55 protein-coding genes and 3 pseudogenes (2 of these 58 running past the window's edge) are annotated in these 56,643 nt (G+C 73.2%); 28 read left to right on the top strand and 30 right to left on the bottom strand.

Features of this window, described 5'->3' with window-relative positions:
* Positions 1-234, bottom strand: the beginning of a protein-coding gene (locus Acit_RS05535; RefSeq protein WP_248106747.1) for an EAL domain-containing protein. Its footprint begins 2,046 nt before the window's first position; the window shows 234 of its 2,280 coding nt (coding positions 1-234); the start codon lies at positions 232-234; its stop codon lies off the left edge, out of view.
* 196 nt (positions 235-430) lie between these two features.
* Between Acit_RS05535 and Acit_RS05540 the strand changes: the two genes are divergently transcribed.
* Together Acit_RS05540 and Acit_RS05545 are read left to right on the top strand one after the other, a co-directional pair.
* On the top strand, positions 431-2,068 hold the full coding sequence (locus Acit_RS05540) for an MFS transporter (RefSeq protein WP_248106751.1): 1,638 nt from the start codon (positions 431-433) through the stop codon (positions 2,066-2,068).
* A 107-nt stretch (positions 2,069-2,175) separates the two neighbouring features.
* Positions 2,176-2,655 carry a MaoC family dehydratase gene (locus tag Acit_RS05545; protein ID WP_248106754.1) on the top strand — a complete coding sequence of 160 codons (480 nt, stop codon included), beginning with the start codon at positions 2,176-2,178 and terminating at the stop codon, positions 2,653-2,655.
* A 29-nt stretch (positions 2,656-2,684) separates the two neighbouring features.
* On the opposite strand, the gene Acit_RS05550 is transcribed toward Acit_RS05545, so the two are convergent.
* Entirely contained in the window at positions 2,685-3,149 is a 465-nt protein-coding gene (locus tag Acit_RS05550) for a DoxX family membrane protein (RefSeq protein ID WP_248106756.1), read from the bottom strand.
* Between the two features lie 142 nt (positions 3,150-3,291).
* On the opposite strand from Acit_RS05550, the gene Acit_RS05555 reads away from it, so the two are divergent.
* From Acit_RS05555 to Acit_RS05565, 3 genes are read left to right on the top strand one after another with little or no spacing between them, the layout of a single operon-like run.
* Positions 3,292-3,768 (top strand): MarR family winged helix-turn-helix transcriptional regulator, encoded by a 477-nt coding sequence (locus tag Acit_RS05555; protein ID WP_248106757.1) that lies wholly within the window; start codon positions 3,292-3,294, stop codon positions 3,766-3,768.
* The gene (locus Acit_RS05560; RefSeq protein WP_248106760.1) at positions 3,765-5,702 is read left to right on the top strand and encodes an ABC transporter ATP-binding protein; all 1,938 of its coding nucleotides are present in this window, start codon (positions 3,765-3,767) and stop codon (positions 5,700-5,702) included. Before Acit_RS05555 ends, Acit_RS05560 begins: the two co-directional genes overlap by 4 nt.
* Complete coding sequence (locus Acit_RS05565; protein ID WP_248106764.1) at positions 5,699-6,586, top strand: aldo/keto reductase; 888 nt, start codon at positions 5,699-5,701, stop codon at positions 6,584-6,586. Before Acit_RS05560 ends, Acit_RS05565 begins: the two co-directional genes overlap by 4 nt.
* Here the strand turns inward: Acit_RS05565 and Acit_RS05570 are convergent.
* Positions 6,583-7,383, bottom strand: coding sequence for an ABC transporter ATP-binding protein (locus Acit_RS05570; protein WP_248106765.1), 801 nt, complete (start codon positions 7,381-7,383; stop codon positions 6,583-6,585). The genes Acit_RS05565 and Acit_RS05570 overlap by 4 nt on opposite strands.
* Positions 7,384-7,568: 185 nt before the next feature.
* Here Acit_RS05570 and Acit_RS05575 point away from each other — a divergent pair, with 185 nt between their 5' ends.
* On the top strand, positions 7,569-8,219 hold the full coding sequence (locus tag Acit_RS05575) for a class II aldolase/adducin family protein (protein WP_248106768.1): 651 nt from the start codon (positions 7,569-7,571) through the stop codon (positions 8,217-8,219).
* Here the strand turns inward: Acit_RS05575 and Acit_RS05580 are convergent.
* The gene (locus Acit_RS05580; protein ID WP_248106770.1) at positions 8,195-9,625 is read right to left on the bottom strand and encodes a xylulokinase; all 1,431 of its coding nucleotides are present in this window, start codon (positions 9,623-9,625) and stop codon (positions 8,195-8,197) included. The genes Acit_RS05575 and Acit_RS05580 overlap by 25 nt on opposite strands.
* A gap of 21 nt (positions 9,626-9,646) precedes the next feature.
* On the opposite strand from Acit_RS05580, the gene Acit_RS05585 reads away from it, so the two are divergent.
* Positions 9,647-10,663 (top strand): NAD(P)-dependent oxidoreductase, encoded by a 1,017-nt coding sequence (locus Acit_RS05585; protein ID WP_248106772.1) that lies wholly within the window; start codon positions 9,647-9,649, stop codon positions 10,661-10,663.
* On the opposite strand, the gene Acit_RS05590 is transcribed toward Acit_RS05585, so the two are convergent.
* Positions 10,617-12,083: a DNA-methyltransferase gene (locus Acit_RS05590; protein WP_248106774.1), complete on the bottom strand. Its 1,467-nt coding sequence runs from the start codon at positions 12,081-12,083 to the stop codon at positions 10,617-10,619. The genes Acit_RS05585 and Acit_RS05590 overlap by 47 nt on opposite strands.
* Before the next feature lie 14 nt (positions 12,084-12,097).
* Positions 12,098-12,874, bottom strand: coding sequence for an SDR family NAD(P)-dependent oxidoreductase (locus Acit_RS05595; protein WP_248106777.1), 777 nt, complete (start codon positions 12,872-12,874; stop codon positions 12,098-12,100).
* Positions 12,875-13,000: 126 nt separating this feature from the next.
* Between Acit_RS05595 and Acit_RS05600 the strand changes: the two genes are divergently transcribed.
* Both Acit_RS05600 and Acit_RS05605 read left to right on the top strand, forming a co-directional pair.
* Positions 13,001-13,765 (top strand): YwaF family protein, encoded by a 765-nt coding sequence (locus Acit_RS05600; protein WP_248106780.1) that lies wholly within the window; start codon positions 13,001-13,003, stop codon positions 13,763-13,765.
* Positions 13,762-15,099: an MFS transporter gene (locus Acit_RS05605; RefSeq protein WP_248106783.1), complete on the top strand. Its 1,338-nt coding sequence runs from the start codon at positions 13,762-13,764 to the stop codon at positions 15,097-15,099. The genes Acit_RS05600 and Acit_RS05605 overlap by 4 nt, the downstream gene beginning before the upstream one ends.
* Here Acit_RS05605 and Acit_RS05610 read toward each other — a convergent pair.
* Together Acit_RS05610 and Acit_RS05615 are read right to left on the bottom strand one after the other, a co-directional pair.
* The gene (locus tag Acit_RS05610; RefSeq protein ID WP_248106786.1) at positions 15,068-16,270 is read right to left on the bottom strand and encodes a 2'-deoxycytidine 5'-triphosphate deaminase; all 1,203 of its coding nucleotides are present in this window, start codon (positions 16,268-16,270) and stop codon (positions 15,068-15,070) included. The two genes, Acit_RS05605 and Acit_RS05610, sit on opposite strands and share 32 nt — an antisense overlap.
* A gap of 12 nt (positions 16,271-16,282) precedes the next feature.
* Positions 16,283-16,930, bottom strand: coding sequence for a DedA family protein (locus Acit_RS05615; protein WP_248106789.1), 648 nt, complete (start codon positions 16,928-16,930; stop codon positions 16,283-16,285).
* A 107-nt stretch (positions 16,931-17,037) separates the two neighbouring features.
* Here Acit_RS05615 and serB point away from each other — a divergent pair, with 107 nt between their 5' ends.
* A complete protein-coding gene (gene serB / locus Acit_RS05620; RefSeq protein WP_248106797.1) occupies positions 17,038-18,285 on the top strand; it encodes a phosphoserine phosphatase SerB in 1,248 nt (415 codons plus the stop codon).
* Here the strand turns inward: serB and Acit_RS12920 are convergent.
* Both Acit_RS12920 and nucS read right to left on the bottom strand, forming a co-directional pair.
* Positions 18,183-20,081 (bottom strand): FAD-binding protein, encoded by a 1,899-nt coding sequence (locus Acit_RS12920; protein WP_282436357.1) that lies wholly within the window; start codon positions 20,079-20,081, stop codon positions 18,183-18,185. The genes serB and Acit_RS12920 overlap by 103 nt on opposite strands.
* Before the next feature lie 57 nt (positions 20,082-20,138).
* Positions 20,139-20,834 (bottom strand): endonuclease NucS, encoded by a 696-nt coding sequence (gene nucS, locus Acit_RS05635; protein ID WP_248106798.1) that lies wholly within the window; start codon positions 20,832-20,834, stop codon positions 20,139-20,141.
* A gap of 59 nt (positions 20,835-20,893) precedes the next feature.
* Between nucS and Acit_RS05640 the strand changes: the two genes are divergently transcribed.
* On the top strand, positions 20,894-21,379 hold the full coding sequence (locus Acit_RS05640) for a Fur family transcriptional regulator (RefSeq protein ID WP_248106799.1): 486 nt from the start codon (positions 20,894-20,896) through the stop codon (positions 21,377-21,379).
* Here Acit_RS05640 and dnaB read toward each other — a convergent pair.
* The 10 genes and pseudogenes from dnaB to Acit_RS05690 form a co-directional block, all read right to left on the bottom strand.
* Positions 21,376-22,734: a replicative DNA helicase gene (gene dnaB / locus Acit_RS05645; RefSeq protein WP_248106800.1), complete on the bottom strand. Its 1,359-nt coding sequence runs from the start codon at positions 22,732-22,734 to the stop codon at positions 21,376-21,378. The genes Acit_RS05640 and dnaB overlap by 4 nt on opposite strands.
* A 171-nt stretch (positions 22,735-22,905) precedes the next feature.
* Positions 22,906-23,358 (bottom strand): 50S ribosomal protein L9, encoded by a 453-nt coding sequence (gene rplI / locus Acit_RS05650; RefSeq protein WP_248106801.1) that lies wholly within the window; start codon positions 23,356-23,358, stop codon positions 22,906-22,908.
* A gap of 158 nt (positions 23,359-23,516) precedes the next feature.
* Positions 23,517-23,774, bottom strand: a pseudogene (gene rpsR, locus Acit_RS05655) (30S ribosomal protein S18); the annotation flags it as partial.
* A gap of 3 nt (positions 23,775-23,777) precedes the next feature.
* The gene (ssb, locus tag Acit_RS05660) at positions 23,778-24,242 is read right to left on the bottom strand and encodes a single-stranded DNA-binding protein (protein WP_248106802.1); all 465 of its coding nucleotides are present in this window, start codon (positions 24,240-24,242) and stop codon (positions 23,778-23,780) included.
* A 1-nt stretch (position 24,243) separates the two neighbouring features.
* A complete protein-coding gene (rpsF, locus tag Acit_RS05665; protein WP_248106803.1) occupies positions 24,244-24,591 on the bottom strand; it encodes a 30S ribosomal protein S6 in 348 nt (115 codons plus the stop codon).
* A 202-nt stretch (positions 24,592-24,793) separates the two neighbouring features.
* A pseudogene (locus tag Acit_RS05670) lies at positions 24,794-25,554 on the bottom strand (3-methyl-2-oxobutanoate hydroxymethyltransferase).
* Positions 25,436-26,932, bottom strand: a complete 1,497-nt coding sequence (locus tag Acit_RS05675) for a Na+/H+ antiporter NhaA (RefSeq protein ID WP_248106804.1) — start codon at positions 26,930-26,932, stop codon at positions 25,436-25,438. Before Acit_RS05675 ends, Acit_RS05670 begins: the two are co-directional and overlap by 119 nt.
* An 89-nt stretch (positions 26,933-27,021) precedes the next feature.
* Positions 27,022-27,558, bottom strand: a complete 537-nt coding sequence (locus Acit_RS05680; protein ID WP_248106805.1) for a vitamin K epoxide reductase family protein — start codon at positions 27,556-27,558, stop codon at positions 27,022-27,024.
* A 107-nt stretch (positions 27,559-27,665) separates the two neighbouring features.
* Complete coding sequence (locus Acit_RS05685) at positions 27,666-28,655, bottom strand: DUF929 family protein (RefSeq protein WP_248106806.1); 990 nt, start codon at positions 28,653-28,655, stop codon at positions 27,666-27,668.
* Between the two features lie 259 nt (positions 28,656-28,914).
* Complete coding sequence (locus Acit_RS05690) at positions 28,915-29,346, bottom strand: DUF5318 family protein (protein ID WP_248106807.1); 432 nt, start codon at positions 29,344-29,346, stop codon at positions 28,915-28,917.
* A 179-nt stretch (positions 29,347-29,525) separates the two neighbouring features.
* On the opposite strand from Acit_RS05690, the gene Acit_RS05695 reads away from it, so the two are divergent.
* Together Acit_RS05695 and Acit_RS05700 are read left to right on the top strand one after the other, a co-directional pair.
* Positions 29,526-30,233: a PadR family transcriptional regulator gene (locus Acit_RS05695; RefSeq protein WP_248106808.1), complete on the top strand. Its 708-nt coding sequence runs from the start codon at positions 29,526-29,528 to the stop codon at positions 30,231-30,233.
* Entirely contained in the window at positions 30,230-31,327 is a 1,098-nt protein-coding gene (locus Acit_RS05700) for an inositol-3-phosphate synthase (protein ID WP_248106809.1), read from the top strand. Before Acit_RS05695 ends, Acit_RS05700 begins: the two co-directional genes overlap by 4 nt.
* Here the strand turns inward: Acit_RS05700 and Acit_RS05710 are convergent.
* Entirely contained in the window at positions 31,227-32,747 is a 1,521-nt protein-coding gene (locus Acit_RS05710) for a CCA tRNA nucleotidyltransferase (protein ID WP_312709842.1), read from the bottom strand. The genes Acit_RS05700 and Acit_RS05710 overlap by 101 nt on opposite strands.
* Positions 32,748-32,796: 49 nt before the next feature.
* Between Acit_RS05710 and Acit_RS05715 the strand changes: the two genes are divergently transcribed.
* The 9 genes and pseudogenes from Acit_RS05715 to Acit_RS05750 all read left to right on the top strand — a co-directional run bounded on the left by Acit_RS05715 (position 32,797) and on the right by Acit_RS05750 (position 41,177).
* Positions 32,797-33,447 (top strand): TIGR03085 family metal-binding protein, encoded by a 651-nt coding sequence (locus Acit_RS05715; RefSeq protein WP_248106810.1) that lies wholly within the window; start codon positions 32,797-32,799, stop codon positions 33,445-33,447.
* Positions 33,448-33,502: 55 nt separating this feature from the next.
* Entirely contained in the window at positions 33,503-35,788 is a 2,286-nt protein-coding gene (locus tag Acit_RS05720; RefSeq protein ID WP_248106811.1) for a hypothetical protein, read from the top strand.
* Positions 35,785-37,575 carry a murein biosynthesis integral membrane protein MurJ gene (gene murJ, locus Acit_RS05725; protein WP_248106812.1) on the top strand — a complete coding sequence of 597 codons (1,791 nt, stop codon included), beginning with the start codon at positions 35,785-35,787 and terminating at the stop codon, positions 37,573-37,575. Before Acit_RS05720 ends, murJ begins: the two co-directional genes overlap by 4 nt.
* Positions 37,576-37,660: 85 nt before the next feature.
* Positions 37,661-38,509 (top strand): DegV family protein, encoded by an 849-nt coding sequence (locus Acit_RS05730; protein ID WP_248106813.1) that lies wholly within the window; start codon positions 37,661-37,663, stop codon positions 38,507-38,509.
* Between the two features lie 9 nt (positions 38,510-38,518).
* Positions 38,519-38,863, top strand: coding sequence for a hypothetical protein (locus Acit_RS05735; protein ID WP_248106814.1), 345 nt, complete (start codon positions 38,519-38,521; stop codon positions 38,861-38,863).
* On the top strand, positions 38,860-39,819 hold the full coding sequence (trxB, locus tag Acit_RS05740; protein ID WP_248106815.1) for a thioredoxin-disulfide reductase: 960 nt from the start codon (positions 38,860-38,862) through the stop codon (positions 39,817-39,819). Before Acit_RS05735 ends, trxB begins: the two co-directional genes overlap by 4 nt.
* A gap of 135 nt (positions 39,820-39,954) precedes the next feature.
* Positions 39,955-40,281, top strand: coding sequence for a thioredoxin (gene trxA, locus Acit_RS05745; RefSeq protein ID WP_248106816.1), 327 nt, complete (start codon positions 39,955-39,957; stop codon positions 40,279-40,281).
* A 38-nt stretch (positions 40,282-40,319) separates the two neighbouring features.
* Positions 40,320-40,466 (top strand): annotated as a pseudogene (locus tag Acit_RS13880) (peptidoglycan-binding domain-containing protein); the annotation flags it as partial.
* A gap of 63 nt (positions 40,467-40,529) precedes the next feature.
* Positions 40,530-41,177 (top strand): peptidoglycan-binding protein, encoded by a 648-nt coding sequence (locus tag Acit_RS05750; protein ID WP_248106817.1) that lies wholly within the window; start codon positions 40,530-40,532, stop codon positions 41,175-41,177.
* Between the two features lie 11 nt (positions 41,178-41,188).
* Here Acit_RS05750 and glgP read toward each other — a convergent pair whose 3' ends face one another.
* From glgP to rpmH, 9 genes are all read right to left on the bottom strand, one after another.
* Complete coding sequence (gene glgP, locus Acit_RS05755) at positions 41,189-42,928, bottom strand: alpha-glucan family phosphorylase (RefSeq protein ID WP_248106818.1); 1,740 nt, start codon at positions 42,926-42,928, stop codon at positions 41,189-41,191.
* Between the two features lie 225 nt (positions 42,929-43,153).
* Entirely contained in the window at positions 43,154-44,116 is a 963-nt protein-coding gene (locus Acit_RS05760) for a ParB/RepB/Spo0J family partition protein (RefSeq protein ID WP_248106820.1), read from the bottom strand.
* A 25-nt stretch (positions 44,117-44,141) separates the two neighbouring features.
* Entirely contained in the window at positions 44,142-45,047 is a 906-nt protein-coding gene (locus Acit_RS05765) for a ParA family protein (protein WP_248106822.1), read from the bottom strand.
* A gap of 143 nt (positions 45,048-45,190) precedes the next feature.
* Positions 45,191-45,712 carry an RsmG family class I SAM-dependent methyltransferase gene (locus Acit_RS13885; RefSeq protein ID WP_376746012.1) on the bottom strand — a complete coding sequence of 174 codons (522 nt, stop codon included), beginning with the start codon at positions 45,710-45,712 and terminating at the stop codon, positions 45,191-45,193.
* Between the two features lie 109 nt (positions 45,713-45,821).
* Positions 45,822-46,904, bottom strand: coding sequence for an RNA-binding cell elongation regulator Jag/EloR (gene jag / locus Acit_RS12925; protein WP_312709847.1), 1,083 nt, complete (start codon positions 46,902-46,904; stop codon positions 45,822-45,824).
* 3 nt (positions 46,905-46,907) lie between these two features.
* Entirely contained in the window at positions 46,908-48,041 is a 1,134-nt protein-coding gene (locus Acit_RS05775; RefSeq protein ID WP_248106826.1) for a YidC/Oxa1 family membrane protein insertase, read from the bottom strand.
* A complete protein-coding gene (gene yidD / locus Acit_RS13535) occupies positions 48,038-48,397 on the bottom strand; it encodes a membrane protein insertion efficiency factor YidD (RefSeq protein ID WP_312709851.1) in 360 nt (119 codons plus the stop codon). The genes Acit_RS05775 and yidD overlap by 4 nt, the downstream gene beginning before the upstream one ends.
* Positions 48,394-48,753, bottom strand: a complete 360-nt coding sequence (gene rnpA, locus Acit_RS05780; RefSeq protein ID WP_248106828.1) for a ribonuclease P protein component — start codon at positions 48,751-48,753, stop codon at positions 48,394-48,396. The genes yidD and rnpA overlap by 4 nt, the downstream gene beginning before the upstream one ends.
* A 6-nt stretch (positions 48,754-48,759) precedes the next feature.
* Positions 48,760-48,894, bottom strand: a complete 135-nt coding sequence (rpmH, locus tag Acit_RS05785; RefSeq protein ID WP_248106831.1) for a 50S ribosomal protein L34 — start codon at positions 48,892-48,894, stop codon at positions 48,760-48,762.
* Positions 48,895-49,171: 277 nt separating this feature from the next.
* On the opposite strand from rpmH, the gene dnaA reads away from it, so the two are divergent.
* From dnaA to gyrA, 6 genes are all read left to right on the top strand, one after another.
* Positions 49,172-50,695 (top strand): chromosomal replication initiator protein DnaA, encoded by a 1,524-nt coding sequence (dnaA, locus tag Acit_RS05790; RefSeq protein WP_248106833.1) that lies wholly within the window; start codon positions 49,172-49,174, stop codon positions 50,693-50,695.
* 297 nt (positions 50,696-50,992) lie between these two features.
* Positions 50,993-52,189: a DNA polymerase III subunit beta gene (gene dnaN / locus Acit_RS05795; protein WP_248106835.1), complete on the top strand. Its 1,197-nt coding sequence runs from the start codon at positions 50,993-50,995 to the stop codon at positions 52,187-52,189.
* Positions 52,190-52,210: 21 nt separating this feature from the next.
* On the top strand, positions 52,211-53,302 hold the full coding sequence (gene recF / locus Acit_RS05800) for a DNA replication/repair protein RecF (RefSeq protein WP_248106837.1): 1,092 nt from the start codon (positions 52,211-52,213) through the stop codon (positions 53,300-53,302).
* A gap of 104 nt (positions 53,303-53,406) precedes the next feature.
* Positions 53,407-53,694, top strand: a complete 288-nt coding sequence (locus tag Acit_RS05805; protein ID WP_248106839.1) for a DciA family protein — start codon at positions 53,407-53,409, stop codon at positions 53,692-53,694.
* 180 nt (positions 53,695-53,874) lie between these two features.
* Entirely contained in the window at positions 53,875-55,803 is a 1,929-nt protein-coding gene (gene gyrB / locus Acit_RS05810; RefSeq protein ID WP_512700036.1) for a DNA topoisomerase (ATP-hydrolyzing) subunit B, read from the top strand.
* 56 nt (positions 55,804-55,859) lie between these two features.
* A protein-coding gene (gene gyrA / locus Acit_RS05815; protein ID WP_248106843.1) for a DNA gyrase subunit A crosses the window boundary here: on the top strand, positions 55,860-56,643 show its 5' portion. Its footprint extends 1,694 nt past the window's final position; 784 of the gene's 2,478 nt are visible here — the first part of the coding sequence; the start codon lies at positions 55,860-55,862; its stop codon lies beyond the right edge, outside the window.

The raw sequence follows: 56,643 nt of genomic DNA on the forward strand, positions 1-56,643 counted from the left end.
GTGGGCGCAGAAGGACCAAGAAATCGGCGTCTCGCGGGTGGAGGCCACCGGCTCGGGGAAACCCAGCGCGCTCGTGAAGAACTGCCGGTGGGCCTCGACGAGCGAGATCCCCGCCGTCGGCGCCCGGAGCAACCGCCTGGCCAGGTCGACCACCTCGTCGAGGGCGGCCCGCGGCGGGCCGTCGAGCAACCCGGTGGCCCGCACGGCGGCCAGCCGGACCGGGTCGGCCAGCACGCCGGGGTCGCCTCCGCACCGACAGGTGGCAGGCAGCACCCCTCGGTGATCGGCACGGGCGGCTCGCGACCTGAGGCCGGCGCCGGGGCGCCCCGCCACCCTGCGAGGTGATCACCCGGCGAGCCGATGCCCCCCGGGTATGCTGCGCCCGCCAGGGTCCCGCTCGCCAGGGGACCCCTGAGGCGGGAGGGGGCCCATGGAGGGCACGCCGGGGCAGGGCACCACGGGGCCGGGGCCGGTGCCAGGACAGCAGCAGGGCAAGTGGTGGAGCCTGGTGGCGGTCAGCGGCGGCATGTTCATGCTGCTGCTCGACATCACCATCGTGGCCGTCGCCCTGCCGGCCATCCAGCGCCAGCTCCACGCCTCCCTGGCCGACCTCCAGTGGGTGGTGGACGCCTACGCCATGACCCTGGCCGCCCTGCTCCTCACCACCGGCTCCCTCGCCGACCTCTACGGGCGCCGGCGGCTCTTCGCCAGCGGCCTCGCCGTCTTCACCCTCGGGTCCCTGCTCTGCGGCACCGCCACCGACCCGCTGTTCCTCATCGTCGCCCGCTGCGGCCAGGGCGTGGGCGGCGCCGCCATGCTGGCCACCTCCCTGGCCCTCCTGGCCCAGGCCTACCAGGGCAAGGACCGCGCCGTGGCCTTCGCCGTCTGGGGGGCCGTCATGGCCGTGGCCATCGCCGTCGGGCCCCTCGTGGGCGGCCTCCTCACCCAAGGGGCCTCCTGGCGGTGGATCTTCCTCGTCAACGTGCCGCTCGGGGTGCTGACCCTCGGGCTGACCCTCCGCCGGGTCCCCGAGTCCAAGGACCCAGCCCCCCGCCGACCCGACTGGCTCGGCTTCCTCTCGTTCACCGCCGCCCTCGTGGCCCTGGTCCTCGGCCTCATCCGAGCCAGCCAGACCAGCTTCACCAACCCGGTTGTCCTGGCTTGCCTCGTGGCGGCCGGCGGGCTGGCCCTGGTGTTCGTGGCCATCGAACAGCGGGTTCCGCACCCCATGTTCGACCTGAGCCTCTTCCGGGTCCCGACCTTCGACGGCGCGCTCTTGGCCAGCTTCGCCATCTCGGCGTCCTTCTACAGCCTCCTCCTCTACCTGGTCCTCTACCTCCAGGACGCGCTCGGCGAGTCCCCCCTGCAGGCCGGGCTCCGCCTGCTGGTCATCTCCGGCTCGACCTTCCTGACCTCGGCCGCCGCCGGCCGTCTCAGCCGGCAGGTCCCGGTCCGCTGGCTCGTGGCCCTCGGCCTCGCCCTCGTGGCCGTCGGCCTCGGCCTCCTGAGCGGCCTCGCACCCGCCGACGCCTGGACCGCCGCCCTCCCCGGTTTCCTGCTGGTGGGCTTGGGCAACGGCATCGTGAACCCTCCCCTGGCCCAGGCCGCCATGGGGGTCGTCCCCCCCAGCCGCGCCGGCATGGCCTCGGGCATCAACAACACCTTCCGCCAGACCGGGATCGCCGCCGGCGTCGCCGCCCTCGGCACGATCTTCGCCGACCGCGAACGCGCCGTGCTGGCCCGCGCCCTCGTCCAGGCGCACCTGCCCAGCACGGTGGTCGGCCGAGTCGTGGCCCTCGTGAAAGCCGGTGCCCCACCCCGGCAGGTCCTCGCCGGGCTCTCGGCCCACGCCGCTGGCCTCACCACCATCGGGCTGCGCCGAGGCCTCGTCGTCGGCCTCGACGACATCCTGCGCGTCTCCCTCGTGGTGGCCGCCCTCGGCGCCCTCGGGACCATCGGCCTGATCCGCAACCGGGACTTCGTGGCCGGCAGTCACCTCGAGGTCAGCGCCGAGGGAGCACGTTCGACGGCCGAGCACGCCGGCCAGGTGGCCCCGGCCGAGGCCTGAGCTGGCCCCCTGGGCGCAGGCTGGTCAGAATCGGCACCGGTCGTTCGCCGACCAGCGAGCCCCGCCACCCCCGAGGTCGGCGGTCGAGAGCAGGAGGAGCAGCGAGCATGTCGAGCAACGCCGAGCGGGCCTACGAAGCCCTCCTGGCCCGCAAGGGCGAGGAGGAAGGGGTCGGCGAGTGGTTCCTCGTCGACCAGGACCTGGTCAACGCCTTCGCGGATGTCACCCGGGACCACCAGTTCATCCACGTCGACCCCGAGAAGGCGGCCCAACTCACCCCCTGGGGCGGCACCATCGCCCACGGCTTCCTGACCCTGTCCCTCCTCACCCACCTCTCCAGCTCCATCCGCCAGAGCCTCCCGCCCCTCGACGGGCTGGCCATGGGGATCAACTACGGCTTCGACCGGGTCCGCTTCCTCACCCCCGTGAAGGTCGGCTCCCGCATCCGGGCCCGCAGCGCCCTGCGGGACGTCGCCTTGAAGCCCCCCTCCTCCGTGGACCTCACCCGGGCCATGACCGTGGAGATCGAAGGCGAGGAGAAACCGGCCCTGGTGGCCGACTGGATCACCCGCCTCGTCTTCGCCTGACGACCTCGACCCGGCCGGCGCGTCGGGGCTCAGGCTTCGGCACGCTGCCCCCGACGCGCCGCCCGCCGGGCCCGCCGGCGCACCCCGGCCTGCTCCAGCATCAGGCTCAGGGCGATACCGGCCAGCCACACGTCCTTGGCCAACGCGGTCCCCTGGTGGGTCGGGCGCCAACTGCCCTCCTCGCGCATCCCCGGCGTCCGGGCATACAGACCCAGCAGGCCACCCGAGAATCCGGCCAGACCCAGGGCCCCCCAGCTGGTCGGCACGAAGGGCACCGCCAGTGCGGTCCCCAGGGCCACTTCGGTCACCCCCAGGGCCCGGGTGAAGGTCGCAGGGTCCAGGCGCTTCAGGAACGGGTAGGTCCCACTCGCCATGCCGTGCAGCCGACCGGCCGTCTCCTCGTCGGCCCGCAGCTTGTTCAGCCCCGAGTTGGCGATGAACACCCCGGCGGCCAGCCGGACCGGCAGCTGGTGCAGCGACACTCGACGTCCCATGGCACCCCTCCTTCCCTCACTGCCCGGCTCGGGCCCAGGGACCCACCGGGCACGTCGACCCCCCGAGCTTGCCAGCCCAGCCGGCCCAACGTGCCCTCCCGCAAGTTCTTGAGGTTAGCTCAGAGAATGCTAGGCTGGGCGCGTGGACCAGGGAGGCGCGGTGGCGGCTCGCATCGCGGTCACCCCTGAGCTGCTGGCCGAGGTTCTGAGCGCCAGCTGGCGCCGTTGGCGCCGGCTCCTGGCCGCCGAGCTCGGTCCCCTGGGCCTCAGCCCGTGGGAGGCCCGAGCGCTCCAGGCCGTCGTGGCTGAAGGCCCCCTCGCCATGGGCGCGCTGGCCAAGGCCCTCGCCATCCAACCCCGCTCGGCCACCTCGGCCGTCCGGGCCCTCGCCCAAGCCGGCCTGGTGGCACGCCGGATCGACCCTCAGGACCGCCGACTGGTCCTCGTCGCGGCCACCCCAGCGGGCCGGCGCACTCTCGCCGAGGTCCAGCGAGCCCGACGGGCCGCGGCCCAGGCCTGCTTCGCCCACCTGCGGGACCCCGAGCGCCGGCAGCTGGCCGGCCTCCTGGCGCGCCTGGCCGAACCCGCTCCGCCGGACCCGGGTGGGGAACCCGGATGAGCCCCCGGGGTGGCATGGGCGGCGCGGCCGCCGGCTACGGCCTCATGCGATCGTTCCGCCGGGACCCCTCGGTGACCCGCCAGGCCCTGCCCAAGGGCCTCGTCCGGCGGGTCCTGCGCTTCGCCGCTCCCTACCGGCGGATGCTGGCCGTCTACTTCGTCCTGATCGTCCTCGACGCCCTCATCGGGGCGGCCAATCCCCTCGTCTACAAGGCCATCATCGACCGCGGCATCCTGCCCAAGCGGACCGGGGTCATCGTCGCCCTGGCCAGCCTCGTGGCCGGGCTGGCCCTGGCCGACAGCGCCCTGTCCCTCTGGCAGCGCTGGATCTCCGCCCGCGTCGGCGAGGGCCTCATCTACGACCTGCGGACCACGGTCTTCGAGCACCTCCAACGCATGCCCCTGGCGTTCTTCGTCCGGACCCAGACCGGCGCTCTGGTCTCCCGGTTGAACAACGACGTGCTCGACGCCCAGTCGGCCTTCACCGACACCGCCTCCTCGGTGGTCTCCAACGCGGTGACCGTCGTGGTCATGCTGGCCGCCATGTTCCTCCTGTCCTGGCAGATCACCCTGGTCGCCCTGGCCCTCCTCCCCGTCTTCCTCGTCCCCGCCCGGCTCGTCGGCCGGCGCATCCAGGCCATCACCCGGGAGAGCTACAACCTGAACGCCCTCATGACCTCCACCATGACCGAGCGATTCAACGTCGCCGGCGCCCTCCTCGTCCGGCTCTTCGGGCATCCCGAGCACGAGGCCGCCACCTTCGCTGCCCGCGCCGGCCGGGTCCGGGACATCGGGGTCACCCAGGCCATGTACACCCGGGTCTTCATGGTGGCCCTCCTCCTCACCGCCTCCCTGGCCACCGCCGTCGCCTACGGCTGGGGCGGGGTCCAAGCCGCCCACGGGGTCTACCTCGTCGGCACCGTCGTCGCCCTCAGCGCCTACCTGACCCGGCTCTACGTCCCCCTCACCGGCCTCTCCAACGTCCAGGTCGACATCATGACCGCCCTGGTCTCCTTCGACCGCATCTTCGAGGTCCTCGACCTCGAACCCATGGTGGCCGACGCCCCGGACGCCGTCGACCTGCCCCGGGGACCGGCGGCCGTCCGTTTCGAGCACGTCGACTTCCGTTACCCCCGAGCCGACGAGGTCTCCCTGGCCTCCCTGGAGAGCGTCGCCACCTTGGACCAGGCCCCCGCCGAACAGGTCCTCTTCGACGTCGACTTCGAGGTCGGTCCTGGCCAGCTCGTCGCCCTGGTCGGGCCTTCGGGAGCAGGCAAGACCACCATCAGCCACCTCGTGCCCCGCCTCTACGACCCCACCGCCGGCACCGTCCGCATCAACGGCCTGGACCTCAGGCGCGCCACCTTGGCCTCGGTCCGGGCGGCCGTCGGCGTGGTGACCCAGGACGCCCACCTGTTCCACGAGACCATCCGCGAGAACCTCCGCTACGCGAAGCCCGACGCCAGCGACCACGAGCTCTGGGCCGCCCTCGAGGCCGCCCAGGTCGCCGACCTCGTCCGGTCCCTGCCCGACGGCCTCGACACCATGGTCGGCGACCGCGGCTACCGCCTCTCGGGCGGCGAGAAGCAGCGGATCGCCATCGCCCGCCTGCTCCTCAAGGCCCCCGACGTCGTCGTCCTCGACGAGGCCACCGCCCACCTCGACGCCGAGTCCGAACGGGCCGTCCAAGAGGCCCTGGCCAGCGCCCTGGCCGGGCGGACCGCCCTCGTCATCGCCCACCGTCTCTCCACCATCCGCCGGGCCGACCTCATCCTCGTCCTCGACCACGGCCGGATCGTCGAGCGGGGCCGCCACCAGGACCTCCTCGCGGCCGACGGCCTCTACGCCGACCTCTACCGCACCCAGTTCGCCGACCAGGACCCCGAGGCGGAGCGGTCGGCCGAACCGGTCGGGCCCGGTAGAACGACGGGGTGACCACACCGCCGTCCGTTCCCCCCGCGACCACCGACCGCCCGGTCCACGCCGCCGGCATCTTCGCCCTCAGCGGGACCCGCACCGTCCACCGCCTCGGCTTCGGGGCCATGCAGCTCACCGGCCCAGGGGTCTGGGGTCCCCCGGCCGACCCCGATGCCTGCATCGCGGTGCTCCGCCGGGCCGTCGAGCTCGGGGCCGACCTCATCGACACCGCCGACTCCTACGGCCCCACGGTGAGCGAGGAGCTCATCCGCCAGGCCCTCCACCCCTACCCCCCCGAGCTCCTTATCGCCACCAAGGCCGGCCTGGTCCGGACCGGGCCCGGTCAGTGGCACCCCGTCGGCCGCCCCGAGTACCTCCGCCAGCAGTGCGAGCTCAGCCTCCGCCGCCTCGGCGTCGAGGCCATCGACCTCTTCCAGCTCCATCGCGTCGACCCCCAGGTCCCCGCCGCCGACCAGTTCGGGGTGCTCGCCGAGCTCCGGCAGGAGGGCAAGATCCGCCTCGTGGGCCTCTCCGAGGTCGACGTCCCCACCATCCAGGCGGCCCAGGCGGTCGTCCCGGTGGCCAGCGTCCAGAACCGCTACAACCTCGCCGACCGGGCCGCCGAGCCGGTCCTCGAGTACTGCGCCAGCCAGGGCATCGCCTTCATCCCCTGGTTCCCCCTCGCCAACGGGGCCCTCGCCCGTCCCGGCGGGGCCCTCCACCGGGTGGCCACCGAGCTCGGGGCGACCCCGGCCCAAGTGGCCCTCGCCTGGCTCCTCGCCCGCTCCCCGGTCATGCTCCCCATTCCCGGCACGGCCTCCCTGGCCCACCTCGAGGAGAACTGTGGCGCCGCGCTCCTGCAGTTGGACGAGACCCAGCGGGCCGAGCTCGACGCGGCCTAGCCCTCCGACCCGGACTCCGCTGGGTCCCCACCGCCGCCCGTCAGTGCCAGGCCGGCCGCCGCCTGCGCCTGGTCCGCCGGACCTCGCCAGGTGACCCGACCCTGGGCGAGCACCACCGCGTCGTCGACCACCCCGAGGGCCCGCTCCACGTGCTGCTCCACCACCAGCACGGCCGTGCCCGCCGCCCGGGCCGCGGCCAGGCCCTCGTAGACCGCGTCGACCATCACCGGGGCCAGGCCCAGCGAGAGCTCGTCCACCACCAGGCAGCGGGGGGCCACGGCCAGGACCTTCGCCAGCGACAGGATGCGCTGCTGGCCACCCGAAAGGGTTCCCGCCTCCTGTCGCCGCCGTTCGGCCAGGACCGGGAACGCGGCGTAGGCCCGCTCCAGGGCCGCCCCCACCCCCCGCCGACCCACCCGAGCGGCGAAGCTCAGGACCAGGTTCTCCTCGACGCTCAACGACGAGAAGACCGCCCGCCCCTCGGGCACGTGGACCAGACCTCGCCGAGCGATCTCGTGGGCCGGCCGACCGGTCACGTCCTCGCCGTCCAGCAGGACCCGGCCGGCGCTCGGGACCACCAGCCCGCTCGCCACTCGGGCCACCGTCGACTTGCCAGCGCCGTTGGGCCCGATCAGCGCTACGCCCCCACCGGGAGACACCGCCAGGGAGACCCCGAAGAGCGCCCGGTAGGGTCCGTAGGCGGCGTGGACCGCTTCCAACGCCAGGGCTGGCACGCCGGGGCCGGGGACCGGCGCTCGCCGGTCGGGCTCGGTCGTCTGCCCCTTCTCCTCGGCCACCCTGGTTAGTCTGCCCCCTCGAGGCCCCACGCCCGGGCGCGCCGGAGGAGGTTCCGGGACCTGCTCGGGCGTTGTGGAGTTTGTGTGTGTTGTTGTGCATTGCCGGGAGCGCCCGGGGTACCCACGCCCCACGTCCCGACCGGGCGGCGCCAGAGGCCAGGGGACACGAAAGGAGGAGGGACGCGATGGCCGTGGCCGGGGTGGCCGATCCGACGACGGCAGTCCTCGCCGTGGCCCAGCAGCTGGCGGCCCGGGGCCTCGTCGACGGCACGTCCGGGAACGTCTCGGCCCGGGCGACCGACGGCACGATCTGGGTCACCCCCTCCTCGTTGCCCTACGAGACCATGACCACGGCCGACCTGGTGCAGGTCGACCTCGTGGGCAACCGGCTGGCGGGCGAGCGAAGCCCGTCCTCGGAGCTCGCCCTGCACCTGGCCTGCTACCGGGCCTTCCCGGAGATCGGCGGGGTGGTCCACTCCCACGCCCCCCACGCCTCGATGTTCGCCGCTGCCCGCCGACCGATCCCGGCCTGCCTCGACGAGGCCGTCCTCGCCCTCGGGGGGGACGTGCCGGTGGCCGAGTACGCGCTGAGCGGCACTCCCGCCCTGGCCGAGCGGGCCGTGGCCCAGCTGAGCGGCCGGGCCGCCGTGCTGCTCGCGAACCACGGCGTCGTCGCCATCGGGCGGGACCCCGCCCAGGCCCTCGAGGTGACGGCCACGGTGGAGCGCACGGCCTGGGTGGCCCTCGGGGCCGCCATGCTCGGCGGGCCCGCCCGGCTGCCGGCCCGGACCCTGGCCGACTTCGGTGCCCTCTACCGGGCCCTTCGGTCCTCCTGAAGCCCGGCTCCGCTGAGCAGCTGGCGGAAGCGCTGGTAGCGCTCGGCCGTGGGTCCGAGCCACGAGCGCCGGGGCTCGACCGTCCGCTCGGTGCGGGCCCAGGCCGCTGCCCCTTCGAGCGGCTCGGCCCGACCCGCGGCCATGGCCGCCAGGTAGGCGGCGCCAAGGGCCGCGCCCTCAGGGGGACCGGCCTCGACCGACCGGCCCAGGACCTCGGCCAACGCGGTCAGCCAGGTGGTCGAGGCGGCCAGGCCACCGGTGGCCCGGACCCGCCGGAGGGGAACGCCCGTCGCCTCGACCACGAGGCGGACCATGAAGGCCGAGGCTTCGGCCACCGATCGCCGGAGGGCCCTGGGCCCGTGGCCCACCGCCAGGTCGACCAGTGCGGCCCGGAAGCCAGCAGGGGCGACACCGAGGCGCTCGCCTCGGGGGAAGGGCAGCCAGAGGGGCACCCGGCCTGGCGGGGGCTCGTCGACCGCCGCCGGCTGGTCCGGGTGGCCCAGGCCGGGCAGGCCCAGGAGCCGGCAGGCCCAGTCGCAGAAGAGCGCGCCGGCGTTCGTCGGCCCGCCCACCAGGATCCGGCCGGGAACGAGGTGGGGCACCGCCCAGAGGCCCGCGGGGACCGGGTGGTCGGCCTCGGCGACGACCCAGACCACCAGGCTCGCCCCGCCGATGGCCAGCAGGTCCCCGGGCTCGGCCACCCCGGCGACGAGCTGTTCGCAGAGCACGTCGACCGAGCCGGCCGCGAGGGGCACCGGGGGACGGCCGGGGCCGAGGTTCGCCGTTCCCGCCGCCTCCCCGATGCCCCGGACCTCGGGGAGCTGCGCAGGCTCGGCACCGAGGCGCCGGAGCCGTTCGGCCACCCAGCCGCCCGCCCCCCAGAGGTCCCCGGCGGCCATGGCCACCGCCCCGTCGACCGCACCGGGCCCGCCGAGGGCGGCGCCGGCCACCGCCTGGGCCGGCCAGTAGCCGGCGGCGCCCGGGGCCTCGGCGGTCGCCCAGGCGACGAGCCCCGCCAGGCTCGGGAAGGCGGGGGGCAGCTCGGCGTGTTCCCCCCCACCCTCGCCGAGGGCTCGCTGGTCGAGGTAGAGCACTCCGGGGAGCTGGGGGACCCCGCGGCCGTCGACGACGGTGAGGGAGGGGGCCATGCCGGTGACCCCGACTGCCCGGATCTCGGCGCCGCCTCGGCGGTCCAGGGACTCGAGCACCCCGGCGAGGGCCCGCCTCGGTCCCTGGCGCCAGGCCTGCTCCGCGTCGACCTCGAGCCGGCCCGGCGGCTCGTCCCAGAGCGCGTGGGCGACCCGCCGGCGGACCAGGACCCGACCCTCGGGATCGGCGGCCACCGCCTTGACCGCCGTGGTCCCCAGGTCCACCCCGATGGTCACCTGGCCCGCGCCCCCGGCCATGCCCTGGACAATATGGGGCCCATGGCCGCGTCGCCCCCGTTCGCCCGCCACCGCGCCCTGGTCACCGCGCCCCTCCGGGGCCCGGCCCTGGGGGTCCTCGAGGAGCTCGCCGAGCTGGTGCTCGAACCGTGGATCGAGCAGCGGCCGCTGCGGCTCTCGGGGGACGCCGAGCTGGCCGAGCGGGTGGCCGAGGCCCGAGCCGACCTGCTGGTGGTCGAGGCCGACCAGTGCGGTCCGGCGGTCTTCGAGCAGCCCCTGCGGGCCGTGGCGGTCACCCGGGGCGAGCCGACGAATGTCGACCTGGCCGCCGCTTCGGCCGCCGGGGTGCCGGTGCTGCACACCCCGGGCCGCAACGCCGACGCGGTGGCCGAGCTGACGGTGGGTCTGCTGCTGGCCTGCACCCGTCGCCTGGTGGTCGGGGACCGGGAGCTGCGCCAGGGCCAGGTCTTCGCCGGCGGCACCATCCCCTACCAGCGGCACCGGGCCTGGGAGCTGGCCGGCCGGACCGTCGGCCTGGTGGGTCTCGGGGCGGTGGGCCGGGCGGTCCGCTGGCGCCTGCGGGGCCTCGGCATGGAGGTCCTGGCGAGCGACCCGGCGGTGCCCGAGGCGCCCCTCGGGCTGGAGGAGCTGCTGGCCCGCAGCGACGTGGTCTCGGTCCACGCGGCCTTGACGCCGCAGACCGCCGGGATGATCGACGCCCAGGCGTTCGCCGCCATGCGACCCGGCGCCGTCTACCTCAACACCGCCCGGGCCCAGCTCCAGGACACCGAGGCCCTGGTGGCCGCGCTGGCCTCCGGTCATCTCGGGGCCTGCGGCCTGGACCACGTGGAGGGCGAGCAGCTGCCCCCGGACCACCCCTTGCTCCGGTTCGACCAGGTGGTCTTGAGCCCCCACATCGGCGGCGCCACCTACGACACCGAGGTCCGGCAGACGGCCATGGTGGCCGAGGGGCTCTGCCAGCTCCTGGCGGGCGCCACCCCTCCGACGTGCCTCAACCCAGAGGTACTCGGCCGTCCCAGAAACCCGGCAGGGCGGTAGGGGGCCGTCCGGCGGCGTAGGCCGCGAGGCGGGCCCGCGCCCGGGGGCAGTGGAGCTCGACCACGTCGAAGAGCACCTCGGGGCCCACGGCCCGAAGGGCCCGGTCCCCCTCGCTGCGGGGGGCCGGCTGGCGGGGGGTGAGGACCACGAGCGGCACCTCGGGCGGCAGGCAACCCCGGAGGACTGCGGCCCGGCCCAGGGTCCGCCAGAGCACCTCGGGCCGCTGGAGGCCTCCTCGGGTGCTCGTGTCGCTCCCGGCGACCTCCACCGCCCAGAGCCCGTCCCGTCGGTCCAGGGCCCAGAGGTCGGGGGCGAGGGCCTGCCCCCGGGCCAGGGTCGGGCGGCGGCTGGGCAGCCGGAAGCCGACGGCGCGAAGCACCTGCTCGGCCAGCCGCTTCGCCCCGCCGTCCACGCCGGTCTCCTCGGCGACCGGCCCGGCGCCGCCCGGGGGTTCCGGCGTCCCCTCCTCGGCGACGCGGCGCCGGGCCAGGGCCACGTAGGCCGGGTCGAGGTCGTAGCCCACGTAGCGTCGGCCCAGGCGGGCCGCGGCCACGAGGGTGCTGCCGCTGCCCATGAAGGGGTCGAGGACCAGGTCGCCCTCGTAGGTGTAGAGCCGGATGAGCCGCTCGGGCAGCTCGACGGGGAAGGGAGCCGGGTGGCCGACCCGGCTGGCCCGCTCGGGGGGCAGCTGCCAGACGTCGAGGGTCAGCTCCATGAAGTCGTCGGCCGTCATGGTGCTCCGCCAGGGCAGGCCCTCGGTTCGTCGGCGGCTCGGGGACCGGGCCCGGTCGAAGCGGCCCTTGCTGGCGACCACGACCCGTTCGGTGAGGTCCCGCAGCACCGGGTTGGCGGCCGAGCACCAGGAGCCCCAGGCACACGAGCCGCTGGCCCCCGCCGCCTTCTGCCAGACGATCTCGCCTCGAAGGAGCAGCCCGAGGCGGTCCTGGAGGATGCCTGTGAGGTCGGCCGAGAGGCTCCGGTAGGGCCGGCGGCCCAGGTTGGCCACGTTCACCGCCAGCCGCCCCCCGGGCTCGAGCTTGCGGACGCACTCGGCGAAGACCGCCTCGAGGAGGCCCAGGTACTCGAGGTAGCTGCCGGGCACCCCTTCCGCGGCCAGTTCGGCCTCGTAGGCCTTGCCAGCGAAGTAGGGCGGGGAGGTGACCACGAGGGCCACCGAGCCGTCCTCCACTTCGGGCATGTGCCGGGCGTCGCCCACCACGAAGGGCTCAGGGACCGGCCGCGGCGGCAGGACGGTGTCGTCCGCCGAGAGCACCGGCGGCTCGAAGCGCTCGTAGAAGCCCGTGGCGTCGTGGCTCTCCCGTCGGCCCACCCCGAACCGCGAGGTCGCGGTCCGCCGCCGGACCGCCCGGGACGGTGGCCGACTCGGCGACAGGGGCCCCTGGGGCAGCGCGTCGGCCATGCCGAGCGGCCCGCTCAGAGGGACTCGAGGACCCGGCCGGCCATGCGCCGGACCACCGAGCGGGGAGCCAGCTGGCTGCCCACCATGGCCGCCACGTTCGCCGCCCCGGGCACGCAGAGGGCCTGGTTGCGGGCCAGGGCCGCCAGTCCGGCCCGGGCCACCCGATCGGGGTCGGTCACGGCGAAGCGCGGCACTCGAACGGTGCTGACCCGGGCCCGCTCCTGGAAGCCCGTGGGGGTGAAGCCCGGGCAGAGGGCGGTCACCCGCACCCCGTGGGGCCGGGCCTCCTCGTGGAGGGCCTCGCTGAGGGAGGTCACGAAGGCTTTCGTGGCGTGGTAGAGCGCGCCCCGGGGTCCCGGCGCGAAGCTGGCCGTGGAGGACACGTTCAGGAGGCCCCCTCGGCGCCGGGCCACCATGGGGCCAAGCGCCGCCCGGGCGACCCGGGCGACGGCGGCCACGTTCACCGCCACCATCTCCGTCACGACCGCCTCGGGCTGCTCCCAGTACGGCCCGTACCACCCGAAGCCGGCGTTGTTCACCACCGTCTCCACCGGCCCCCTGGCCAGGCGGTCCTCGACCGCTCGGAGGCCCTCCTCGCTGGCCAGGTCGGCCACCAGGACCTCCACCTCGGTGCCGTAGGCCTCGTGGAGCGCTCTCGCCAGCGCCTCGAGGGCCGGACGGCGGCGGGCCACCACCACGAGGTCGTGCCCGTCCGCCGCCAGGAGCCGGGCGAAGCGCTCGCCGATCCCCGAGGAGGCGCCGGTCACCAGTGCCACAGGTCGCTCGGCCATGGCCCGACGCTAGCCGTCGGCTCCCGGGGCCGTGGATCCCTTGGCCGGGTCGCCAGGACCTAGGCTGAGGGAGTCTGGCCTGCGGCCAACCCTGGGTGGTCGCCCTCCGAGGAGGCAGGGGCCCTGGTGCAGCTGAGCGTCCTGGCGGTGGTCTCCCCGGGCGCCTACTGGGGAGCGGTCGGCGCCACGGCCCTGGCGATCGCCGGGGTGTGCTGGGCCGGGCTGCGCCGCCCGGGCCGATGGCGGGTGTGGCTGGCCGACGCCCTCGGGTTGGTCCTGCTCGCCGATGCCGCCAGTTTCGTCGTGAGCGAGATCCTGGCCGGGGACTTCGATCCCCGGACCGATCTTCCCCTGGCGCTCTGCGACATGGGGGTCCTCGTGGCCGCCGCGGCCTGCCTCAGCCGCCAGCACCTCCTGGTGGAGATCACCTGGTTCTGGGGCCTAGCCGGCACCCTCCAGGGCCTGCTGACCCCCGACCTGGACGTCGGCTTCCCGCACCTGGCCTTCTTCGAGTACGTCGTCGGGCACGCCGGCATCGTGCTCGCCGCCTGCTTCTTGGTGATCGGCTTCGGCCTCCATCCCCGGCGTCGGGCCGCCCCGCGGGTGTTCCTACTCACCCTGGCCTACACCGCGCTGGTCGGCACCGTCGACGGCCTGACCGGGGCGAACTACATGTTCCTCCGCCAACCCCCACCGGAGTGGACCTTGCTGTCGGTCCTTGGACCCTGGCCCTGGTACATCGCCGGTGCTGCCGGAGTGGCCGTGGTGCTCCTCACCGTCTTGGACCTCCCGTTCTGGGCCGAGCGTCGCCGTGCGGCCCGGGCCGCCCAGGACCAGCCGGCCGGCGCGCCGCCCGCGCTCCGCCTGCCGGCTGCCAGCCCCCGGCGGTGAGCACCCCGGAGGCCGGGCTCCGGCTGCGCCGCTGGCAGGACCCTGCCGTCCTGGCGGTGGCCGTCGTCGCTTTCGCCGCCGGTTTCGGTCAGTTCGGCGTGGTGGCCGCCCTCGGCCACGTGGCCCGGGCCTTCGGGCAGGCGACCGGCAGCGGCCTGAGCCTCCGGGAGGAGGCCGGCCTCTCGGGCACCACCCTGGGGGCGGGCCTGGCCGTCATCCGCCTGGCCTCCCTTGGGGGCCTGCCCCTCGCGGGCCTGGCCGACCGCCTGGGCCGGGTCCGGACCCTGGTCACGAGCTGCGCCAGCGGCCTGCTGCTCACAGCAGCGGCCGCGGCGAGCCCCAGCTTCTGGTGGTTCGTAGCCATCTTCGCCATCGGCCGACCGGCCCTCTCGGCCACCACCGCGCTCAGTACCGTGGTGGGTGCCGAGCAGACCGCCAGCGAGGACCGGGCAAAGGCCGTGGCGCTCATGGCCGCGGCCTACGCCGTCGGGGCCGGTTCGACGGCCGTCCTGAACAGCCTGGCCGGTGACGCCCTCGGGTTCCGGGGCCTCTTCCTTCTGGCCGTCGTGCCCCTGGTCGTCTTGCCCGTCGTCGCCCGACGGGCCGAGGAGCCCGACCGGTTCCGCCGACTCCGGCCCACCCAAACTGGGCCAGCCCACATCGGGCCAGCCCTGCCGGTCCTGGGGGCCGTGGCCCGCCCCTACCGGCGCCGCCTGGGGGTGGTCGTGGCTTTGGCGTTCGCCGTGTCGGTGGTGACCGGGCCGGCCAACAGCTTCACGTTCCTCTACGCCCAAGACGTCCTGCACCTGTCGGGGCTGGTCACCGCCAGCATGGTCGTGGCCTCGGGGGCCCTGGGCCTTGGCGGCCTGCTGGTCGGCCGGGTCCTCGCCGATCGCCTGGGCCGCCGGCCGACCGCGGCGACCGCCATGGCCGGCATCGTGGCTGCCGCGGTCCTGGCCTACAGCGGCTCGGCCCCGGGGCTGGTCCTGGGCTACATCGCCGGGGTGGCGGCCGGGGCGCTCTTCGCCCCGGGAGCCGGCGCGCTGGCGAACGAGCTGCTGCCGACCCCGGTGCGGGCGTCGGTGGCCGGCTGGCAGGTGGCGGCCCAAGTGCTCGGCGGGGTGGTCGGCCTGGTGTGCTTCGGGGCCCTGGAGAGCGTCGCGGGCCGTTTCGCCGACGCGGCCCTCGTGACCTTCCTGCCGGTGCTGCTCAGCTTGCCCCTGTTCCTCCTGCTCCCCGAGACCCGAGGCACCGAGCCCGAGGCCCTCTGGCCGACCGAGGCCCCAGAGCCCTCCTCCTCCCCTAGCCCCCGAGGGGCCGGTGGGCACCGGTGAACCACTTCCCGAGGGTCTCGCGCTGTCCTTGGTAGGAGGAGCCGACGGCGCTGCCGTAGAGGGCCCGGGGCTCGGCCAGGAGCCGCTCGAAGGTCAGCTTGCAGACCGGCTGGCCGTCCTCGACGACGAAGGGCACGTCGTGGGCCCGGACCTCCAGCGCAGCCCGGGAACCCACCGGGCCGCGGGCCGGGTCCCAGCCGAACCCCGGGTCGAAGAACCCGGCGTAGTGGCTCCGGAGCTCGCCGCTCGTGGGGTCGTAGGCGGTCATCTCGGCGGCTAGCCCCGGGGGCACGCAGACCGCCTCCCGGGAGAGCAGGAGGTAGAAGCGGTTGGGGGACAGGACGATCCTGTCGCCCTTCTCCCGGCAGACCGGTTCGAAGAACAGGTCGGGGTCGACCGCCTGGTCGGTGCCCAGGTCCAAGAGGGGCGCAGAGTCCCGGGCGCAGTAGCCGACCTTGCCGGCCGGGTCCCCCTGGAGGTCCAGGCCGAGGAACAGGCCGTCGGCCACCAGCAACTCCTCTGCCGGGACCGCCCGACCCTCCCGGAGGAGCAGGGGCTGGCTGCGGTGGAGGGCCAGGAGCGCCTCGTCGTCCAGGCGGGCCCGGCCGGCCACCAGCCGGAGCTGGTTCAAGCTGAGGTCCTCCCGAACCCGGATGGGGAAGGAAAGGGGCACGATCTCCAGGTAGAGGCCCCCGTGGTACCCAGGAGCGATCTCGTCGAAGCGCCGCCCCCCGTCGGTGATGACCCGGGTGAAGACGTCGATCCGGCCGGTCGAGCTCTTCGGGTTGGCCCGGCCGTGCAGCCTGGCCGGCAGGGCGAGCCGCTCCTTCAAGGCCACCAGGTAGGGCCGGCCCCGTTCCAGGACCGCTCCGCGGCCCCGGAGGTCGAGCTCGTCGAGGGCGTAGTCCTCGAGCTTGGCCAGCACCTCGTGGTCCCCGGGGAGGAAGCTGCAGCGCAACCGGACGGCCCGATCCCCGAGTCGCAGATCGACGCTCGCCGGCTGGACGTTGGCTGCCGGCACGGGGTCGTCGGCGGGGGCGTCCACCACGCCACGGGCCAGGGCCTCCTCGAGGAGCTGAGCGGGCAGCACCCCCTCGCCCGGGGGGAGCCACTCGGGGGTCGGCGCGGTCGGGTCCGCGGCAGGGCCGGCGGACCCAGGCGGCTCAGGCATCGGGGCCGCAGGCTAGCGGGGTGGCTCGCCGGCTCGCTCCCGCCGGCGGCGACGGACCCGCCAGACGACCACGGCGGCGAGGACGACCACGGCCACCACGACCGCGGCGAGCTCGGCGTGGACCACGGCCCCGTAGATGGCGTCGAGGTGCTGGCCGGCAAGGGAGCCCACGGTGGTCCACAGCCCCACCCAGAGCGCCGCCCCGAGCGCGTTGGCCGGCAGGAAGCGGGTGAGCCAGGGCATCTCCAGGGCCCCGGCCAGGATGCCGTTGGCCTGCCGCAGGCCCTCGACGAAGCGGGCCACGATGACCACCGGGGCCCCGTGGCGTCGGACGAAGGCCTCGCCCTCCTCGAGGCGCCGTTCGGTCAGCCCGACGAAGCGGCCGAGCCGGAGGACGAGGGCCCGGCCGCCCAGCCGACCGATCAGGTAGCCGACGCTGTCCCCCACGAGGGCCCCGGCGAAGCCGACCAGGGCCACCCCGAGGATCGACAGCCGACCGGCCCCGGCGAAGACCGCGGCCACGACCAGGATCGTCTCCCCGGGGACCGGCACGCCGAAGTCCTCGAGGAGGACCAGACCGCCTACTGCCAGGTAGCCGTCCTGGGAGACCAGGGGGCCGAGCGGCCGGAAGATGCCCGGGAGCGGGGGGAGGGCGCTCACCGGGCCGGGCGGGGGCCGAGCCGGGGACCTGCCACCCCGCCAGGCTAGCCAGCCGACCCTGGCTAGGCTGGCCCCCTCGGGTCACCTGCGCCCGAGGCCGTCCGACCATGACCCCAGACCCCCCGCGCCAGCGCCCCGAAGGGGCCTTCCTGGTCACCGTCAGCGGCCTGGACCGACCAGGCTCGGCCGCCGACCTCTTCGCGGCCCTCGAGCAGGCTGGTGCCGACGTGCTCGACGTCGAGCAGGTCACGATCTTCGGGCAGCTGCTCCTGGCGGTCGTGGTCGTCGGGGTGGACCAGGGGGTGCTGCAGGACGCGGTGGCACCCCTCACCCCGACGTGGGGTCTGGCGGTGGCCGTGAACCCCACCGACCTCGGGGCCTCCCCGCCGCCGCACCACCACCACTGGCTGACCGTCCTGGCCCCGACCCTGCCGGCTGCGGCACTGGCCGGGGTCTTCGGTGCCGTGGCCCGGGCCGGGGGGAACGTCGAGCGGATCGTGCAGCTGGCCCACCAGCCGGTCGTCTCCTACGAGCTGCTCGTGGCCGGCGCCGGCTCGGACGAGCTGCGCCGCCAGGTGGCCCAGGAAGCAGCCCGGCTGCGGATCGACGTGGCCGTCCAGCGGGCCGGCCTGCACCGCCGGGCCCGGCACCTGATCGTCCTGGACGTCGACTCGACCCTGATCCGCCAGGAGGTCGTCGACCTGCTGGCGGAGCGAGCCGGCTGCGCCCAGCAGGTGGCCGAGATCACCCGGGCGGCGATGGCCGGCGAGCTGGAGTTCGCCGAGGCGCTGCGTGCCCGGGTCCAGCTCCTGGCCGGCCTGCCGGCCAGCACCCTCGAGGAGGTCCGCCAGTCCCTCGAGCTGACCCCCGGGGCCCGCACCCTGGTCCGGACCCTGGCCCGCCTGGGCTACGAGACCGCGGTGGTGAGCGGCGGCTTCCTCCAGGTCATCGAACCCATGGCCGCGGACCTCGGGATCCGGCGCGTGGCCGCCAACCGGCTGGAGGTGGCCGACGGCCGTCTGACCGGCCGGCTGCTCGGTCCGATCGTCGACCGGGCCGGCAAGGCGGAGGCCCTGCGCCGATTCGCCGCCGAGGCCGGCGTCCCCCTGGCCCAGACGGTGGCCGTTGGGGACGGGGCCAACGACATCGACATGCTGAGCGTCGCCGGGCTCGGTATCGCCTTCAACGCGAAGGCCGTGGTCCAGGACGCCGCGGACGCCGCCTTGAACGTGCCCTACCTCGACCCCATCCTCTACTTGCTCGGCGTGCCCCGTTCGGAGATCGAGGCGGCCGACGAACCCGAGCGCCCCGAGGGCGTCTCGGCCAGGACGTCGGCCAGTCTGGGCAGCGCCTGACGCCAGTCCCCGACGATCCCCACGTCGGCCCACTCGAACACGGGCGCTGCGGGGTCGGCGTTCAGCGCCAGGACCGTCCCGGCCCGCAGGGCCCCGACCGCGTGGTTGGTCCGCCCCGAGAGCCCCACGGCCAGGTAGAGCTCGGGAGCCACGCTGTGCCCCGTCACCCCCACCTGGCGGGCCCGGGGCAGCCAGCCCCGGTCGGTCACCTTCCGCGTCCCGGCCAGCTCCGCCCCGATCCGGGCGGCCAACCGGCGAACCAGGGGGTAGTCCTCCGGGTCCACTCCCAGGCCCACGCAGCAGACCCGTCGAGCCCGCAGGAGCGCCGCCACGTCGTCGTCCCGGCCCCCTCCCAGGACCTCCACGGGCGTCGGCACCCGGTCAGCGGGCGGCACGAGCTCGACCACCGGCACCCCCGAACCCCCCGCCCCGGGGCCGTGCGCCGAGGTCTCGCCCACCCCGGGGCGGACCGTGGCCATCTGGATCGGCCCGAGGGCGACCACCTCGGCCATGGCCGTCCCGGCCGGCTCGGGCTTCCAGCACACCAGCCGGTCCCCGTCCAGGGTCAGGGCCACGGCATCGCCGGTCAAGCCGGCCCCGAGGCGCACCGCGAGGCGGGCGGCGGCCTCCCGGCCCCACTGGGTGGCCAAGGCCAGGATCACCGCCGGGGCCGGCCCACCCGGGCCGCACCAGTGCGCGCCGAGCGCGGCAGCGACGCCCGCCGGGTCGCAACGGCCTTCGACGACGAGCAGCCGGTTGGCGCCGACCGGCTCGGGCTGCTCGCTGTCCGCCGGCGCCGGACCGGCCAGGGCGAGCTCGGCGCCTAGTGCTGAGGCGAGGGCCGCGGCCTGGTTCAGCAGGCCAGCCACGGCCGCCGGCCGGCCGGGTTCGGCCAGGACGGCCACCGTCGGCACCTCCTTCGCCTCGCCACGGCGGCCCCCGATCGGCGCAACCCCAGGGTCGGACATCGGCTCCCCTGGCCCGGGCCGTTTTGCGGCCCCGGCGCCGCCCGTCTCGGCCAGCCGGGCACGAACGGCTTCGACGGCTTCCTCCAGGCGGGCCAGGGGGAAGACCTGGCGGGCCCGGGCGGGGCGGAGCGCCTGGCGCACCCGGCGCACCAGGGTCCGGCTGCCCTCGGCACCGAAGGGACCCGGGCCGAGGGCAGCCGGACCCAGCACTCGCACCCGCCCCGGCCCCACCTCGGCCAGGGCCGCAGCGTCGGGCTTGCACGGGTCGATGAGCCGCTCCGCGGCAGCCAGGACCGCGGGGAGGGCGACCCGGACCTCCTGCCAGCCGTCGTCCAGCTCGCAGCGGGCCCAGAGCCGCGCCGGTCCCAGACCCGACGGCGGCTCCAGCCGCAGGGCCCGCGCCGCGGGCACGAAGGGCCAGCCCAGGCGCTCGGCCACCTGCGGGCCGACCTGGCCGGTGTCGGCGTCCACGGCGCTCTTGCCCACCAGGACCAGGTCGAAGGGACCGAGGCGGTCCAGGGCGGCGACCAGGGCCGCCGAGGTGGCCAGGGTGTCGGACCCGGCCAGGCTCGGGTCGCTGAGCAGCACGGCCTCGTCGGCGCCGCATGCCAAGGCCTCCCGAAGCGCCGCCTCGGCACTCGGGGGCCCAAGGCTCATGGCCACGCAGGTCCCCCCGCTTCGGCGGGCCAGGGCCACGGCTTGGGCCACGGCCCGGCGGCAGAAGGGGTTGACCTCGAGGGCCACGCCCTGGCGCACCAGGCGACCGTCCGGGCCGAGGCTCAGGGCCTCGGCCGCCGGGACCTGCTTCAGGAGCACCGCGACCCGCATCGGCGGCAGCCTAGGGTGCCGACCGGGTGCGGCCGTCCCCTCGGGCGGCCCGGCCCCTCAGTGCCCGCCGGTGGCCTCCTCGGGCAGGTCATCGAAGAGCCGCGGGGTGCGGCCGGGTTGGCGGCGCAGCGCCTCGAGGTCCACTTCCCGCCAGCCCATGCCCCGGGCCTCGCAGAGCCGACGGGCGTTCGGCGCGACCCGCTCGGCCGCCAGCAGGCCCCGCAGGGGCCGCAGCCGGGCGTCGCTGGTCCGAAGCGCCGCCAGGTAGCGATCCAGCTGCTCGACGCTGGCCAGCTCGCCTCGACGCTTGACCTCGACGGCCACGAAGCCGCCGCTGGCGTCCCGGCAGAGCAGGTCGACCGGGCCCAGCGGGGTGCGGTACTCCCGGGCCAGGAGCTCCAGGCCGGCCTCGAGCACCCAGGGCCGCTCGGCCAGGTGGCCCTGGAGCTCGACCTCCACCCCGTCCTTCGCCAGGCCGGGCTCGGGTCCGAGCTCGTGGGTGACGTCCAGGTGGACCTCGTAGAGCCGGATCTCCAGCCGCTCCCCCTTGGCTCCCTGGACCAGCCACCGGCCGGGCTCCTCGGTCACGGTGCACGGCGGCACCATCCAGTTCAGCGGCTTGTAGGCCCCGTCGTCGGCGTGGACCGCCACCGACCCGTCGGCCTTCAGCACCAGGAGCCGCCGCCCCCGGGGCAGGTCGGCGCGCAGCCGGCCCTCGTAGTGGACCTCGCAGGTGGCGATGACCAGGCGCACCGGTCCATGCTGCCCCAGCCGGCACGGCCGCTCGGAGCCCAGTGACTAGCGTGTCGACCGTGGTCGCTGACCTGGCTCCTCCCGAGACCGTCGAGGGCATCCTGGCGCTGTTCCGCCACCGCGGCGGACGGGTCACCGCCTCCCGGCGCCTCGTAGTGCGCTGCTTGCTCGAGTCCGGCACCCACCCGACGGCCGACGAGCTGGTCAGCGCCGTGCACCGAGAGGACCCGACCGTCCACCGTTCCACCGTGTACCGCAACCTCGAGGAGCTCGAGCGCCTCGGGGTGGTGGAGCACGTCCACCTGGGCCACGGCGCCGCCACCTATCACCTCGCCACCGAGCGCCACGGGCACCTGGTCTGCGACCGCTGCGGCCGTCAGATCGAGGTGCCCGAGACCGTCTTCGGCGAGCTGGCCCGCATCGCCCGGGACCGCTACGGCTTCGAGGTCCGTCCCCGGCACTTCGCCGTCCCTGGCCTCTGTCGCACCTGCGCGGGCCAGGAGGCACCCACCGCCGAGGGCGCCCCGGCGACGACCCGGGCCTAGACCCGGGCGATGTTGGCGAACCGGGCGTAGTGGTCGACGAAGGCCAACTGGACCGCCCCCACCGGCCCGTTGCGATGCTTGGCGATGATGATCTCGGCTGTGCCCCGGTCCGGGGAGTCCGGGTTGTAGACCTCGTCCCGATAGATGAACAGGACCACGTCCGCGTCCTGCTCGATCGACCCTGACTCCCGCAGGTCGGCCAGCACCGGCCGCTTGTCCTGGCGCATCTCCAGGTTCCGGGACAGCTGCGAGAGGGCCACGACCGGGACCTTCAGCTCCCGAGCCAGGATCTTCAGGCCTCGGCTGATCTCCGAGACCTCCACCTGCCGGCTCTCCGCCCGGGCCCGGCCGGTCATCAGCTGCAGGTAGTCGACCACCACCAGGCCCAGCCCCTCTTTGGCCATCAGCCGACGGGCCTTGGCCCGCACGTCCATGACCGTCAGGTTCGGGTTGTCGTCGATGAAGATCGGGGCGTCGCCCAGCCGTCCGATGGCGTCGGAGATCTTCGGCCAGTCGCTGTCGTGCAGCCGGCCGGTCCGCATCCGGCTGGCGTCCACTCGGGCCTCGGCGCACAGCAACCGCTGGGTCAGCTCCAGATGGCTCATCTCCAAGGAGAACAGCAGCACCGGCTTCCGGGTGGCCAAGGCGGCGTGCCGTACGATCCCCAGGGCGAAGCTGGTCTTGCCCATCGAAGGTCGGGCACCGACCACCACCAGGTTCGACGGTTGCAACCCGGCTAGGCGCTCGTCGAGGTCCACGTAGCCCGTCGGCACACCGGTGACCGTCTGCTCGCGCTCGTAGAGCTGCTCGAGGTGGTCCAGGCTGGCCGCCAGCAGCTCCCGCAAGGGCGACAAGGTGTCCACGACCCGGCGCTGGGCCACTTCGAACACCAGGGACTCGGCCCGATCCACCGCCTCGCTCACGTCCTCGGGGACCGAGTACCCGAGTTCGGCGATCTCCCCGGCGACCGCCACCAGGCGTCGCAGCAGGGCGTGCTCCTCGACGATTCGGGCGTAGTGGCCAGCGTTCGCCGTCGACGGCGTGCTGACCTGCAGCCGCACCAACAGGGCCGGGTCCCCGACCGCCTCCATCAAGCCCTGCCGCCGCAGCTCCTCGGTGACCGTCACCGGGTCGGCCGGTTCACCCCGGGCGTAGAGGCTGGCGATGGCCGAGAAGACCACGCCGTGGGCCGGCTTGTAGAAGTCCTCGGCTCGCAGACGCTCCAGGGCAGCAGCAATGGCATCCCGGGACAGGAGCATGGCCCCCAGCACCGACTCCTCGGCTTCGAGGTTGTGCGGAGGGACTCGGCTGCTGCTGACCCGACGGGTCGCGGTCTCGTCGAGGGTGTTCGCCATCGTTTCCTCACCCTGCCCGAGCCGGCCTGGGGAAAGGAAGTGGAGGACCGCAGAAAGCTGCGGAAATCTCGCACTCCCCAGTGGACGACGGTGTGGACGCTCGCAGCGGGCTCCGCACGCAGCCAGCCTGCCAGGCGGGTCTGACAGGCCTCGGTCGGCCCGTCGGCAGGCTCAGGCGCCCTCCGCCTCGACCTCCACGGAGAAGTGGGCCACGACGTCCGGATGCAGCTGGACCGCCACCTCGTGACGGCCAACGGTCTTGATGGGCTCCTCCAGGTGAAGCCGTCGGCGGTCGAACACCACGTCAAGTTGCTCCTGGCAGGCGGCGGCGACGTCCGCTGCGGTCACCGAGCCGAACAGCCGCCCGCCGGCCCCCGCCCGCGCCACCACCCGGACGGTCGCCCCGGTCAGCGTCCGGGCGGCCTGCTCGGCAGCCTGCCGGGCAGCGGCCTCCCGCTGGTCCCGAGCCCGGCGCATCGCGGCCGCCTGAGCTTCGATGCCAGCCGTGGCCGGCACCGCCCGACGGCTCGGGACGAGGAAGTTCCGGGCGAAACCCTTGCTGACCTCGACGATGTCCCCACGACGCCCCAGACGCTCGACGTCCTCGCGCAGCACCACCCGCATCAGCCGGCCACCTCCACGGACTCGGCCACCTCAGCCGACTCGGCTGCCGCCGACTCGCTCTCTTCGACCACCGGCTCTTGCACGGCGCCCTCGGCGCCAGCCCGACCGGCCCGACCGGCCCGGGCCTTGCTGCCCGACCGCTCGGTCACTGTCCGTTGGGTGTAGGGCAAGAGGACCAGCTCCCGGGCGGTCTTGATGGCCACGGCCACGTCCCGCTGGTGCTGGCTGCAGTTGCCGGTCACCCGCCGGGCCCGGATCTTGCCCCGGTCGCTCATGAACTTCCGCAGCAGGGCCACGTCCTTGTAGTCGACCCACTCGACTTTGTCCCGGCAGAGCAGGCACGGCTTCTTCTTCGGACGCCGAGCCGCTTCCTTGGCGGCCCGGCGGCTCCGACGATCGTTGGTGTTCCTCGCCATGGTTCAGAACGGCTCCTCGTCGTAGTCGTAACCACCGCCCTGGGCGGCGGCCGGTGCCGGCCGACCGGCCGGGGCGGGACGGGCGCCCTCGCCGGTCGGGCCCCGCCGCTCGTTCTTCGTCACCTGGGCGGTCGCCCAGCGCAGGCTCGGACCGATCTCGTCGGCCACGACCTCGATCTTGCTCCGCCGCTCCCCCTCCGGGGTTTCCCAGGACCGCTGCTCCAGCCGACCGGTCACGATCACCCGGCTGCCCCGCACCAAGCTCTCGGCAGCGTTCTCCGCCATCTCCCGCCAGCAGACCACGTCGAAGAACGACGTCGCCTCCTCCCACTCCTGGGTCTGACGGTTCTGCCAGCGCCGGTTCACCGCCAAGCCGAACGTGGTCGTGGCCTGACCCGTCGCCGTCCAGCGCAGTTCGGGGTCCCGGGTCACGTTGCCGACCAGCACCACCGTGTTCCCGTTCGACATCTCACCCAACCTCCGCAGGCCGGGCCGCCCGACGACCGGTCGGGGTCGACCGGCGAGCCAGGCGGTCGGGCAGGCGGACCACCTTGTGCCGCAGGACCTCGTCGGCCAGTCCCAGCACCCGGTCCAGCTCCGCCGCCGCCTCGGGCGAGCCCGTGAACTCCACCACGACGTAGTAGCCCTCGTGGCGGTGCCGCATCTCGTAGGCGAACTGTCGCCGTCCCCACCGGTCGACCCGTCCCGGCTGCCCGCCGTGGGTGCGCAGCGCCTCCAGGGCTCGGTCCAGCACGGCGTTCACCGCCGTGTCTGGCACCTCGGTGTCGAAGATAACCATCACCTCATAGAGCCGCACGAACGGCCTCCTCCCTCTGGACCCGGCCACGCCGGGGCCCCGGACCACCCGGAGCAGGGCGCCAGCCCGAGACGCCATGGCGCCAGGGCCGGCAGGGATGCTTCATCGTAGCCCAGTGGGCTCTTGGCCCTGCTCCACGCCCGGCCGCCGAGCCCAGCCCCCTCCTGCGGACCCTGGACTGGGCCCGGGACGCGGACCGGTGCTAGGCCGGGCTCCCGCTGGGGGCGTCTTCCGGGTAGGTCTCCTCGGGCCCGGGGAACCGACCTTCCCGCACGTCGGCCGCGAAGGCCGCCACCGCTGCGGTGGCCTGGCCGAGGAGGTCGGCGTAGCGCCGGGCGAACCGGGGGACGGGCCCGGGGTTCAGGCCGACCAGGTCGTGGAAGACCAGGACCTGTCCGTCGCAGTCCGGCCCGGCCCCGATGCCGATGGTCGGCACCTCCAGCGCCTCGGTCACGGCTCGACCGGCCGCGGGCGGGATCCCCTCGAGGACCACGGCGAACACCCCGGCGGCCTCCAGGGCCAGGGCGTCGGCCACGAGCCGCTCGCGCGCCTCGGCCCCCCGGCCCTGGGGCCCATGACCGGGACCTCGGCGTCCACCAGGGCCTCGACCACCGGGACCCGCAGTGCACCCCCCTCGAGCTTCACCGCCTTCGCCCCGGCCCGCACCAGTCGGGCCGCGGCCCGCACGGCGGTCCGCCGCCCCTGGTGATAGCTCGGCCAGGGCAGGTCGGCGACCACCAGGGCCCGCGGGCCCGCCCTGGTCACCGCGGCCACGTGGTGGGCCAGGTCGGCCACATCGACCTGCAGGGTGTCCGGGTACCCGAGGACGGTGTTGGCGACCGAGTCACCGACCAGGATCAGGTCCACGCCGGCGGCGTCCGCCACCCGGGCGCTCGGGGCGTCGTAGGCGGTGACCATGACCAGCGGTTCGGCGCCCTTGGCCCGCTTCCGTCCCCGCACCATCGGCACGGTCAGGGGCCGGCGCAGAGAAGCCTCCGTCATCGCTGCCTCCTCGCCGTCCAGCGCTTTGGGGGCTGCCGGCGGCTCCCCGCACCGTACCACCGGCCCCCTCGCCGGCGACGTGCCGACCAGCGGCGCAGGGGGCGCCCTCTGGGCCGCGGGCGAGAGCCGACGGTTGGGCCCGACCGATGGCGAGCAGGACGAGGGCACCCAGGGCGCTGGCCCCGAGGGTCCCCGCCACCAGGCCGGCGGCTGCAGCCGGTTCGAGGCCCGAGGACCGGCCGAAGACCGTCTCGGCGAACAGCAGGGGCACCGTCACCCCGGCGCCAGCCAGGGCTCCACCTCCGGCCAGTGCCCCGGTCCGCCCCCGCGACCCGAGCGCTCCCCGGAACCGGGCACCCGCACACGGCCCTTTCCCCGTCCGCCGGCCAACGAGCGCGTCACCGACCAGTCCGCCGCCCAGCACCCCGATCGGCTTGCCGACCACCCGGGCCACCAGGACAGCCCAGAAGACGCTGCGGGCGGCCGGCGTGGCCAAGAGGGAGCTCCGCAGGTCGATGCCCAGGTTCGCCAGGCCGAAGACCGGCAGGACCAGCAGCTGGACCAGGGGCTCGAGCACGGCGGTCGTCCGGGACGCGCCGGCCGTCCCCGCTGGCACCGTGGCACCCGCCAGAGCTCCGGCCAGGGCCGGTTCGACCCCGGCCCGGGCGAGGATGAGCCAGAGGACGACCGTCCCCCCCAGGGCCGGCCAGGCCGCCTGTTGCCAGCGCCCCAGGAGGCCCACGGCCACCAGCGCCACTACCCCAAGGCCCAGCCACGGCACCGAGGGGTGCTGGCCGCTCACCACGGCCAGGACCGCCACCGACCCCAGGTCGTCGGCCACGGCCAAGGCGAGGAGGAAGCTGCGCAGCCAGGGCGGTACCCGGGGGCCGAGCAGGGCGGCGCTCGCGGCCACCAGGGCGGCGTCGGTGGCCATGGGCACGCCCCAGCCCCGGGCCAGGGGCCCTCCACCGACCACCACGAGGTAGCACGCCGCCGCACCCCCCATGCCGGCGGCCGCGCCGAGCACCGGCGGCAAGGACCGCCGCCAGCCGGCGAGCGGACCCCCCGACGCCCGGGCCTCGGCAAGCTCGAGCCCGACCGCCAGGAAGAAGGGGGTCAGGAGCCCGTCGTTGACCCATCCCCGGAGACTCGGGATTCCGGGGGCCACCGCAGCCAGTCGCAGTCGAGCCGAGACGAGGTGCTCGTAGCCGGCCCGCCAGGGGCTGCTGGCCAGGACCAGCGCCACCAGGGCACCAGCTGCCAGCAGGAGCCCGCCGAGCTGGTCTCCGTGCCAGGTCCTCGCCGCCCACGTCGGGGTCGGGGTGGTGGGGCGTGCCATGGCCTCCTGCCGACCAGGCTTCCCGGCACGCCGACGAAGGGATGGGAACGGAGCCGGGCCGTCCAGACGAGGCCCGACCGCCACTCAGCTTAGGCGGCCGTAGCCTCCCCGACGGCCGAACCCGCCTGGCGGGCCCGCTCGGCCAGGGTGGGGTAGGTGAGGACCACGAGGACGAACATCCCGAAGGTGAGGATGTGGACCCCGGTGCAGTACTCGCAGATGTTGCCGATGAGGAAGAGCTCGGCGATGACCAGGTAGATGACCATGCCCATGCCGACCACCACCATGGCCAGCCGCAGCCGAGCCAGCCAGATCGAGGTGGAGCGCCACAGGGGCGGCAGGTTGACAGCCGTCAAGACCACGTAGAAGGCGAGGCCCAAGATGGCCACCGGGATCCCGAGGACCCGGGAGTACTGACTGGTGGTCACCCTCGCACAGTTGATCAGCCCCGAGGTCGAGCAGACCAGGGCGCCAGGGTGGAAGTGGGTGTAGGTCAGGTAGGCGCCATCTGCGACCCCGAGGACGCAGAGGACCAGGGCCACCCAGGGCACCGCCCGACCGACCCGCGGGAGGTCCTCCAGCCAGGCCGCCGCGTCGCCCTCCTCGCCGTCCGAGCTCGTTGCCACGGCGCGCTCGTCGACCTCGGCTGCCCGTGCACCGACGCGGGTCCGGTCCCGCGCCGGCGCACGGGTCGTCGCGCCCCGCTGCCTCGCCATCGGAGACCGCCTCCGGCCTAGGCGTTGATCCCCAGGGCCTTGGCCGCCGCCTGGACCCCGCTGTTCGTGCACACCGAGCCCGGCTGGCCGCCGTCGATGGCGCAGACCCCGGCCATGATGTAGTTCGCCGTACCCACGATGGCCTGGGTCACCGGGCTGCTCGGGTTCGAGAGCAGCGCGGCCACCTGGGCCTGGGTCTTGCCGTCGAGCAGCTGCGGGTCGATCGGCGCGCTCTTGATGAAGACCAGGTTGCCGATGTCCACGAAGGGCACCCCTTCAGGGTTGTCGTAGGTGCTGTAGAGCCGCTGCTCGGTCGAGGTCAGGGGGGTGAGCACCGTGTGGGTGTCCAGCCCGTCCTTGTCCTGGCTCAGGTACTCCACCGGTACGAAGTTCACGTAGGGACTGCTGTAGGTGGCGTGGAGGAAGTCGAAGGTCGGCGTGTCCGGGGCGTAGTCCCACGGCGAGGAGGTCGTCTCCTGGACGCCGCTGAAGGTCCCGAACTTCGAGAAGGCCAGCAGCAAGGACCAGCGGGTGGCGGCGCAGTAGGGACAGAACACGCCCCCGATGTAGAGGGCAGCCGGCTTGCTCGAGCCGTTCAGGTGCAGCACCGGCTGGTGCTTCTGGACCACCGGCGGGTTCACGTTCGAGCCGCCGGTGCCCACGGCCGAAAGCACGCTGTTCGGGACGTTTTCGACCTCCTGGAGGACGGCCGGGGAAGCCGTGGTCACCGCCGGGGGCTTCAGGCCGTTGGCTCCTGACGACGAGCCTCCCCCGGTCACCTTCACCAGGACGACGACCAGGACCACGACCACCACGAGGACCACGGCGATGACCGCCATGGTCGAGGACTGGACCCGCCGGCCCGGCGGCCGGGCCTGGATCGTCCGGCCCTGGGCCGGCCGGCCGCCCCGACCGTTGCCCGACGGCCGCCCCGGCCCGGCGCCACCGGACCGGGCAGCGGCGCCCCTGGCGCCCCCTCGGGAACTACTGGACTGGGTCGGGCTCACGCTTGCACTCCTCGACTCCTTCGCTCCAGGCCGGCCCCGTGCCGACCCGGCTCGCCCGGCGGGCGCCAGGCTCCGCCCACCATCGTGCACCATCCTGCCCCCTCGGGGACCGCCAGGCACGAGCAGGGGCCCCGATGCACAGCAAGCTCTCAGCCGCACCCGCCGGGGACGGGGCGCACGACGCGACACCGGTCGGTGACGGGGTGAAGAGCGGAGGACCGATCCCCTGGTCTGCCGCCGGAGCCGGTCGCCGGCGAGCTCACCCCTCCTGGGCCCTGCGCCGTGCCGCTCGCTGGCGCCCCCCGGCGGGGAACATCCGGACCAGGTGGTGCCAGGCGCAGCTCGGGCAGACCTCGACGACGTAGCAGGCCACCTGCTCGACCCGGTTGCAGAGGCGGTCCAGCTCGGCCCGGCTGGCCGGGCATCGCCCGTTCGGAGGGAGGCGGGCCCCGAAGACGTAGGTCACCTCGACCAGGTCGTCGGCCTCGCAGATGGGGCAGGGCTCGCCGGCCGCCGCCCCGACGTTCCGGGCGGCCCGCAGGAGCTCGGGATGGGCGTCGCAGACCTCCACCCGCGAGAGCCGCCCGCGGCGGACCTCCCGCACCACGGCGTTCCGGGCAAGCCGGTACTCGACCCGACCGCCGTCCCCGGCGACGGCGAACCCCCGCACCCCCGGCGGCCCTCCACGCATCGGGGCCAGGGTACCGCCGAGGGGGACCGCAGAGCCGCCCCCGACCCCCACCCCGGCTTGTCGACACGTCGATATATCGGTACGATAGGTTCTGTCGATGGTCAAGCCGATCGACGGTTCAGCCGACTGCCGAGGAGCGTCCAGCGTGGCGAGTGCCAGGATCAGGATGGAGGCCCAGGGTGCTTGAGCTGGCCATCCTGGGCCTGCTGGAGGAGCAGGAGCTCCACGGCTACGAGATTCGGCGGCGCCTCCGGGAGGAGCTGGGGTTCCTGGCCAACGTCTCCTTCGGGTCCCTCTACCCGGCCCTCGCTCGCCTGGAGCGCTCCGGTGCCGTGGTGGCCGCCGGCGAGGCCGCGTCGACGCCCGGGATCCCCATGACCGGCTCGCTGGCCGGCGAGCGGGCGGCGTTCTGGCCACGGCGGGGACCGGCGCCGCGGAGTCGACGTGGCCGGAAGGTCTACCGGATCACCGAGGAGGGGCGTCGGCAGTTCGCCGCCCTGTTGGCCGCCGAGCCAGGAGCCGGCGAGGATGCCCGGAGCTTCGGGCTCCGCTTGGCCTTCGCCCGGTACCTGCCGCCTGCCGCCCGCCTCCGGCTGCTCGAGCGACGACGGAGCCAGCTCCAGGAACGACTGGAGGCGGCCCGCCGCGTGGCCGCGGACCACCAACTGGATCGCTACGCGCGGTCCCTAGCGGAGCACGCCAAGGAGTCGACCGAGCAGGACATCTCCTGGCTCGACCGGCTGATCGCCGCCGAACGAAGCGGCGGGGACGACGGCGTCCACTGGACGCCGTCGCCTGCCCCGATGCCCTCGCCTGACCCGTCCCGAGCCGCCTCGGCGGCCCCGTCCAGTGCCGCAGCCGCGGCCGTCACGAAAGGACTGCCATGAGCCCCATCCGAGTCGCCATCGCCGGCGTGGGCAACTGCGCCAGCTCCCTGGTCCAAGGGGTCGGCTACTACCGGGACGCCTCCCCGGAGGACACCGTGCCGGGCCTTATGCACGTGGAGCTCGGCGGCTACCACGTCCGGGACCTGGAGTTCGTCGCCGCCTTCGACGTGGACGCCGCAAAGGTGGGCATCGACCTCGGCAAGGCCATCTTCGCCGGCCAGAACAACACGGTGCGCTTCGCCCCGGTCGGTCACCTCGACGTGACCGTCCAGCGGGGCCCGACCCTGGACGGTCTGGGCACCTACTACCGGGAGGTCGTCGAGGAATCCCCGGCCGAGCCGGTGGACGTCGCCGCGGTCCTGCGGGAGCGGCAGGTGGACGTCCTCGTGAGCTACCTGCCGGTGGGCTCCGAGCAGGCGCAGCGCTTCTACGCCGAGGCCTGCCTGGAGGCCAAGGTGGCCTTCGTGAACGCCATCCCGGTCTTCATCGCCTCCGACCCCACCTGGGCCCGGCGCTTCCAGGACGCCGGGGTGCCGATCGTGGGCGACGACATCAAGAGCCAGGTGGGCTCGACGATCCTCCACCGGGTCCTCACCCGGCTCTTCGAGGACCGCGGCGTCGCCCTGGACCGGACCTACCAGCTGAACTTCGGCGGCAACATGGACTTCCGGAACATGCTCGAGCGGAGCCGCCTGCAGTCCAAGAAGGTCTCCAAGACCCAGGCGGTGACCAGCCAGATCGAGCACACGGTGCTCGACGCCGACGACGTCCACATCGGTCCCTCGGACCACGTGCCCTGGCTGAGCGACCGCAAGTGGGCCTACATCCGCATGGAGGGCCGGAACTTCGGGGACGTCCCCCTGGCCGTCGAGCTGAAGCTCGAGGTCTGGGACTCCCCGAACTCCGCCGGGGTCATCATCGACGCCATCCGCTGCGCCAAGCTCGGCCTGGACCGCGGCCTGGGCGGCCCCCTGGTCGGCCCGTCGGCCTACTTCATGAAGTCGCCGCCGGTGCAGTACCACGACGACGAGGCCCGGGCCCTGGTGGAGGCGTTCGCCGCTGGCGATCCCGGTCCTCGCTGGCCGGCGGACTGACCAGCCGGGCGGCCTCGCCAGCGTCGTCGGCGGCCCGGCGAGCGGCCCACCAGGCGTCCAGGCGGCGGCGAGCCTCCTCTTCGCCGAGGGGCCCCTCGTCGAGTCGCAGGTCGAGGAGGAACGCCAGGGCCTCGCCGACCAGCGGACCGGGCGGGATGCCCAGGTGGGCCATGACCTGGCGGCCGTCGAGGTCGGGCCGAATGGCGTCGAGTTCCTCGCGGGCCCGCAGCTCGGCGATGCGCTGCTCGAGCTCGTCCATCCGGCGGGCGAGCGCCCGGGCCTTCGCCGCGTTCCGGGTGGTGCAGTCGCAGCGGGTCAGCTCGTTCAGGCGCTCGAGCAGGGGACCGGCGTCCCGGACGTAACGGCGGACCGCCCGGTCGGTCCACCCCAGCCGATAGGTGTGGAAGCGCAGGTGCAGCTCCACCAGCCGGCTCACCACCTCGACGTCCTCCGCCGAGTAGCGCAGCGCCACCAGGCGCTCCCGGGCCATACGGGCCCCGACGACATCGTGGTGGTGGAAGCTCACCCCGTCGGGACCGTAGGCCCTGGTCCGGGGCTTGCCGATGTCGTGCAGCAGGGCCGCCAGGCGCAGCAACAGATCCGGGCTGGTCTTGTCGACCACGGCCAGGGTGTGGGCCAGGACGTCCTTGTGCCGGTGGATGGGGTCCTGCTCCAGCGCCAGGGCCGGCAGCTCCGGCAGGAACTGCTCGGCAAGCCCGGTTCCCACCAAGAAGGCCAGGCCAGGGGAGGGCTTGGGCAGCACCAGCAGCTCGTTCAGCTCGTCCCGGACCCGCTCGACCGAGACGATGGCCAAACGAGCGGCCATGGCCCGGACCGCCGCCACCAGGGCCGGGTCCGGCTCCAGGCGCAGACCGGCCAGGAAGCGGGCCGCCCGGAGCATCCGCAGGGGGTCGTCGCCGAAGGACTCCTCGGGGGCCAAGGGCGTCCGCAACCGTCGGGCCGCCAGGTCGGCCAGGCCACCGTAGGGATCGAGCAGCTCCGGCTCCTCGTCCGGGGCGACCGGCAGGCGGAGGGCCATGGCGTTCACCGTGAAGTCCCGCCTCGAGAGGTCCACGGTGACGTCGTCGCCGAAGACCACCTCGGGCTTCCGGGACTCGGGGCGGTACGCCTCGGCCCGGTGGGTGGTGACCTCCAGCTGCCGACCCCGCCAACGGGCCCCGATGGTCCCCCAAGCCTTGCCCTGCAACCAGACCGCGTCAGCCAGCTCCCGCAGGATCCGCTCCGTGGTCTCGGGTCGGGCGTCCGTGGTGAAGTCGAGGTCCCGCTCCTCGCCGACCCGGTCCAAGAAGAGGTCCCGGACCGAGCCGCCCACCAGGTACAGCCGGTGGCCGGCCGCGCCGAAGCGCTCGGCCAGGGGGGCGGTGAACTCCACCAGACGTGCCACCCGATCGGGGACCACGACGCCCGAGGGTAGCGCCCCGCCGGACCCCGCCCGCTAGCCTCCGGCCGTGTCCCGAAGCGCCACGTCACCGCCCAGCCGCACCGAACGGCGGGCCCTGGCCCGCCTGCTCGCCGAGCGAGGGCCCGACGCCCCGACCCTCTGCGAGGGCTGGCTGACCCGGGACCTGGCGGTCCACCTGGTCGTCCGGGAACGCCGGCCCCTCGCCGCCCCGGGCATCCTGCTCGGCGGCCCGGCTCGGCGACTCCTCGAGCGGGCCACGACGGAGGTCCGGCAGCTTCCCTACGACGACCTCGTGGCCCTCGTCGAGAGCGGCCCGCCCGCCTGGCTGGCGCCCCTGGACCCGCAGGTGAACCTGGCCGAGTTCTTCGTCCATCACGAGGACGTCCGCCGGGCCGGGCCCGAGGCCCTCCCCCCTCGGCCGGCCGAGGAGACCCGAGCGCTCGACGAGGCCCTCTGGGGGCTGCTCGGCGTCGCCGGTCGCCTCTTGGTCCGCCGGGCCGGCGGCCTCGGCATCGCCCTCCGCCGCCCCGACGGCCAGCAGCGAGTCCTCCGCCCCGGGACCCCGACCGTGGTGCTCCAGGGACGGCCCAGCGAGCTGACCCTCTACCTCTACGGTCGGCAAGCCATCGCCCAGGTCGAGCCGACCGGGGAGCCCGAGGCCCTGGCCCGCCTCGCCCAGGTCTCCTTCGGGCTCTAGCCCGCCTCCGCTCGATCGGGCCGCAGGCCAGCCGTTCAGTAGGCTCCTGGCCGACGTGGCACGGATCCGGGGCGGGACCCCGGCTCGTCGCGACGGCCTCCTCGCCCGCATCGCCCGCTACTGCCGTCGGTGGCCGGCTGATCGCTCTCGGGCCCGGCCGATCGCCACCAGCACCGCCAGGTTCACCGCGCTCCTCGCCGGCCTGGCGGTGGGCTGGGCTGCGCTCGTCCCTCCGGGTCCCCCGGGCGAGCAGGGCGCGCTGGGCCTGCGCACGACCGTCTCCGCTGCCGCTCGGAGCCTCCCGGTCACCCTCCGGGCGGCGAGGTCGGCCCATCGGCCGAGCACCTCGTCGTCCCCTTCGCTCCTCTTGGTCTCAGCCCCCTGGGTCACCGAGCCCGGTCAGGCCGACGAGCTGCAGGTGGCGGTCCAGGCGCCCAGCAGCGACGCCAGCCTGCGGGTCCTGGTCTACGGCCGCTTCCACACCCGCTCGGGCTTGGCAGCTGCCCTTGCGGGCACCATCGGCCAGCCCCTCCTCTGGGCCTCCACGCCCCTGTCCCTCTCCCAGTTGCCGAGCGCCGGCCTGGGCCGATTGGCGATCCGCCTCGTGCTGGCCACTCCCAGCCACCCCGACCCCAGCGTGCCGCCCGGCAGCCTCGGTCCGGTCCCCCTGGACTGCCCGGGGGGTCCGGGGTCTTGCGGCGGGGTCTACCCGGTGGTGGTCCAGCTGACGAGCGGTCGGCGGACCAGTTCGCTGGTGACCACCCTCGTGTACACCTATCCCCGCACGAGCCCCGCCGCCGTGCTCAGCCCCTTGCGGGTCGCCCTCGTCGTCCCTCTCGCCGCCCCGCTGGTCCGTGCCCTGCCCTCCCCGGCCACCCAGGCCACCCTGGCTGCCCTGGCTCGGGCCAGTGCCCAAAGTCGCCTGCCCCTCACCTTGGCCCCCGAACCCGCCCTCCTCACGGACCTCGCCGCCTGGTCCTCCGCCGACCGGCGGGCCCTCGACGGGGCCCTGCGCGCCCCGGACCGGCAGGTGGTGGCCGAACCCCTCGCCCCCCTCGACCTCCCGGCGCTCGTCCGAGCCGGCCTCCAACCCCTTGCGGAAACCGCCCTCGCCCAGAGCTGCTCGGCGCTGGCCGGCTTGCCGCTCGTGCCCCTGACGGCGTTCCTCCAGGGCCCCCAGGACCCCGAGACGATCGCCGCCGTCAGGCAAGCCTGCGGCGGGATCCGGAACTTCGTCCTCCCAGCCAGCGACCTCGCCGGCCGACCCTGCACCCTCGGCTGCGCCGCACCCGTCGCCCTCCAGGGCCTGCGAGGCGGACCGCTGCTCGCCGCCCAGGTGGACCCGCAGGCCTCGACCGAGCTGACCGCCTTCCCCCACGACCCGGTCCTCGCCGCCCACTGGGTGGTGGCCGACCTGACCTTGGCGGCCTACGAGGAGCCCTCTGCCCGCCAGCCCCGGGGCCTCGTCGTGGCCCCGGACCCGGGCACCCTCTCGGCCAGCGAGCTCAGCGGCCTCCTGACCGGCCTCTCGCTCGACCCGGCCCTCGACCCGGTGACCCTCTCGACCTACTTCTCCCAGGTGCCCGCAGGGGCGGACGGCCAGCCCGCCGAGCGTCCGCTGGCCACGCCTCCAGGCGGCCGCGTCCTGGCCGTGGGCGACGCCCTGCGGGGCGCGGCCAGGCAACTGACCGGGTTGGCTGACGCCCTCGCCGGCAGCACTGCCGGTCGTCTCCTCGCCGGCCGGCTCGAGACCCAGCTGGTGCTCGCCGCATCGTCAGATCTCACGGCTCCGGCTCGCCACCAAGCCCTCGAGGCGCTCTCGGCCGCGCTCGGGGACGAGGTCGACCGCATCCACGTCCCCGACACCACGATTCGCCTGACCTCCTCGCAGGCTCTGCGGGTCCCTATCACCCTCACCAACCAGACCGGCATGCCGCTCGCCGGCACCCTGCGGATCCAAAGCGACCAGCTTCTCTTCACGCCGCTCGACGGCTGCCGAGGCACGGACCCGGTCCCCGGCGGCTTCACCGGGGTCGCCTGCCCCGTGACCCTCAGCCGGGCCGCCGACGCGGTCTACGTCTCGGTCCGGGCCCGGTCCGCCGGGGCCTTCCGGGTCCGGGCCACGCTCCTGGCCCCCAACGGCGCAGCCCTGGTCAGCGGTCGACTCGAAGTCCAGTCCCTGTCGGCCACCTGGGAGGCGCTCGTCCTCTCCGGCGCTGCCCTCCTGGTGTTGCTGGCCTGGTGGGCCAGGACCCTCCTGCGGCCCCGGGGCCGCCACGCCCGACGCCGGACGCCGCAATCGTCCCTGAGCGCCCGGGGCCTTGAGAGGACGGGCGCGTGAACGACCTGCCCCCGCCGTCCGACCCGGGGCACCAGCAGGGCTCCGAGCGCCCGGCCCCGGGCCGAACCGGTCCGTCCCGGCCCAGCCTGGCCCGGGCCACCGGCCTCATGGCCTCGGGCACCCTGCTCTCCCGGCTGACCGGTCTGCTCCGGACCCTGGCCACCGTCTACGCCCTCGGGTTCGGAGCGGTCTCGGGTGACTACAACCTGGCCAACACCGTCCCGAACATGGTCACCGACCTGGTCCTCGGGGGGGTCCTCTCGGCGACGTTCGTGCCGGTCTTCGTCGAGCGACTGACCAGCCGCTTGGAGGACGAGGCCTGGGAGGCCATCTCGGCGGTGGTCAGCGTGGCCGTCCTGGCCATCGCCGTGGCCTCCGTGGCGTTCCTGGCGGCCAGCCCCCTCATCGTCAGCGCCCTCACCGCCCTCCAGCACGGGACGGCCACGACCGCGGACCGTCGGCTGTCGGTCGACCTCCTGGTCCTCTTCGTCCCCCAACTGGCCTGCTACGGCCTCATCGCCGTGGCCACCGCCGTCTTGAACGCCCGGCGGCACTTCGCCGCCCCGGCCTTCGTGCCTGTGGTCAACAACGTCGTGCTCATCGGTGTCCTCGTCGCCTTCCGCCAGATCGTCGGGCCTGCCCTGGTCGACCGGGCCGACGCCGCCCAGCTGCTCTTGCACCACCAGGGCTGGATCCTGCTCCTCGGCGTCGGCACCACCGCCGGCGTGGCCCTCCAGGCCGCCGCCCTCACCCCGGCCCTCTGGCGAGCCCGGCTGCGGCTGCGCTGGCGACCGGCCTTGCGCCACGAGGCGGTGGCGACCGTCGTGCGCCTCTCGGGCTGGACCTTCGGGCTGGTCGTGGCCAACCAACTGGCCCTGGCGGTCGTCTTGGCCCTCTCGGAGGCGATCGGTCCCCAGGCGGTCTCCGCGTACACCTACGGCTGGCAGTTCTTCCAGCTCCCCTACGGGGTGGTGGCCGTGTCCATCATGACGGCCACGGCTCCCGAACTGGCCGAGCACTGGACGCTCGGGGATCTCTCGTCCTTCCGGCGTCGGCTGGCCAACGGCCTGCAGGCGACCCTGGCCGTCATCCTCCCTGCCGCGGCCGCCCTGGCCGTGCTGGCGAGGACAGGGGTCGCGGTCCTCGCCCACCTGACCCACCAGAGCGGCTCCAGCGACACCGCCCAGGCCTTGGCGGTCCTGGCCCTCGGGCTGCCGGGGTTCTGCACCTTCCAGTTCGCCGTCCGGGCCCTCCAGTCCATGCAGGACCTCCGATCGGCCTTCTGGCTCTACGCCCTGGAGAACACCCTGAACATCGTCCTGGCCCTGGCCCTCTACCGCCCCCTCGGGGTCCAAGGCATCGCCGCCTCCATCGCCGCCGCCTACACCGTGGCTGCGTTCGCCTCCCTCGCCCGGGTCCGCCAACTGGCCCGTGGGCTGGGCGGACGGGTCCTGGTCGGGTCAACCGCCCAGGCCGTCGGCGTGGCCCTGGCGGTCGCCCTCGGCGCCGCCGTCGGCGTGGACCTCTTCGGGGGGAACAGCGGGCCGATCCTCCTGGCCCGGCTCCTCCTTGGTCTGGCCCTCGGCAGCGTCGCTGCCCTGGCCGGCCTGGGTCTCACCCGGCTCGGACGGCGATCCGGCACCGCGTCGCGTCGCCCAACGCGACCAGACGGCCAACCCCGTCGACGGGGAACGGCCACGCCAGCCCCCGAGGTCCTGGCTCGGGTCCGCCTCCCCTCGGCGGTTCCCCCCTCGCCCCGGCCGCGCCGACCCCGTCGACCGACCTGAGGACCGGCAAACCGGAGCTCCGGCAGCGCCCAGCCGCCGCATGGCAGACTGCGGGGCCCGAGCCGCGCCGAGGAAGGGAGGGGCAGTGGCCGGCGTCTGCGTAGTGACCGACAGTGCCTGTGACCTCCAGCCCGAGACGGCTGCGGCGCACGGCATCCGGGTGGTGCCCCTCACCATCCGGTTCGGCGACGAGGAGCTCGTCGACCAGCGAGAGCTCTCGACCAGCGCCTTCTGGCAGCGCCTCCTCGCCGGACCGCACCTGCCCAGTACGGCGGCCCCCTCGCCGGGGGCCTTCCGAGAGGCCTTCGAGGCCGCCGGGCAAGACGGTGCCGAAGGAGTGCTCTGCCTGACCCTCTCCGGGGGGGTCTCGGCCACCTACCAGTCGGCCTGCGCCGCCGCGCAGGACCTGGCCGGCGAACTGCCGATCGAGGTGGTCGACACCCGCACCTTGACCCTCGGCCTCGGTCTGTTGGTCCTCGGTGCTGCCGAGCAGGCGGCAGCCGGGGCCAGCCTGCCCGACCTGGTCCAGGCGGTCCGGTCCCGCATGGCCCGGACCGCGGTCCTCGGGGTGGTCGGCACCCTCGACCACCTCCGCCGAGGCGGTCGGATCGGGGGAGCCGCGCATCTCGTGGGCTCGGTCCTCGCCATCAAGCCCATCATCGAGGTCCGCGACGGTGTCGTCGAGGTCGAGTCCAAGCAGCGCACCCGCTCCCGGGCCCTCGCCTACCTGGTCGAGAAGGTCGCCAGCCTGGGCCCCTTCGAGCGCATCGGGGTGGTGGAGGGCGCTGTCGAAGACGCCGAGGCGTTCCTCGAGCGCCTCCGGGCCGCGGTGCCCGAGCCCGAGCCGCTCGTGGCCCCGCTCGGCCCGGTCGTCGGCGCCCACGCCGGACCGGGGACCATCGGCGTCTGCGTCGTTCGGCGGACCGGCGGGTAGCCTGCGGGCATGTCCGGCATCCAACCAACGGCCGCTCCCCCGGGGATGGACCGCGACGGCCCGGACCTGGCCGTGAGAGTGGCCGACGCCGTCGAAGGCGTCGCCGACCTCGTCCACGATCGGGTCGTTCGGCCCCTCCTCCTGCTGAGCCGAGCCCTGGTCCTGGCCCTGGTGGCCCTGGCCCTGGGCACCGTGGCGGCCGTGGCCGCCGGGATCGGCCTGGTTCGCCTGCTCGACGTCGACGCCTTCGGCAATCGGGTCTGGGCTTCCGACGCCCTCCTCGGGGCCCTCCTCTGCCTGCTCGGTGGCCTAGCCTGGCGGCAACGTCGCCCCGCCGAGGAGCGTCAGCGATGACCGCCGAGCAGCGCGATGTCGTGATCGTGGGCTCGGGCCCCGCCGGCTTGACCGCCGCCGTCTACACCGCCCGGGCCAACCTTCGACCCCTCGTCGTCGAGGGCGAGCCGTCCTCCACGAGCGACCAGCCCGGCGGCCAGCTCATGCTGACCACCGAAGTGGAGAACTTCCCGGGCTTCCCCGAGGGGATCCTCGGGCCGGAGCTCATGCAGCGTTTCCGGGCCCAGGCCGAGCGGTTCGGGGCCGAGTTCGTGACGGCCAAGGTGACCCGGGTTGACCTCGGTCGACGCCCTTTCGCCCTGTGGACCTCCGTCGGCGGTGAGGAACCGGCGGTGGTGAGCCGGGCCCTCATCGTGGCAACGGGTGCCCAGGCCCTGACGCTCGGGGTGCCCGGCGAGGACCGCCTGCTCGGCCACGGGGTCTCGACCTGCGCCACCTGCGACGGCTTCTTCTTCCGGGACCAGGACATCGCCGTGGTCGGGGGCGGGGACTCGGCCATGGAGGAGGCCCTGTTCCTCACCCGCTTCGCCCGCTCCGTCACCGTCGTCCACCGTCGCGGCGAGCTGCGGGCCTCGAAGATCATGCAGGAGCGGGCCTTCGCCAACCCCAAGATCCGCTTCCGCTGGCACGCCGTGGTCGAGGAGGTCCTCGGCGAGCAGACCGTCGAGGGCCTGCGCCTCCGGGACGTTCGGGACGGCAGCGAGGAAGTCCTCGGGGTCACCGGGTGCTTCGTGGCCATCGGTCACCGACCCAGCACCGGCGTCTTCGCCGGCCAGCTGGCGATGGACGACGAGGGCTACCTCCGAACGACCGACGGTTCTCGGACGAACGTCGAAGGGGTCTTCGCCTGCGGCGACGTCCAGGACCGGGTCTACCGCCAGGCGGTGACCGCTGCCGGGTCGGGCTGCATGGCCGCCATCGACGCCGAGCGCTGGCTCGAAGCCCAGGGACGGTGAGCGCTCGGCCCACCCGTGCCGCCGTGGTCCTCCCGGGCCACCGGCCAGTGGGCCGGAACATCGTGGCGGCCCGACGTGTTGTACTCCCCGTCCGCCGGCCCGTCCCTGCGGGCCTGCCAAGAACCAGGAGCAGTGATGAGCGACCTGATCCGTTCCCTGACCACCAGCACCTTCGACGAGTACGTGACCACGGCCGACCGACCCGTGGTCGTGGATTTCTGGGCTGAGTGGTGCGGGCCGTGCAAGATGATCGCCCCCGTCCTCGAGGAGATCGCCACCGAGCAGCAGGACCGCTTGGCGGTGGCGAAGGTCAACGTCGACGAGAACCCGGAGCTGGCCCGGCGGTACGACGTGCTGAGCATCCCGACCCTGCTGGTCTTGAAGGAGGGCAAGCCCCTCGCCCGGATCGTGGGAGCCCGGGGCAAGGCGCAGCTGGTCCAGGAACTGGCCGCCTACCTCTAGGCCTCCCGCTCCGGCCCGCCGACCACGGACCGGCGGTCACCGACCTTCAACGTCGTCTGGCCGACCTGGGCCTTTCGTGCGCGCCGGACACCCCTGGCCACTTCGGCCCGGGGACCCGCGCCGCCCTCGAGGCCTTCCAGCACCGCCGCGGCCTGCGGGTCGACGGGGTCTGCGGCCGGGAGACCTGGAGCGCCCTGGTCGAGGCCGGCTACCAGCTCGGGAGTCGCCTCCTCTACCTCCGCCGACCCATGCTCCGCGGGGACGACGTCGCCGAACTCCAGCAGCGCCTCGCCGCCCTCGGCTTCGACCCTGGTCGGGTCGACGGGATCTTCGGCCCCACCACCGCCCCTCGAGTGACCCCCCGGCACCCCGAGCTCTCCCTCGTGTCGGTGGTGCGCGACCGGGAACGGCTGCTCCGTGGCCCCCGGACCCTCCTCCGTCGCCGGATCGCCCTCGCCGAGCCCGGTGGCCTCGACGCCCTCGCCGCGGCCGTCCGCCGCCGGCTGGCTCGACGCGGCGCGCTGGTCGTGCCCATCCTCCATCCCGACGGTTCGGTCCAAGCGGCGATGGCGAACCGCGCCGAGGTTGACGTCTTCCTCGGCCTCCGTCTCGAACCCACAGCCGCCCACTGCACCTGCGCCTACTACGCGGGGTACCGTTACGTCTCACCAGGCGGACAACGTCTTGCGGAAATGGTCGCTCGAGCGATCGACGAGACACTCGAGCTCGTTGAGGCCACTGCGGTGGTCGGGATGTCGGTGCCTGTCCTCCGGGAGACCCAGATGCCCGCCGTCCGCTGCGAACTCGGCCCCGCCGACCTCCTGGTGGCCCGCCTGGCAGAGGTGGCCGAAGCCCTGGCCGGCGCCCTCGAAGCCTGGGCTGCCGCCCCCGTCTGATTCCGCCGGCTTCAGCTGCTGCCTGCGGGCTGGGCGACGCTCGGGAGTCCGTAGGCCCGCACGGCGTACTCCTCCACCATCCGCTGCGTCGTGAACCAGCTCCCGTTGCGGGCCAAGGCCCCCCGACCGACCGCCAGGAACCCTTCGGGGTCCCGGTAGTAGAGGGGGGCGACCGCCGTCGCCAACACCTCGACGAAGCTCCTCGCGTCCTCCTCGTAGGTCGGGTCCACGCCTGGTCGTCCCGTGGGATCCCCCACCCGCTCCGGCGAGCCGCCAATGGCCCAGCCCGTCACCCCCTCCTCGTGCCCCTCGACCCACCAGCCGTCCAGCACGCTCAGGCTCGGGACGCCGTTCACCGCAGCCTTCATCCCGCTGGTCCCCGAAGCCTCGTACGGTCGGACGGGCGTGTTGCACCAGACGTCGACGCCAGCCACCAGCGTCCGAGCGACCGCCAGGTCGTAGTCGGGGACGAACGCGATCGTGACGGTCCCGGCCAGGGCATCCCGGGCTGCCAGCACGTCACGGATGAGGGCTTTGCCAGGCTCGTCCCGGGGATGGGCCTTGCCGGCGAAGACCAACTGCAGGGGGCCGACCTCGGCCACCACCCGCCTGAGCCCCTCGGGATCGGCCAGGACGAGCGTCGTCCGCTTGTAGGCCGTGGCTCGCCGGGCGACGCCCAGGGTCAGCACCGTCGGGTCCAACAGGGGCCCGCCCCGCTCGGCCACCAGCGACGCCAAGGCCTCCTTGGCGACCCGATGGGCCGCAGCCAGCTCGGGCAGCGGCAGGGCCTCCTCGGCTGCCCGCAACCGGCCGTTGTCCTGTCGCCACCCGGGGACCCACCGATCGAGGACGGCGCCCACCGGGGGGGCGACCCACGTCGGGGCGTGCACCCCGTTCGTCACCGCCGCCACCTGGATCCCCGGGAACATGGACGCTGTCACCTGGGCGTGACGCCGGGAGACCGCGTTGACCCAGCGACTGCCGGCAATGGCCAGCTCCGTCATGTTCAACTCGCCCCCGGGTGCCAGCAGGCCCTTGCTCACCAGCGCGGCCGCGAGCACCTCACCGGCCTCGGCCCGCACCATGGCCTCCGGGAAGCGGTCGTGCCCGGCTGCCACCGGGGTGTGGGTGGTGAAGACGCAGCGTTCCCGGACCGCTTCCCAGTTGCCGTCGGCCTCGGCCAGGAGCCCCAGCAAGGCGAAGGCGGCGTGGCCTTCGTTCAGGTGCACCGTGCGCACCGGCGCCCCCAGCGCCCGCAGGAGCGCCAGGCCGCCCAGGCCGAGCACGAGCTCCTGGCGCAGTCGGTACCGCTGGTCGCCACCGTAGAGGACGTCGGTCAGCTCCTGGTCCTCGGGCAGGTTGCCCGGCACTCGCGTGTCCAGGAAGTACACCGGCACGACGCCTCGCGCACCGCTGATGACGAAGCGCCACGCCCCGACCCGCACGTAGCGTCCTGCGAGGGGCACGCTCACCTCGAAGCCCACCCGCTCGAGGTGCTCAGCCGGGTCCCAAGCCACTGGCCGTTCCTGTTGGCCTCCGGCCTCGTCGAGGGCCTGGGAGAAGTAGCCCTGGTGATAGAGGAGGGTCACGCCGACCATCGGCACGCCAGCATCCGCTGCCGCCCGCAGGTGATCGCCGGCGAGCACCCCCAGCCCACCGCTGTAGGTCGGCACGGCGTCGGCGACGGCCACCTCCATCGACAAGTAGGCCACCAGGCCCTGCCCTTCCGACTTCGGCCCCTCCTGCCGCACCCGTCCACTCCCTTCGTCCCTCACCCCACGGTCCAGCTGTCCACAGCCTCATGCACAGGTTGTGGACCACCTGACCCCGCACCAGAGCCTCGGCTTCCACGTTCCGTGGTCCCAACCTGTTCTGCCTGGTCGTTTCCCACGTTCCGTGAACATAGCCTCACGGTCTTCGCCCATTTGAAAGCTCACGGGAGAGAGCAGTGTGTCGTCCTCCGTCACCCTCGACTCTCACTCGCCAGCAACCATCCGGCGGTAGATCCGCTCCAGGTCCTCCAAGGACGCGAACTCGATGACGATTCGCCCTCGGGCCGTCCCCATCTCGACCTTGACTCGCGTCTCGAGGTAATCGGCCAGCAGCTCCTCCAACTCCAGCACGCCGGCGTCCGGGAGCGGCTGTTCCAGCCGCTCCCGCACGGCCGAGCGTCCTGGTTCCCCGCTGCGGCCCGGCATCGTGCCGGCACCCAGGCCCACCGGCTCGGCAGCCCGTTGCGGTGCCGGTTCGTCCCGTGGCGCTGGTGCCGACGCGGGCCCTTGCGCCTCGACCGTCGGCGCCAGCTCGACCGCCGACGCACTGGACTGCCGCACGAGCTCTTCCACTGCCCGGACCGTCAGCCCTTCTGCGACGACCCGTTGGGCCAGCTGCTCCTGCAGACTCCGATCGGGCGTGCCCAGCAATGCTCGAGCGTGGCCCGCCGAGAGGCTGCCCTCGGCCAGGGCCCGCTGCACCCCGGCGGGCAGCTGCAAGAGACGCAGGGTGTTCGTGACGGCAGCCCGACTCTTCCCGACCCGAGCCGCCACCTGCTCATGGGTGTAGGAGAACTCGTCGATGAGCTGCTGGTACGCCGTCGCTTCCTCGATCGGGTTCAGATCCTGCCGGTGGAGGTTCTCCACCAGGGCTTGTTCCAGCGACTGGAGGTCGTTCGCCTGCTGCACCAGCACCGGGATGGTCTGCCGTCCGGCGCGTTTCGCCGCTCGCCAGCGCCGCTCGCCAGCGATCAACTCGAACTGGCCGTCCCCGAGCTCCCGCACCAGCACCGGCTGGAGGACGCCGAGCTCCTTGATCGAGGCTGCCAACGAGGCCATGGCTTCTTCGTCGAACCGCCGCCTCGGCTGGTGCGGGTTCGGACGGATGGCCGAGATCGGCACCTCCCGATAGGCCGTGCCCGTGGTCGTGACCTCAGTCGGGATCAACGCCCCCAGGCCCCGACCCAGCCCGCTACGCCGCGCCACCACTCACCTCCCGGGCCAGTTCCCGATAGGCGATTGCCCCTCGGGACGTCGGATCGAACACCGTGATCGGTTGCCCGAACGACGGTGCCTCGGAGATCCGCACCGTCCGGGGGATGACGTGCCGGCAGACCTTGTCCCCGAAGTGCTGACGGACTTCCTCGGCCACCTGCTCGGCCAGCTTGGTCCGAGCGTCGTACATCGTCAGCACGATGGTGCTCACCTCCAGCTCGCTGTTCAGGTTGGCCTGCACCAGGTGGACGTTCCGCAGGAGCTGGCCGAGGCCCTCCAGGGCGTAGTACTCGCACTGGATCGGGACCAGCACCTCCTTGGCAGCCGCCAAGCCGTTCACCGTGATGAGTCCGAGCGAGGGCGGGCAGTCGATGAGGATGTAGTCGAAATCCCCCAGGATGGGGTGCAAGGCCCGCCGAAGCCGGAGCTCCCGGCTGAAGATCGGCACCAGCTCGATCTCGGCGCCCGCCAAGTCGATGGTGGCAGGCGCAACGAAGAGATTTCGTACGCTCGTCGGCTCGATGCAGTCCTCGAGGGGTGCCTCTCGCATCAGCACGTCGTACATCGACAGCTCGTAGCTCCGCCCGTCGATCCCCAGGCCAGTGGTGGCATTGCCCTGGGGATCGAGGTCGACCACGAGGACGCGGTACCCCAGTTCGGCGAGGCCGGCCCCGAGGTTCACTGCCGTCGTGGTCTTCCCCACGCCACCCTTCTGGTTGGCGATGGCGATGACTCGGGCCTCGCCCGTCTTCGTGCCCGCTTTTCGTTCGGCGTCGGCCGGGACGGCCTCTGGCGTCGCCCCGGGAGTGGCCCCGTCCGGATCGACGGCTGCCGGATCGACGACCTTAGGCTCGCTGTCGGCATCGACCTCAGTGTTCGTCATTCGTGCTTCCCATGCTCTGCCGCTCCTTCGTCCGCGCACTGACCCTCGAGACGGACGGCGGACCTGCTCATCCTCGTCGCTCGGGTCCCCCTGGTCAAGGCCAGTGGCGTTCGACCCGTTCGACGTGTTTCACGTGGAACACCTCATGGGTGTCGTTCCCGCCGCCCGCCTTCCGCGCCACCAAAGAGGGGGCGCCGATTCGGCACGCCGGTGCGCCGAGGGTACCGCTCCGGGCACGCCTGCACCGCCCGAAGCACCGCGACGTGCGCTCCTGGTGCCATGGCGCCCCACCAGGCCAGCTCCAAGCCCAGCAGGGATAGCCCCTCAACCGGCCACCGGCCGACGCCGTCCGGTGGCTCCGCCACCACGAGGACACCACCAGGTCGGAGAAAGGGTGCCCCGCACTCCGCCGTGACCGCCGGCTTGCCGAAAGCTCGCGCGGTGACCACCAAGGCGGCATGCCGCCGGCTGGGATCGCGGCCGGCTTCCTCGGCTCGACGAGCATCGACCTGCACTCGATCGATCCAGCCAAGCCCCTCGACCGTCTCGGCCAGCCACGCCGCCCTGGTGGTGCTCGCCTCTTGCAGGAGCAGCCGTTGCGTCGGCCACCACCCGGCGATGAGCAACCCAGGGACCCCGCCGCCCGGGCCGAGATCGACGAGCACCGAGTCCTGCCATCCAGGCGGCGCGAAGCGCTCGATGACGCCGAGGAACCCGCGGCGGCGAGCCGTGCCAGAAGCGCCTCTGGCACGGCAGGACTCTGGTGCGTCGCGCTCAGCTCGCCTGCTCGGCGTCCCCAGCCGGCACGATGACCGTGAACCGACGGGGCTCCTCGCCCTCCGACCGGGTGGTGACGCCCTGCATGGCCGCGACCGTGTCGTGGACGACCTTGCGGTCGGCGGCGCTCATGGGCTCGAGTGCCCGGGCTTCCCCGGTCCGCAGGACCTCCTCGGCGACCTGCCGTGTGAAGCGCTCGAGGGCCGCGACACGACGGGCTCGGTAGCCGGCTACGTCGAGGACGAGGCGCTCGCTCTGGCCTTTCGTCTGCCGCTGGAGGTGGGCGCGAGCCACTTCCTGGAGCGCGGCCATCGTGGCCCCTGCCGGGCCGACCAGGGGGCCGAGGCCTTCACCCTGGATCTCGATGACCACTCCCCGCTCGGCCTCGTACGCCCCGCGCACGGTCGCCGGGATGCCCATCGCCTCGAGCAGACCCTCGAGGAATCGGACGGACAGCTCTGCCTGCTCCGCGCCGTTCACCTCGACCACCGTCCCTTCTCCTTGCCTGCCGTGATCGCTCTCGACAACCACGTCCGTCGCCGCCCCCCTCGGCATCTCGAGGTCCCGCTGGTCGACCGGGCGTGCGTCGTGCCCATCGACGTCAGCAGCACTCGACGCGGGCACCTGGGATGTGGCCTCGCCGGTGCGGACCGAGCCGCTGTTCCGGTGGCTTCGGCCCCGCCCCCGGTTCCGACGACGTCGGTTCCCGCCAGGAGATCCGGCAAGCTTTCCGTTCTGTTCGCCTTCCGGAGGGCTGACCACCAGTGCGCCTGGCCCGCTGGACCGGGCGGCCACCGGCTCGTCCTGGCCCTCGTCTCGCACCTCGAGTGCCGTCGACCCTCGCTCTCGACCGCCGTTGTACCGCTGCCGACGCCGTCGATCGTGGCTCCGCTTCGGTCGCGGACGCGTGGGCCGAACCCTCGCTCGGACGCGAGCCTCGCCGCGCCAACGGCCGAAGAGCCCAGGACGTGGCTCCTGGATCACGACGAACTCGGCATCGCCCTCGGCCACACCGAGCTGCTCGAGAGCTGCCTCCTTGGCCTGTTCGAGGGTCTTGCCCGTGGTCTCGACCCATTCCACGGCTCAGGCCTTCCTCGCTCGGCGCTGGCCCGAACTGCTTCCCGCCCGAACCCCGGCCGGCGGGGTCGTGGTCCCATTCGGCCGGCGACGTGTACCGCCGTTCCTCGCGACCTCGCCGGTGCTCGCCGACGCCGCGGCCTTCACCGACGCCGCCTTCTGCGGCGGTGCTTTCGGTTTCGTCGGTTGCTGGGAACCGGCTTTCCCGCCGACAGACTGTCCTGGCCGGGACTGCTTCACCGACGACGACCGACCCGCTGCCGGCCGAGGGGCCTGTGCCCCCTGGCTCGTTGCCTGCAGCGCGCGCTGCTGCTCGAGGGCCCGCTGCTGGGCTTCGGCCAGCCGCTCGAAGAGGCCCTTGCGCTTCGGTTTCGAGCCGTCGCCCACTTTCGCCACCCGGGGGGTCTCGGCGTCGGGGACCTTGCGGTAGGCCCAGGTCTGCAGGCCGATCCGGCAGAGCGACGACACGATGAAATAGACGTTCACGCCGGCCGAGATCCGGATGTAGATGATGGCGAAGATGATCGGCATGAACTTCTGGACGGCCTGCATCTGCGGATTGCTGTTGGCCGTTCCGTTCCGCTTGTTCATCTGATGGATCTGCAGGTACTGCAGGCCAATGGCGATGAAGAGGTCATCGGCCAGGTTCAGGCCGAAGGCGTTCATGACCCCGGGGTGGAGCTTCAGGCTGTGGTAGAGCGCCGTGCCGTGCCCGATGTAGCGGGGTTCGGCCACCCGACGGCCGTGCACGACGACGGTGTTCGTCAAGCCCTCGATAACGCCGTAGAGGAAGATGAAGATCGGGAACTGCAGGAGCATCGGCAAACAGCCCGCTGTCGGGCTGATGTCGTGCTCCCGGTAGAGCTTCATCAGCTCCTCGTTGAGCTTGACCTTGTCGTGCTTGTATTTCTTCTGCAGCTCCCGCATCTCCGGCTGGAGCTTCGACATCGCGAGCATCGACCGGGTGCTCTTCACCGTGAGCGGTGCGGTGAGGATCATGACCACGAGGGTCAGCAAGGCAATCGCGATGGCGTAGTTCGGAACGAGCGCGTAGAAGCCAGCGATGATCCAGGCCATCGCGTCGTAGAACGGCTGGAAGATCCGGCCGATCGTGCTGGCGATCAGAACGGTGCCTGTCACGGTGCGTCCTTCCTCATGACGACGTCGGGGGCCCGACTCCCGCCACGGGGCTGGCGAAGTTCCTCAGGCTCGGGAACCGGGTCGTAGCCTCGCCCTCCCCCCGGTCGGCAACGGGCGATCCGCCGCACCGCCAGCCAACCTCCACGCCAGACCCCGTAGCGATCCACGGCCTCCATGGCGTAGGCCGAGCAACTCGGAACGAACCGGCACGGCGATGGACGCCCAGCCCGGGCGAGCTGATAGATGCGGATGAGACCGAGGGCCGCCCGTCGTGGGCCGCGCCGGGATGGGGCCGACGGCGACCCGCCGAGCGTCGCCTGTTGCTGCTCCGGCGTCACCCGCTGACCAGGGCTCATCGCCGGTCCTCGATCCCCCGGGCCACTCGGCGGAAGGCGGTGCCAACGATGGCTGCAAGCTGCGCGTAGGGCAGGGTCGCTCCTTGCGGTGCCACCACGACGAGGTAGGCACCCGGGGCGAGCCCGCCCTCGCGGACCAGCTCCATTACCACGGCACGGATCCGGCGCCGAACGCGGTTTCGCACCACGGCGTTTCCCACCCGCCGACCAACCGCGAAGGCCAGCCGGACCCGCGCGTCATCGTGCTCGGCTGCCAGATGGACAACCGTGATCGGGCCCACGCGCGCGCGACGACCAGCGGCGCGCAGCGCCTCGAAGGTCTTGCGGTCCCCGATGCGCCAGACGCCATCGGGCACCCCCCGTCACGCGGACAGCCGACGACGGCCCCGGCGGCGGCGAGCTTGCAGGATGTGCTGACCGGCTCTGGTCGCCATACGTCGACGAAACCCGTGCACCTTGGCACGCCGGCGATTGTTCGGCTGATAGGTCCGTTTCACCGCGTTTGATCCTTCCGTCCGGCGGGCGAGGGCTCACGGCACGTCCAATGGCGCGCCCGCCTGACGCACCCACCCTGGTGCGACGCCCCATGCTAGCTGAGCCGCGACCCCCGCAGGAACCCGCCCCGCTCGAGCGCTCGCACGGGGCCGGTGGCCGGTGTACGGTGCCCCCCGCCGGCCGGGCCGTGCCGGCCGAGTTGGTGGGGCAGCGCACCCACCGACCGACCCCGGTGACCGGCGGCGGAGCGGCGCGCGGTCCACAGCTGTGGACATCCTTGTGGACACGTCGGCGATCGACGGGGCGGAGGCCCAGGTGAACGACCCGGACAACCTGTGGACAGCGTGGGAGGCCCTGCTGCAGGCCCAGGTCGGGGACGCCACATGGCGGACCTGGTGCTCGGGCTTGGTCCCCGTCGAGCTCGGCAACGCCACCTGGATCCTCGGGGCGCCGAGCAGCATCATCCGAGACCGTCTCGAGCAACGTCTGCTTCCGCTCTTCGAGCACGCCGCCTCGGAGCTCCTCGACCGGCCAGTGCGTGTCGTCCTCACTGTTCAGCGGGTCGAGCCGACGGTCCAGCAGCTCCTCGACCACACGCCACCTGAGTCCGAGGCCGGCCCCGAACCCAACCCGAGCGCTCGAGAACGCGGACGGGCCTCCGAACCAGCTGCCCACCCGGTGGAACCGCTCTTTCTGCCCGTCGAACCTCCCGCCGAGGAGCCCGCCGACGACCCCCATCGCGGCTCGCGCCGGGTCGGGAACCGGAGCGGCGAGGTCAGCGGTCTCGACCCTCGCTACACCTTCGACGCCTTCGTCATCGGTTCCTCGAACCGCTTCGCTCATGCGGCGGCCCTTTCGGTGGCCGAGAAGCCAGCCGGCTCCTACAACCCGCTCTTCATCCACGGAGGAGCAGGGCTTGGCAAGACCCACCTGCTCCACGCCATCGGCAACTACGTCGCCGAGAACTTCGCCGGCCGGCACGTCCGTTACGTCTCCACGGAAACCTTCATGAACGAGTTCGTCGAGGCCATCCGGACCACCGGCACCAGCGCGTTCAAACGGCGCTACCGCGAGTGCGACGTGCTGCTCATCGACGACGTCCAGTTCATGGAAGGAAAAGAAGCCCTCCAAGAGGAATTCTTCCACACCTTCAACCACCTTTACGGCGCCTCGAAGCAGATCGTCCTCACCTCGGACCGCCCCCCGAAGTCGATCGCCACCCTCGAGAGCCGCCTGCGGAGCCGGTTCCTCTCCGGTCTGATCACCGACGTGCAGCCCCCAGACCTCGAGACCCGGCTCGCCATCTTGCAGAAGAAGGCCGAACGGGAACGAGTCCACATTCCGATGGACGTCCTCGAGTTCATCGCCACGAACGTCACCGACAACATCCGAGAGCTCGAAGGGGCCCTCATCCGCGTCACCGCCTACGGCAGTCTCAATGGGCAACCCATCACCCGTGAACTGGCCGAGCATGTCCTCTCGGACTTGGTCTCTTCCCGTCAGCCCCGTCGGGTCACGCCCCAGCTCATCCTGGCGGCGACAGCCGAGAGCTTCGGCTTCAGCGTCGAGGAACTGACGGGTCCCAGTCGCCGCCGTCCCCTTGTCACGGCTCGACAGATTTCCATGTACGTCTTCCGTGAGCTCACAGACCTTTCCTACCCGGCCATCGCCCGCGAGTTCGGCGGACGGGACCACAGCACCGTCATCCACGCCGTCGAACGCATCACCGAAATGATGAAAGAACAGCGGGCCATCTACGAGCAGGTCACCGACCTCATTCTCCGGATCAAGAGCGCCCTGTGACCGGCACTCCTGTGGCAAGCCAGCCTCGTGTCCTTCGCTCCACCCCATCCACCGCTGCTTGTGGACGACGTCCGGGCAAGCTGGGGAGAACCACCCTGGCGCGTGGACAGACCGCGAGGCAAGGTGGCCCTCTCGACTCCCACCTGGGGAATCCCCTCCGGGTCGGTGGACGACGAAAGGCCTCCCGACCAGGACGTGAGCCAGGTCGTCCACAATCCACAGCTCTTACTACCGTCCCTAGATCTTCTCTTCCTCGGAGTCGTGAGAAGGACTCCTTCCCCCAGTGAAAGGACCGTCGTGAAGCTCCGTTGCGAACGAGACCGGCTCGTCGACACTCTGGCCACCGCAGCACGAGCGGTCAGTGGCCGCGCCCTTGCCAGCGCCGCGACCAACGGCCTGCGGTTGGTCGTGTCCGACGGGCGCCTTCGGGCCATCGGGACCGACCTGGACCTCACGATCGAGGCCCAGGCGGAGCTGGCGGCCGCCGAAGACGGTCAGGCAGTGGTCCCGGCCCGCCTCATGGTGGACATCGTCAGGGCCCTCGAGCCTGGCGCCGTGCTGGTGGAAGCCGGCGAAGACGACGTGGTGGTCTCCATGGGCCGGTCCCGCTTCGTGGTCCGGTCCTTTCCGGTCGAGGAGTTCCCGACGCTGCCCGAGCCGATGCCGGCGACGGCCCAGCTGCCAGCAGGAGCCCTCGCAGAGGCGCTCCGCCAGGTGGTACGGGCCGCTTCCACCGACGACAGCCGACCACTCCTCACGGGTGTCTTGGTCGCCGCGGTCGAGGAGGGTCTGCGCCTGGTGGCCACCGACTCCTACCGACTGGCCTGGCGGGACCTCCCTGGGATCGTCGGATTGCCGTCGGCGGTCGAGCAGCTGCTCGTGCCCGCTCGTGCCCTTCAGGAGCTCCAGCGGCTTCTCCAAGGCCTGGCGCGGGGGAGTGGCGGGAGTTCGAAGCCGTCCGAGGCAGACGAGGCGCATCCTGGGCTCGAGGGAGGTCCCGCTGGGGGCACCGAATCGGAGGAAGCCGTCGTCGGGCTCAGCGTCGGGGAGCTGGAAGCGAGCTTCTGGTTGCCCGGTGTCCGGCTGACCACTCGTCTGCTCGACGGCCGGTTCCCCGACTACCGGCAGCTCGTGCCGCCCGAGTATCCGGTTCGGGTCCAAGTCCCCCGGACTCGTCTCGTCGAGGCCCTCCGGCGGGTCCGGCTGCTCGTCCGCGACGGGACGACGCCCGTCCGACTGGTGCTGCATCCCGACAGCGTCGACCTGACCGTCAGTTCTCATGACCTCGGTGAGGCCAGCACCGAAGTCGAGGCCGTGGTGACCGGGACGGTCGACAGCATGGCCTTCAACCCCAGTTACCTCATCGACGGCGTCGAAGCGGTCGACGCCGAGGAGGTCGTCCTCGAGCTCTTGGATCCGAGCAAGCCAGCCACCGTCCGTGCACCCGATCGGGCGGACTTCCGCTACCTGCTCATGCCCGTGCGCGTGGCCTGAGGGACGACCCGCGAGTCCAGCATGGCGGTCGTCGGCCTTCAGCTCCGGGACTTTCGGTGCTTCGACGAAGCCCGGATCGCCCTCTCCGCAGACGGCGTGACGGTGATCCGTGGCTCGAACGGGGCCGGGAAGACGAGTGTGCTCGAAGCCATCGGCTGGTTGGCCGCAGGGCGCTCCTGGCGGGCCTCGGACCGGAGTGCCCTGGTCCGCAACGGGACGGAGACCGCCCGTATCGGGGCCGAGCTGCGGGTGAAGGGGCGAGTCACGCTGGTGCAAGCCACCGTGCCCCGGCAGGGCGCGAGCCGGGTCGTTCTCGACGGGCAACCGCTCCGAACGCGTCGCGTTCTTGCGGAGCAGCTCCGGGTGGTGGTGGCTGCTCCGAGCGATGTGCGCCTGGTGACCGATGGCCCAGCCGAGCGCCGAGGCCTCCTGGACGACCTCCTGGTTCTCCGCAGTGCCCGTGCCGAGCAGGCCCGCCGCGAGCTGGAGCGATGTCTGCGGCAGCGAGGGGCCCTGTTGCAACAGGCGCGTGGTCGGTTGGACCCGGCGACCCTCCGGACACTTGAGGTCTGGGACGAGCGTCTTGCCGAGGCGGGGACCCTGGTGGCCTCGATGCGGGAGGCGCTGGCGAGCGAGCTGGCGGCAGCCTGCGGCCCGGCCCACAGCCGTCTCGCCCCTGCCGCCCCACCCCTGGGCCTCCGCTACCGCCGGTCTTGGGACGGGCCGCTGCTCGACGCCCTGGCTGCCGCTCGAGAGGAGGACCTTCGCCGCCAGACGACCAGCGTGGGTCCGCACCGGGACGACCTCGAGCTCATGCTCGGCGGCCGTCCCGCCCGGAGCGAGGCCTCCCAAGGCGAGCAGCGGACCATCGCCCTCGCTCTTCGTCTCGGGGCCTTCGCCCTCCTGGCGCGCGAGGACCTCGAACCGCCGGTCCTTCTCCTCGACGACGTCTTCGCGGAACTGGACGACCAGCGGGCCCGGGCCCTCGTCGAGGAGCTGCCCCGCGACGGGGCGCAGGTCCTGCTCACCACGACGACGGCGGCGCCACCTGCCGTTCCGGTGACCGCCCGCCTGCGCCTCGATCGCGGGCGGGTCGAGGCCGACGCCGCATGAGACCCGACCCTCCTCCGTCCCGGCGGCGCTCGGCGGCGGCCGGGCGAGCAGGCGCGGGCCGTCCTCGACCGGCGCAGTCCCGCACCGAACGGGAGGCTGAGCCAGTGCCCGTCGGCCAGGCCCTCGACCGTCTCGTCGCCCGGTTGGCGGGGAACGACCAGCGGGTGCTCGCCCACGTCTTCCTCCGCTGGGAGCAGCTCGTGGGGCCAGCCGTGGCCCGCCATGTTCGCCCCCAGTTGCTGCGCGACCGGGTCCTCGTGGTGGAGGCCGACAGCCCCGCCTGGGCGGGGGAGCTCAGACGCCTCGTCGAGCGGGTGGTGGCACACCTCCAGGAGCAGCTCGGCGACGCGGCGCCCCGCCGGGTCGAGATCCGCCAGGCCCGGGTCCGCTGACGCTGTCGGACGGCCCGCCGGCCCCTGCACCCTCAGCGGATTCCCAGCAGCGGCCTGCTACACTGCGGGCATCGGCACAGCGGCCCGCCGGCCGGGAATGGCGGTCGCCGTCGCCCTGGTGCCTTCGAGGAACCGAGCGGACGAAAGGGCGCGCCCGTGGCGCTGAACGTTGACGCCGGCGTGGCCGGCACCCGGACGTCGTCCTACGACGCCAGCGACATCACCGTCCTAGAGGGCCTGGAGCCCGTCCGGCTCCGCCCCGGTATGTACATCGGCTCGACCGGTCCTTCGGGGCTCCACCACCTCATCTGGGAAGTGGTGGACAACGCGGTGGACGAGGCCATGGCCGGCTTCTGCACCCGGATCGACGTGACCCTCCTGGAGGACGGCGGCTGCCGGGTCGAGGACAACGGTCGGGGTATCCCGGTGGACCCCCACCCGCAGTACCCGGACCGCTCGGCGGCCGAGCTGGTCCTCACCACCCTGCACGCTGGCGGCAAGTTCGGGGGCGGTGGCTACAAGGTCTCCGGCGGTCTCCACGGGGTCGGCGTCTCGGTCGTCAACGCCCTTTCGACTCGCCTCGTCCTCGAGATCGATCGCGAGGGGAAGCACCACCGGGTGGAGTTCCGGGACGGCGGCAACCAGGTCGGGCCCCTCGAGGTGACCGGTCCGGCTCCGCGTGGTCGGACCGGGACCACGGTCACGTTCTGGCCAGACCCGACCATCTTCGAGGAGGTCGAGTTCCGGGCCCAGACCATCACCGAGCGGCTCCAAGTCATGGCCTTCTTGAACAAAGGTCTGGAGATCCGCTTCATGGACCGGCGAGCCGGTCGAGACGTCGAGCCGGTGGTCTTCAAGTACGGCGGCGGGATCGTGGACTTCGTCCGGCACCTGAACGCCTCGAAGGAGTCGCTGTTCCGCCGGGTCTGCGCCTTCTCCCAGGTCGAGGAGGACCAAGAGGTCGAGGTGGCCCTTCAGTGGAACACGGGATTCCACGAGTCCATCCACTCGTTCGCCAACGGGATCGCCACCATCGAGGGCGGGATGCACGAGGAGGGCTTCAAGAAGGCCCTCACCACGGTGGTGAACCGTTACGCACGGGCGAAAGGCCTGTTGAAGGAGAAGGACGACAACCTCCTGGGTGAGGACATCCGGGAAGGCCTCACGGCGATCGTCTCGGTGCGTCTCCGCGAGCCGCAGTTCGAAGGCCAGACGAAGGCGAAGCTCGGGAACGTGAGCATCCGATCCCTCGTGGAGCGGGTGACGAACGAGAAGCTGGCCGAGTGGCTCGAGGAGAACCCGAAAGAAGCGAACCAGGTGGTGCAAAAGGCCCTCCTCGCGGCTCGGGCCCGGGTGGCGGCGCGGGCGGCCAGGGAGCTGACCCGCCGCAAGTCCGCCCTCGGCGGAGCGGGACTCCCCGGCAAGCTCGTCGACTGCTCCTCTCGGGACCCGAGGGAGAGCGAGCTGTTCATCGTCGAGGGCAACTCCGCCGGCGGTTCGGCAAAGGAGGCCCGGAATCCCCGGACCCAGGCCATCCTCCCGATCCGGGGCAAGATCTTGAACGTCGAGCGGGCCCGAGTCGACAAGATGCTGAAGAACGCCGAGATCCAGGCGCTGGTCTCGGCGATCGGGGCCGGTATCGCGGACGACTTCGACCTCTCGAAGATCCGCTACCACAAGGTCATCGTGCTGGCCGACGCGGACGTCGACGGCTCGCACATCCGGACCCTGCTCCTCACCTTCTTCTTCCGGCAGATGAAGCCGCTCGTGGAGGGCGGCTTCGTCTACGTCGCCCAGCCGCCCCTCTACTCGACGTTGGTCGGCAAGGAGAAGATCTACCTCCGGGACGACGCTGCGAAGGCGGCGTTCCTGGCGGAGCACCCGAACCACAAGAACGAGTTCAACCGCCTGAAGGGCCTCGGGGAGATGGACTTCCACGAGCTGCGCGACACCACCATGGACCCGGCTCGCCGATCGCTCCTGCGGGTCACGGTCGAGCAGGCCGCGCTGGCCGACGAGGTCTGTTCAGTCCTCATGGGGGACGACGTGGAGCAGCGCAAGCGCTTCATCCAGCAGAACGCGAAGGACGTCCGGTTCCTGGACATCTGATGCCCAGTGGCCACCGGTTCGGGAGAGCCGGTCGGGGCGGGCGAGGGGAGTGAGGCATGCCTGAGGAGGAACCCCCGGCGCCAGGTCAGGCAGGGGATGGGCAGGGTCCCGGCGGGGCCATCGAGCTGATCGAGCTCCAAGAGGAGATGGAGCGCTCCTTCCTGGAGTACTCCATGTCGGTCATCGTTTCCCGAGCCCTGCCCGACGTGCGCGACGGGCTCAAGCCGGTCCATCGCCGGATCCTCTACTCGATGTACGAGCAGAACCTCCGGCCGGATCGGCCCCATGCCAAGTGCGCCAAGGCTGTCGGCGAGGTCATGGGGAACTACCACCCCCACGGGGACGCGGCCATCTACGACGCCTTGGCCCGCATGGCCCAGGACTTCAGTCTCCGGCACCCCCTGATCGACGGGCACGGGAACTTCGGGGGACGCGGCCCCGAGGAAGGCCCGGCGGCCATGCGCTACACGGAGTGCCGCTTGGCCCCCATCGCCATGGAGATGCTGGCCGGCATCGACGAAGAGACGATCGACTTCGTCCCGAACTACGACGCCACGACGGTCGAGCCCACCGTCTTGCCGGCCCGCTTCCCGAACCTCCTGGTGAACGGGTCCCAAGGCATCGCCGTGGGCATGGCGACGAACATCCCGCCCCACAACCTCGGCGAGGTGATCGACGCCGTCGTCTACGTCCTCGACCACCCCGACGCAACGCCCGACGACCTCCTGCGTTTCGTCCAGGGACCCGACTTCCCGACGGGTGCGCTCATCCTGGGCCGTCAGGGGATCCTCGACGCGGCCCGCACCGGCCGAGGATCGATCAAGCTCCGGGCAGTCGCCG

The organism is Aciditerrimonas ferrireducens, from assembly GCF_023130475.1.
GTDB classification, from domain to species: Bacteria; Actinomycetota; Acidimicrobiia; order Acidimicrobiales; family UBA8190; genus Aciditerrimonas; species Aciditerrimonas ferrireducens.

Coding starts and splice junctions, on each gene's coding strand:
- Acit_RS12920 (WP_282436357.1), bottom strand. CDS start 20,081: ATGCGGGTCGCGGTGCTCCTGAAGCAGGTCCCGGCGGCCGAGGCCCTG.
- Acit_RS05580 (WP_248106770.1), bottom strand. CDS start 9,625: ATGGCCGGGGGCGCGGGCCAGGTGACCATCGGGGTGGACCTGGGGACC.
- ssb (WP_248106802.1), bottom strand. CDS start 24,242: ATGTCGAACGGGAACACGGTGGTGCTGGTCGGCAACGTGACCCGGGAC.
- Acit_RS05595 (WP_248106777.1), bottom strand. CDS start 12,874: ATGGCCGAGCGACCTGTGGCACTGGTGACCGGCGCCTCCTCGGGGATC.
- Acit_RS05690 (WP_248106807.1), bottom strand. CDS start 29,346: ATGCGTGGAGGGCCGCCGGGGGTGCGGGGGTTCGCCGTCGCCGGGGAC.
- Acit_RS05750 (WP_248106817.1), top strand. CDS start 40,530: ATGCTCCGCGGGGACGACGTCGCCGAACTCCAGCAGCGCCTCGCCGCC.
- Acit_RS05675 (WP_248106804.1), bottom strand. CDS start 26,932: ATGGCACGCCCCACCACCCCGACCCCGACGTGGGCGGCGAGGACCTGG.
- Acit_RS05735 (WP_248106814.1), top strand. CDS start 38,519: ATGTCCGGCATCCAACCAACGGCCGCTCCCCCGGGGATGGACCGCGAC.
- Acit_RS05560 (WP_248106760.1), top strand. CDS start 3,765: ATGAGCCCCCGGGGTGGCATGGGCGGCGCGGCCGCCGGCTACGGCCTC.
- trxB (WP_248106815.1), top strand. CDS start 38,860: ATGACCGCCGAGCAGCGCGATGTCGTGATCGTGGGCTCGGGCCCCGCC.
- Acit_RS05700 (WP_248106809.1), top strand. CDS start 30,230: ATGAGCCCCATCCGAGTCGCCATCGCCGGCGTGGGCAACTGCGCCAGC.
- recF (WP_248106837.1), top strand. CDS start 52,211: ATGGCGGTCGTCGGCCTTCAGCTCCGGGACTTTCGGTGCTTCGACGAA.
- Acit_RS05540 (WP_248106751.1), top strand. CDS start 431: ATGGAGGGCACGCCGGGGCAGGGCACCACGGGGCCGGGGCCGGTGCCA.
- Acit_RS05550 (WP_248106756.1), bottom strand. CDS start 3,149: ATGGGACGTCGAGTGTCGCTGCACCAGCTGCCGGTCCGGCTGGCCGCC.
- Acit_RS05575 (WP_248106768.1), top strand. CDS start 7,569: ATGGCCGTGGCCGGGGTGGCCGATCCGACGACGGCAGTCCTCGCCGTG.
- Acit_RS05610 (WP_248106786.1), bottom strand. CDS start 16,270: ATGCCTGAGCCGCCTGGGTCCGCCGGCCCTGCCGCGGACCCGACCGCG.
- dnaB (WP_248106800.1), bottom strand. CDS start 22,734: ATGGCGAACACCCTCGACGAGACCGCGACCCGTCGGGTCAGCAGCAGC.
- trxA (WP_248106816.1), top strand. CDS start 39,955: ATGAGCGACCTGATCCGTTCCCTGACCACCAGCACCTTCGACGAGTAC.
- Acit_RS05590 (WP_248106774.1), bottom strand. CDS start 12,083: ATGGCCGACGCGCTGCCCCAGGGGCCCCTGTCGCCGAGTCGGCCACCG.
- Acit_RS05545 (WP_248106754.1), top strand. CDS start 2,176: ATGTCGAGCAACGCCGAGCGGGCCTACGAAGCCCTCCTGGCCCGCAAG.
- Acit_RS05765 (WP_248106822.1), bottom strand. CDS start 45,047: ATGACGAACACTGAGGTCGATGCCGACAGCGAGCCTAAGGTCGTCGAT.
- yidD (WP_312709851.1), bottom strand. CDS start 48,397: ATGAGCCCTGGTCAGCGGGTGACGCCGGAGCAGCAACAGGCGACGCTC.
- rplI (WP_248106801.1), bottom strand. CDS start 23,358: ATGCGGGTGGTGCTGCGCGAGGACGTCGAGCGTCTGGGGCGTCGTGGG.
- serB (WP_248106797.1), top strand. CDS start 17,038: ATGACCCCAGACCCCCCGCGCCAGCGCCCCGAAGGGGCCTTCCTGGTC.
- Acit_RS05585 (WP_248106772.1), top strand. CDS start 9,647: ATGGCCGCGTCGCCCCCGTTCGCCCGCCACCGCGCCCTGGTCACCGCG.